The following is a 56,582-nucleotide window of genomic DNA, read 5'->3' as shown; positions in this document are numbered from 1 at the left end:
GTAGTCGTAGGAGGTGTAGACGTCGTTGGGCTGGGCGAGGAAGCCCCAGTTGGTGCCGCCGAAACCCATGTAGTAGTTGAACAGCGTCGCGCCGCTCACCATCAGGTTGGACTTGTAGAAGTACTTCATGTAGGCGGGGCCGGTCAGGTCCCGGCACCGGTCGTAGCCCGCGTTGTCCAGGTCGATGGCCCCCGCCTGGTACTCGGCGGCGAACACCGGGGCGTCGTCGCGGAGCCGCTCGGTGATCCCCTCACCCCACGGACCCCACACCGTCTCGGCGTTGCCGCAGTCGAAGGACTGCGGATAGTCGTCCACGCCGGGGATCTGGACGGCGCCCGGGCCCGTGGCCCAGGTAGAGGTCCAGTCGGCGGCGTCGCAGCAGTCGTTCGTGGTGATCGGCACGTCGATGCCGTCCGCCCGCGCCTGGTCCTGGATGTCCTGCATGTACGCCGCGTCGGTGTTGGCGGCGTACTCGTTCTCCGCGTTGTAGAGGATCACCGACCCGCCCCGGCCCACCTGGTGCCCGGCGATGATCGGGTTGATGTGGTGGAGCCAGTCGCGGTAGGCCCGGGTGAACCCGGCGTCGCTGCTGCGGCCCCGGCCGGGCACGTTCTTCAGCCACCCGGGGAACCCGCCGCCGGTGGTCTCCGCGTTGATGTACGGCCCGGGGCGGGCGACGACGTACAGGCCCGCTCGCTCGGCCGTACGCAGGAAGCGGTCGACGTCGCGCACCCCGGTGAAGTCGTACACGCCCGGCTTGGGGGAGTGGTAGGCCCAGTCGAAGTAGACGGAGACGGCGTTGAACCCGCCGGCCCTGATCTTCTCCAGCACGTCCCGCCACAGGCCCGGGCTCGGCAGCCGGAAGTAGTGGAGCTCGGCGGCCTGCACGACGACCCTACGGCCGTCGATCATGAGCGAGTGGTGGTCGTAGGTGACCCGGGGCGCCGCCGGGGCGGCCGCGGCCGGGCCCTGGAGCGGCACGGGCAGGAGGACGAGCAGTGCCGCGAGCACGGCCAGGACCTTGCGCACCATTACCGGCCTTCCGATCGTCGGGGGGTGTCTCCTCGTGCGATCTTTCCGGATTAGTTTGACTAGCGCCCCAACAAACGTCAACGGCCGGGGCGGGGCCGTCGCCGTGATCGCGCCCTCTCTGTCGCATGTCCCGCCTTGTCATGGATCGTGCCGCGCATCGGGACGAAGCGCGCGGGACGAATTCGGGTGATTTTCGGCGGCGTATTCCGCCCGGTGCGACCTGCGTCGTCGCCGCACAAGGCGGTCGCCGTGCGTGCGGGGGCGGACACATGCCGCGCATGGGAGGCCGATCACCGGGTAGCTGCCGCTCTCGTAGGTCCCCGCCCCGGCGGTGGAAGGCTCTGAACAGGAGGACTCATGGCCACTCCGGTCGACTGGGGAAGAGGAGTGGCCGACGCCTGGTCGTCGGTCGCCACCTTCGTCCCCAAGTTCCTCGCATTCGTCGTCGTCCTGGTGGTGGGCTGGCTGGTCGCCAAGGCCCTGCGCAAGGTCGTCGACGCCGTGCTCGAACGCGTCGGGTTCGACCGCTGGGTCGAACGCGGCGGCGTCGGACGGGTGCTCGCGCGCAGCAAGTACGACGCGTCCGACCTGCTGGCGAAACTGGTCTACTACGCGATCCTGCTGGTGACGCTGCAGATCGCCTTCTCCGTCTTCGGCCCCAACCCGGTCAGCGCGTTGCTCGCCGGAGTCGTGGCCTGGCTGCCCAAGGCCGCCGTGGCGATCGTGATCATTGTGGTCGCCACCGCCGTCGCCAGGGCGGTCAAGGACATCGTCAGCGCGGCGCTGGGCTCCCTGTCGTACGGCAGGACGCTCGCCACGATCGCGTCGGTCTTCATCATCGGCCTCGGCGTCATCGCGGCGCTCAACCAGATCGAGGTCGCGACCACCGTCACCACGCCGGTGCTGATCGCCTTCCTGGCGGCCGTCGCCGGAGTCGTCGTCGTGGGCGTCGGCGGCGGGCTGGTGCGGCCCATGCAGCAGCGCTGGGAGCACTGGCTGAACCGCGCGGAGGCCGAGACCGAGACCATCCGCGCCCAGGCGGCCGCCTACAGCCAGGGCCGCTCCGACGCGATGGATACCGTCCACGTGCCGCAGGAGGCTATGCCGCGGGAGGCCTACCCGCGGCAGACGGCCGGTGCCTTCGCCCAGCCGGCGCACACCGCGTACCCGCAGGAGGGCGCGCCGGCCGCTCCGGGCGCGGCGACCACTCCGATCAGCCCGGCGACTCCGGGCGCGCGGCGCACGGACGGCCCGGCCGGACAGCCGGCGCCAGGTCAGGTGGGTCGTGGTGAGCCGGGTCCCGATTCCTCGTGGCCCACGCCGCCGGAGGAGCCTCCGCCGCCGGTCCGCTGACCGTCGTCTCCTCCGCCGTGTTCGCGGGGCGTCCCGTCCGGGGGCGCCCCGCACCCGTACGTACCGGGTGCGTTCGCCGTCAGGCGGGTTCGGCGGCGGTGTCGAGCAACAGGCAGACCGCGGTCATGCGCAACACGGCGAAGTCGAGCGGCTGGTCCGGCCCCGGCGTCCGCCAGCCCTTCTCCTGGGCCCCGTCCCAGAAACCGATCAGATAGGCGAGCAGCGAGGACGGCCCGACCCGCTCGCCGAGGCCCGAGATGGCCTGCCGGACGGCGGCCATGTGCTGGTCCAGCGAGGCGAGGAGGCCCGGGTGCTGGTGCCGCAGGTCCAGCACCCGCTGCGCGAACTCGGCGCGGATGCGGACAGGCCAGGAGTGCTCGGACACGTGTGCTCCGGGGGTGAGGCAGATGGATGCCCCATCACGATAAGCGGCTTCGGCGGCGAATCCACCCGAAACCGCTCTTTTCGAACCGACCGCGGCCGTCAGATCGGAGGTGTGCTGGAGCCCCGCACGACGAGTGTGGTGGGCAGGATCCGGGCCCGCGGAGCGTCGGCGCCGTTGATCATGGAGACCAGGGCCTCCGCGGCGGCCGCGCCGAAACCATCCTTGTCCTGGGCGATCGTCGTCAGGCCGGGCGGTACGAGCGCGGCGACCTCTATGTCGTCGAAACCGACGACCGCGATGTCCTCGGGCACCTTGAGGCCGGCCTCCGCGATCGCGCGCAGCGCGCCGACGGCCATCTCGTCGCCCGCGACGAACACCGCGTCGGGCCGCTCGTCCGTCTCCAGCAGCCGCCGCATCGCCGCCTCCCCGCCGGTGACGTAGAAGTCGCCCTCGGCCACGTGCTCCGGCCGGTAGGGCAGGCGCAGCAGGGCCAGCTCCTCCTGGTAGCCCTGCAGGCGCTCCGCGCCCGGCCGGGTGTGCGCGGGCCCGGTGATCGTGGCGATGGCCTGCCGCCCCTGCTCGTGCAGGTGCCGTACGGCCTGGCGGGCGCCGCCCAGGTTGTCGGAGGTCACGTACGTGGCCCGGGGGCCACGCACGGGACGGTCGAGGCTGACACAGGGCACCCCCGACTCGGCGAGGTGCCGCAGCGACGGGTCCGAGGTGCCGCTGTCGATCATCACCACGCCGTCCAGGTTGTGCCTGCGGACGGCCCGCACGTACGCGTCGTCGGTGTGCTCACCGCTGGTGGCGAGCATGAGCAGGTGGTATCCACGCCCGCTGAGCGCCGTCTTCAGGCCGATCAGGATCTCCTGGAAGAACGGATGGCGCCAGCCGGGCCGGCGGTGGTCGGTGTCCCACAGCAGGCCGACCATGAAGGACTTCTTGGTGGCCAGCGTGCGCGCCGACTCGTTGGGCAGGTAGCCGATCTGGCGGGCCGTCCGCAGGACCTGCTCCCTGGTTTTCGCGTTGACTACCTCGGGATTGTTGAACACTCGGGAGACGGTCGCCGGAGACACGCCGCACAGGCGCGCCAGCTCTCTGATCGTTGCCACGGACCAAACGCTATCGCATCTCGCTGTAACCGGTTTCATGGACCGTTCTCACAAAGTACGTACTTCCGGGGGAACTCGCAACCCGTAATCGAAACTTCCCAGAGTTATGTTTCTGTGACTTGACATGTCCCCTTCTTCTTATGTGTGATGTCGGGCATCGGCCGACGCTGCTTCGTTGCCACGGGCTCGGCCGCTGTCGCCATCTCGCAGCCGCATCCCTTCTCCTGTGAAGGAGTCCCGGTGTCCGCTGCGAAACTCTGCCTGCCCGCGCGTCCGGTCGCCGTCCCGTACGGCGATACCCGCGGCTTCCGGAGGAACAGATCCATCGCCCGCACGGCCGGTTCCGGCGCGCGGGCCGATCACTCGTGCGCGGGCGCCGAGTCTGGAGCGATCACAGGATGACGGCGATCGAACACCGCCCCTCCGGGCCGCGGGCCTTCCCCGACGGCTTCGTCTGGGGCACTGCCACCGCGGCGTACCAGATCGAGGGGGCCGTCGACGTCGACGGCCGGGGGCGCTCGATTTGGGACACCTTCTGCGGGAAGCCCGGCGCCGTCGCGCGGGGCGAGTCAGGTGAGATCGCCTGCGACCACTATCACCGCTGGCAAGAGGATGTCGATCTCATGAAGGAGCTGGGGGCGGCCGCCTACCGATTCTCCGTGGCCTGGCCGCGCGTCCTGCCGGACGGGCGCGGGCCGGTGAACCGGCGCGGCCTCGACTTCTACCGACGCCTCGTCGACGCCCTGCGCGAGGGCGGCATCGAGCCGTACGTCACGCTGTACCACTGGGATCTGCCCCAGGCGATCGAGGACCGCGGGGGCTGGCGGGTCCGCGAGACGGCGGAGCGCTTCGCCGACTACGCGGAGGTGATGTACGACGCGCTCGGCGACTCGGTGTCGAACTGGATCACGCTGAACGAGCCGTACTGCTCGTCGATCGTGGGGTACGGCGAGGGCCGGCACGCACCGGGTGCCACGGAGGGGCACGGCGCGCTGGCCGCCGCGCACCACCTGCTGCTCGGTCACGGCCTCGCCGTCACGCGCCTGCGCGCACTGGCCCGGCCCGGCCAGCGCGTCGGGGTGACGCTCAACATGTCGCCCACGGCGCCGGCGACCGCCTCGCCGGAGGACGCCGCCGCCGCGCGGCGGATGGACCTGCTGGTCAACCGGCAGTTCACCGACCCGCTCTTCGGTCACTCGTACGCCGCCGGCATGGCCGAGACGTTCGGCCGGATCACCGACTTCTCGTTCCGGCGGGACGGCGATCTGGAGACCATCGGGACGCCGGTGGACTTCCTCGGGGTGAACTACTACTACCGGCTGCACGTGGCGGCCGCGCCGTACGAGGAGGCCGACCCCGGCCGCCGTACGGCGTTCGACCTCGGCGTGCGCACCGTCACGCCGGAGGACGCGCGCACCAGCGGGCTGGGCTGGGTGGTCGAGCCCGAGGGGCTGTACGAGACGCTGGTCGGCCTGGCCACCCGCTATCCGGACCTGCCGCCGGTCTACATCACCGAGAACGGCTACGGCGACGACGGCGTGCTGGAGGACACCGGCCGCGTCGACTACCTGCGCGACCACCTGGCCGCGACCCACGACGCGATGACGGCGGGCGCCGACGTGCGGGGCTACTTCGCCTGGTCGCTGATGGACAACTTCGAGTGGGCCCGGGGATACTCCGCGAGGTTCGGGCTCGTGCACGTGGACTACGAGACCCAGGAGCGTACGCCGAAGTCCAGCTTCCGCTGGATGCGCGAGTTCATCGCCGACCCGGTGCTCGCCGATCCGCCGGTCGGCGAGCCGCTCTTCATCGACCCCGTGATGACCGACCCGGTGATCGCCGGGCCCGTCATCGGCGACCCCGGCGTGGTCGCGTACGGCACGGGCGGCTACGGGAGGGCCCGCTACGGCACGGGTGAATACACGGGTGGTTACGGCCTGGACGACTTCGACGTCGCCGGTCCCGTCGTCACCGGTCCGCCCGTCGACGTCCTGGTCGCGGGCACCCCCCGGGGTGACCGCTCGGCGGGCGAACCGGGCTGAGGTCGCAGGCGGGATCGAGGGCGTGGCGTCGCCCGACATCGGTCGAGCATACCGGTCAATTCCCATTTTAGCGCGCCGAATCCTGTTTTGTCGGCTACCTTGGTGATCAACGTACGGCACGGCCATCAGGGGCAGCACGATGAACTTGGAGCAGGGGCCGCCGGGAATCGACGTCACGGTCCCCAGCGTCGCCCGGATCTACGACTATCTCCTCGGCGGCAAGGACAACTTCGCCGTCGACCGGGCGGCGGCCGAGAAGCTGATCGAGCTGACTCCGAACGCCCGTGAGGGGGTCCAGAGCAACAGGCGCTTCATCCACCGTGCCGTGACCCTCATGGCCGATCACGGCATCCGCCAGTTCCTCGACATCGGCGCCGGGCTGCCGACGCAGGAGAACGTCCACCAGGTCGCGCAGCGTGCCGCCCCCGGCGCGCGGGTGGTGTACGTCGACAACGACCCGATCGTGCTGACGCACGGCCGTGCCCTGCTCGCCGACAACACCACGACGATCGTGGTGGACGGTGACCTGCGCGACCCCGAGAGCATCCTCGGCGATCCCCGGATCAACGAGCATCTCGACCTCAGCCGGCCCGTCGGGCTGCTCATGGTCGCGGTGCTGCACTTCATCCCCGGCGCCGACGCCGGGCGCGTCGTGGCCACGCTGCGCGACCGGCTCGCCCCCGGCAGCGCGATGGCCATCAGCCACCTGTCGTACGGCGACCTCGACGAGGCGAAGATCCGCGAGGGGCGCGAGCTGTACAAGAGCACCTCCGCCGCCGGCGTCACCCCCCGCACCCACGCCGAGCTCCTGCGGTTCTTCGACGGGTTCGACCTGGTGGAGCCGGGCCTGGTGGTGACCGAGGACTGGCGTCCGGAGCCCGACGAGCCCCGGCTGCCGAGGATCCCCGGCGTGGACGGCTACGCGGGCGTCGGCCTCCTCCGCTGAACCCCGATCCTCCGCTGAACCCCGATCAGTCCCCGGCGATCCACAGGTCGGGGCCGAACACCTCGTAGCGGATGTCGGAGGCGGCCACGCCGCGCGCCGTCAACTGCGCGCGTACGGCCCGCATGAACGGCAGCGGCCCGCACAGGCAGGCGGTGACGCCCCCGGGCAGGTCGACCGCGGACAGGTCGGCCCGGCCGGCGGCCGGAGCCGGGCCGCTCAGCTCCTGTGCCGGCAGGTCCTCGTACCACCGGTGCAGGGTGGCGCCGGGCAGGGCCGCGACCAGGTCCGTCAGCTCCTCGCGGTGGACGTGGTCGCCGGGGGAGCGGTCGGCGTGCACGACCACCACCCGCCGGCCCGACCCGGTGACGGCCAGATGGCCGAGCATCGACAGCACGGGGGTCACCCCGATCCCCGCCGAGGCGAGCAGCAGCGGGCCGTCGCTCTCCGGCAGGGTCAGATCGCCGAACGGCGCGGAGACGTCGAGCACGTCGCCGGCCCGGACGTGCTCGTGCAGCCGGGTGGAGACCTCGCCCTCGGGGGCGCTCCCACCGCGCACCCGCTTCACCGTGATCCGCCAGTCGCCGTGCCCCGGGGCGTTCGACAGACTGTACTGCCGGATCTGCCGCGCGCCGTCGGGCAGCGTGACGCGGACGCTGACGTACTGGCCCGGCAGGAACGACAGCGGGACGTCCGGGCGCAGGAGGAAGGAGGCGGCGTCGGCCGTCTCGTCGCGCCGCTCGACCACCGTGGCCCGCGTCCAGCCCCGGCCCGCCTCGCGGTAGAGGTCGCGCTCCAGGCCGATCAGCGTCTCGGCCATGAGCCAGTAAACCTCGTCCCACGCCTGGGCGACCCCGGGCGTGACGGCGTCGCCCAGCACCTCGCCGATGGCGCCGAACAGATACTTGTGCACCACGGCGTACTGCTCCTCGGTGACGCCGAGGGAGGCGTGCTTGCCGGCGATTCTGGACAGCATCGTGCCGGGAAGCCCGCCCGGGCGGCCCACCAGCGCGGTCGCGAACGCGGCGATCGAGCCCGCCAGTGCGACGCGCTGCTCGCCGTTGGCCTGGTTGCCCCGGTTGAACAGGTCGCGCAGCAGCTCGGGGTTGTCGGCGAACAACGTGTCGTAGAAACGGGCGGTGATGTCCTGGATCGCCCCCGCGATCACGGGCAGGGTGGCGCGGACGGTCGCGGCCGACTCCGGAGAGAGCATGGCATCCTCCAAATTGGTATCTGATATGCGAATTAAACGCCGTGAATCTGCCGGATTTTTGTGTACGTGCGGGTCAGGAGAGGCCGAGCAGTACCGGTCCCGAGGGCGCGGAGACCAGTTGGTCGACGGTGATCGGATCGAGGGAGGCGTAGAAGGCCTGCTGTGCCGCGCGCAGTGCGCCACGCAGGCGGCAGGCGGCCCGTAGCGGACAGGGGATCTGCCCCTCGCAGGTCACGACCTCCTCCTCTCCCTCCAGCTCACGGACCAGCCAGCCGATCGACGCCGTACGGCCGAACCCGGTCAGCTCCAGGCCGCCCCCACGTCCCCGGCGTGCCTCCACGACGCCGAGGTGCCGCAGGCGGGCGATGGCCTTGGCGGTGTGGTTGTAGGGGATCGCCATCGCCTCGGCCACCTGGCGGGTGGTGAGCGACATCCCCGGATCCAGGACCGCCAGGCGCATGGTCACCCGCAGGGCCAGGTCCGTGAACTTCGTCAACCGCACGTCTCGACACTAGCAAATCGGTATTTCACGCTCCAATTTGGGTAGATCGGACGTTCCGGTCCGGCGGAACTGTCGGTGGCCGGACCTAGGGTGAGGCGGCGACAGGATCCGCGACGAAAGACGGGAACATCCATGACGACCCTGGCCGACCGCCCGAACACCGCGCTGCTCGTCATCGACGTCCAGAAGGGGGTGGTGGCGGGCGCGCACGACCGCGACGCCGTGATCGCGAACATCGACACCCTGATCGGCAAGGCCCGCGCGCAGGACGTGCCGGTGATCTGGGTGCAGCACTCCGACGGGCACGAGTTGCGGCGGGACAGCGAGGCCTGGCAGTACGTGCCGGAGCTGGTGCGGCCTGACGACGAGCCGCTCGTCCACAAGCTCTACGGCGACTCGTTCGAGGACACCGATCTGGAGGCGTTGCTCGCCGAGCGGGGGGTGGGCCGGCTCGTCGTCACGGGCGCCCAGACCGACGCGTGCATCCGCTCGACCCTCCACGGGGCCTTCGTCCGGGGATACGACGTGACGCTGGTGGGCGACGCGCACACCACCGAGGACCTCACCGCCTACGGCGCGCCGGCCCCGGAGCAGGTGATCGCGCACACGAACCTCTACTGGCAATATCAGACCGCCCCCGGCCGCGGTGCGGCGACCGTCCCCACGGCGGAGGTGGACTTCGGCACATCCTGAGCCGGCACATCCTGAGCCGGCGCGGCCGGGCCCGGGGTTCCGGGGCCGCTCAGGGGGCATCACCGGGGGAGAGCGGGCCGCCGGAGGGGAAGGCGCGCTCGGCGTCGAACGTGAGCGTGGTGGACGTGACCGCAGCCGCCTGTCCCGAAGACCTCGTCCGGGCCGTCCGGGCGGCGGGAGTCCGTGACGAGCGCCTGCTCCGGGCGGTGCGCGCGACGCCGCGGGCGGCTTTCGTCCCGCGCGCGCACGTCGCGCACGCGTACGAGGACGTGCCGATCCCTATCGCGCACGGACAGGTGACGACGCAGCCGTCCCTGTCGGCGACGATGATCGAGGGGCTGGGGCTGACGGGCGTGGAGCACGTGCTGGAGGTCGGCTCCGGCCTCGGATATCAGACCGCGCTGCTCGCCCGCACGGCCGGCGACGTGGTCGGCGTCGACCTGTGGCCCGACCTCGTGCGGGCGGCGCGGCACAACCTCGCGCGGCAGGGCGTCCGCAACGCGGAGGTGCGGGTCGGCGACGGCGGACAGGGCGTGCGTGAGCACGCTCCCTATGACGCCGTCATCGTCTCGGCGGCGTTTCCCACGGTTCCCGCGCCGCTGGTCGAGCAGTTGCGGCCCGGCGGGCGGCTGGTGCAGCCCATCGGCACCGGCGGCCGGGAGGAGGTCGTGCTCTTCGAGCGCACCGTCATCGGCCTGGAACCCCGGCAGGTCCTCACGCTGGCCAGATTCGTCCGCCTCCACGGCCGTTTCGGCTACCCCTCCTGAGGGGCGCGGAGGCGGGCCGTCAGGCCTCCGGTTCGCCCTCGTGCACGTGGTAGGCCCTGGTCCAGGAGGCGCCGCAGTGGCAGCGGGTCAGCTCCAGCAACCGGCCGTCGTCGGTCACAGCGAGGCCGTCATCGAGACGGACGTGAACATGCACGCTCATGGTTCTGCCCTTGCTGTCGGCGAGCCCCGGCAACGAACCCGAGACCTCTTGTGAGCTTTATCCAAATATAGGGTGATTTGTTGGTCAATCATCCCACTAGGGAAGATAAGAGGGCGGCGAGCTGGGGTCGCGGTTTGCCCCGTTCGCGGGGTCTCGCTCGCCGGTCCTATTCGCCGGTCCTATTCGCCGGGCCAGTCGTCGGCCCACTGACGGTGCCGGGCCGCCGCCGCGAGCGCGGCGGCCCGCGCCGCCTCCGTCGGCGTGAACGGCAGATCCCGTCTCGTCACCACGAGAGTGGCGCCGGGATGCACCGGAACCGTCATCACGGTGCCCGGTGTCCTGTCCGCGGCCGGCTCACCGGGCTCCCGCCACCGGACGTCCGCCGTGCGCAGCAGTTCCGTCATGGCCGCGAGCAGCTCGCCCGGATCGTCCCGTACGCGCTGACCCAGCAGCAGCGCCTGGATGCCGGGATCGATGAGGTCCTTGACCTGGGCGGGGACGACGACGGCGTCCACGCCGCCGGCCCGGTCGACGGCGCGCCACAGGTCCTGCGGGGTGAGCGAGGCCGGGGCCTCGACGACGAACTCGTCCAGGGCGTCGCAGCCGCCCCGCGCCATCGCCGCGCTGCCGGCCGGGGCGATCTGCAGGGAGAGGATGTTGCAGCCCAGCCGGGCGAAGGCCCCGGCGAGCGCGGCGAGCCGGCCGGGGCGCTCGGCGACCCTGGCCCGCACCCGCCACAGGCTGGTCGCCTGATCGGTCCCCGGGCGGACGCGCCCGCGTACGGCCCCCGGGGCCGACAGTCTCTTGTGCACGGCCGAGCCGACGATCAGGGCCAGTCCGATGGAGACGAGCACCACCGGGCCGGGGTCGCGGTGGCCGAGCAGAGTGGCGAGCACGTGGGCGAGCCCGACGGCGAGGAAGAGCGCGGCCAGTTCCGCGATCTCCCGCCGCCAGGACCGGGCGCCGTGATGCCGGTGAAGCGGGCCGGGAGCCGGATGGCCGCCCTCGCCGGCGGCGTTTCTCGGTTCGCTCATGCCCGGAAGTCTGACCCGGCGCCGTTACGCGGTCACCGTCCGTGGGGTGTCGCCCGCATTAATCCGCTCTCACCGGGCCGCCGCCCGAATCAACGGATCATCACGGTTCCGGTATGGAGCCGTCCGTCCTGATCCAAAGGCAGAGCGGATGGCCCGCCGGGTCGAGGAGGACCCTTACGTCGTCCTGGGGCTGGTGGCCGGCGAGCGTCGCCCCGGCGCCGGTCGCGTGCGCCACGGCCGTCTCCAGGTCGTCCACCTCGATGTCCAGGTGCAGCATCATCCGCTGGTCCCCCGGCCCGGCGGGCCAGACCGGCGGCACGTACTCCTTCTCGGTCTGGAACGACAACCCGGCGCCGCCTCCGGGCGGGTGCATCGTCACCCAGCCGGGCTCGTCGGAGTCGATCGTCCAGCCCAGCAGCCGCTGGTAGAAGGCCGCGAGTTCCCGGGCGTCCGGTGCGTCGAGCACCGCCGCCGACAGGGTGAGTCGTGGCGTCACGCGTCCTCCGGAGGTCGTCCCGGGCTCGTCGTCGAGCCGCTGCCCCCCGCACCGTTCTCCAATCGCGGAATGATGACCCCAGGGTGATGATCTTCGACCGGCTCCTCGCCTACAATGCGTGAAAGCGGTTCCATAGGCGAGGGGCAGACGCTTGGACGACTCGAGGAGGGCGCCCGAGGGCGTCGATCCCACCATCCCGAACATCGCCCGGATGTACGACTACTACCTGGGCGGAAAGGACAACTTCGCCGCCGACCGGGAGGCCGCGGAGAAGATGCTCGCCATCGGGCGGCAGATGGGCAACGACGGCCGGGAGGTCGCCAGGGAGAACCGCGGCTTCCTGCGGCGCGCGGTGCGGCTCCTGGCCGAGTCGGGGATCACGCAGTTCGTCGACATCGGCGCGGGCCTGCCGACGCAGGAGAACGTCCACCAGGTCGCGCGGCGGCACGCCCCCGGAGCGCGGGTGGTGTACGTGGACAACGACCCGGTGGTCCTCACGCACGCGCGGGCGCTGCTGGCCGACAACCCCGAGACGATCGTGGTGGCCGGAGACCTGCGGGACCCGGACACCGCCTTCGACGACCCCGAGGTGCGCGCCCACATCGACTTCACCCGGCCGTTCGCGGTGCTGCTGGTCTCGGTGCTGCACTTCGTGACCGGCGACGAGGACGCCGACCGGATCACGGCCCGGATCCGCGAGCGGCTGACCCCGGGGTGCCACCTGGTGCTGTCGCACATCCGGACGAACGACGACGTGGCCGAGGAGGTCGTCCTGGAGAGCAAGAAGGTGTACGCGGCCACCTCCTCCGGCGGGCTCGTGGGCAGGCCCTTCAAGCGGATCGCGTCGTTCTTCGACGGCCTGGAGATCCTGGAGCCCGGCCTCGTGCCCGTGCAGGCGTGGCGGCCCGACGTCCCGTGGGACGTGCCGGTCGACATGGGCGGGACCGGCATCTTCGGGGCGGTCGGCCGGATGCCCTGAGCCGTATGCCCTGACTGGGGCCGTCCCCGGCTCCGGCCCCTTCGACCGTCCCCTCCCGTCTCGGGGGGAGGTCCGGAGTCGGCGGCCAGGGGGTCAGCGGCCACAAGGCCGGTGGCCACGGGTCAGCACAGCGCCCGGGTGAGCATGTCGAGGGTGAGTTCGACGATCCTTTCCGGAGGCTCCGCGCCGGGATCTTCGGCGGGATCTTCGGCGGGGTCTTCGGCGGGCGCCGTCTCGCGCCCGGCGATGTCCGGCGCCAGATGGCGGGCTCCCGCGCGGACCACGCCCCAGGCCAGGTCGGCCCGCAGCGCGGGGTGGTCCATCCCGGCCTCGCGCAGCGCGTCCGCGAGCGGCGCGGTCAGCTCGCCGTGCAGTTCCTCCACCCTGACCCGGCACTCGGGCGGCAGCCCGATCGTCTGCAGCGCCGGGATCAGCGCGTAGTCGGGGCTGCCGACGAAGTCGAGCGCCGCCCTGCCGTACGCGCGGATCCGGTCCGGCAGCGTGCCGCCCGCGGGCGCGACGGCGGCGCGCAGGCGCGCGGACCAGCGGGGAAAGGCGTCCTCCACGAGCTGGGCGAGGATGTCGGCGGTGGAGGCGAAGTAGCGGTAGACGCTGGAGCGGGCCAGGCCGATCCGGGCGCCGACAGCCGCCGGAGTGAGCGCCTGCACGCCCTCGTCGGCCAGGATCTCCCGCGCCGCGTCGAGCAGGGCGGCGTGCTGGTTGGCCCGGTGGGCCGCGACGGTCGCCGCGCTGATCCTCGGCATCTCCCCTCCAGGGCTGTCACATGTCCGGCTCGCGACCTCCAGTATCCGGCCCGCCCGCCGCGACCTGTTCCGGAGACTCGTCCCGCCCGACCGGCGTACGGGGGAGCAGGAGGGTGATGCCGACCCCGGCGAGCAGCGCCAGCGCCGTGATGAAGGTGACCCTGCGGGTCGCCTCGGCGGCGGCCTCGACCGCCGCCGCGTGGATCGCCGGGTCGCGGAGCGCGGGGATGGCGGCGCCGGCGCTCTCCTCGACCGCGCGCGCCACGCTCGTGCGCACCTGCTGGGGCCGGTCGGAGAGCCCACGCTCGACGGCCGAGCCGAGTCCGGACACCAGCACCCCGCCGAGAATGGCGACTCCCAGCGCCGCGCCGAGCTGGCGGACCGTGCTCTGGAGCGCCGACGCGCCGCCGGACAGACGCGACGGCACGTCGGCCATGAGGACGCCGGTGAGCTGCGCCGTGGCGAAGCCGATGCCCGCGCCGTAGAGGAGCAGCCACGGCACCGGCCGCCAGGCGCCCATGTCCGGCGCGAGGGACAGGCCGATGCCGGCCGCGCCGACCGCCTCCAGGGCCAGGCCGATCCGCACGATGGCCCGCGGGGACAACGTCTTCGACAGCGGGGGGACCAGCCCGCCCGCGAGGAAGGTGCCGAGGGCAAGCGCGGCGATGACGAGACCGGCCCGGAAGGCGGTGTAGCCGAGCGCGGACTGCAGGAAGAGCGGCAGCACGAGGATCATGCCGAACTCGCCGAGCGCCACGATCACCGCCGTCATCGAGCCGTAGCGGAAACTCGGCAGCTCGAACAGCGTCAGGTCGACGAGCACGGGCAGGCCGGCGCGCTCGCGCCGCCGTTCGCGCACGATCAGGGCGACCAGCGCGAGGATGCCGACGCCGAAGGCGAACGGCACGGGGGAGACGCTCTCGAACCGCAGGCCGAAGAGGTCTGCGGTCCGCCGCGGCTCGAACCAGCCGTACTTCTGGCCCTCGATCAGCGCGAAGACCACGCCGGTCGTGCCGAGCACGGCGAGGACGAGCCCGGCGAGATCGGTGCCCGCAGCGTGCCCGGCCCGCGAGTCGGGCACGCGCAGCGAGCCGAGCAGGAGCAGCGCGGCGATCGGCAGATTGATCCAGAACGCCGCACGCCAGCCGTGTTCGGTGACGAGCCAGCCCCCCGCCAGCGGGCCGGCGGCGGCCATGCCGCCGATGATGGAGCCCCAGACGGCGAAGGCGATGACCCGCTGCCGTCCCGTGTAGATCTGGTTGATGATCGCGAGGGTCATCGGGACGGCCATCGCGGCTCCCACGCCCTGGACCGCCCGTACGGCGATCAGCATGGGCCCGTTCACCGACACCGCCGCCAGCACGCTGGCCAGCAGGAAGACCGCGACGCCGAGGGCGAACAGGCGGCGCCTGCCATAGAGATCGCCCATCCGCCCGAACGGGATGAGCAGCGCCGCGAACATCAGGGAGTAGACCGAGTTGATCCATTCCACGTCGGTCGCGCCGAGGCGCAGGTCGGCGAGGATCGCGGGCACCGCCACGTTCACGATCGTGGCGTCGATGACGACCATCGACACGCCCGTGGCGAGCACGACGAGAGGGACCCAGCTTTGGCGTGTCGGGCCCAAGGTTGGCGACGTCATGTCGCGAACTATAGCAACGCCATGTCGCCAACTTGCCCGCCGAATCAGCCGAATCGGCTGAACCAGCTGGAACCAGTGGGACCAGGCGAACCCGTCGGGAACCCGGCGCGGATAGGCGACGGCCGGTCGCGAACCGTCCTGGACGGCTATCCGCGTCGGGCGCGGGCGCGGCGTCTGCCCTCGTGCATGGCCTGCACGCGGGCGACCGGGATCGTGTGGCCCTCCTCGACGAGGTCGCGGGGGAGACGCTGGGGCTCCGGCATGAGATCGGCCCAGGGATCGTCGTCGCGCAGCAGGCGCGCCGCCGTGCGCACGGTGAAGTCGCCGGGTGTGATCCGGTCCAGGTCGTCCCACGCGACCGGGAAGGAGACCGGGACGCCGGGCCGTACGCGCGGGCTGTAGGCCGCGACGACGGTCGCCCCGCCGGACCGGGTCGAGTCGACGAACACCCGGTCTCCCCGGTCCTCCCGGATGAACGCCGTCGTGGCGAGGGCGGGGTCGAGACGTTCGGCCCGGACGCCGAGCGCGCGGGTGGCGGCGGCAACGTCCTCCGTCGTCTCGCCCTCCAGCGGCACGAACACGTGCAGGCCCTTGGCGCCGCTGGTTTTCACCGCACCCGACAGCCCGGCGCCGGCGAGTGCCCGGGCGACCAGGCGGGCGGCGCCGACGGCCCGGGAGAACGCCTCGGCCGACGGCGGGTCGATGTCGAGCACGAGGTGGGTGGGCCGGTCCCGGCGGCCCGCGTGGACGAGGGCGGGGTGATACTCCACCGCCCGCTGGTTCGCGAGCCACAGCAGGGTCCGCCGGTCGTCGCACAGCGCGTACGACACCCGCCGCTGGGAGGACTCGGCCCACACCGTGACCGTCCGCACCCAGTCCGGGGCGTACGAGGGCACGTTCTTCTGCATGAACGGCGCCTGGCCCTGCCGGACCCGCACGACGGACAGCGGCCGGTCGCGCAGCACCGGGACGATCCGGTCGCGTACGGCGTCCAGGTAGTCGACCAGGTCGCGCTTGGCCGCCCCCGCGCCGTCGAACAACGGCTGATCGAGATTGGTCAGCGTGACTCCGTCGCGAACCTCATCGCTGGTCATCCGGTCACCATGCCCGCGACCGGCGCCGGAAATCAACGCGACCCCGGCGTCCCTCGATGCCATCTCTGAATATGAGACACAATTGCTCAAATAGCGAGACGTATGGAATCTTGGCGGCATGGCACACGAATCGGCCGTCTACACACACGGTCATCACGAGTCCGTCCTGCGCTCCCATCGCTGGCGCACCGCCGCCAACTCCGCGGCGTACCTGCTGAGCGCGCTGAAGCCCCACATGCGCGTCCTGGACGTCGGCTGCGGCCCCGGCACGATCACCGCCGACCTGGCCGCGTACGTGCCGGAGGGCGCGGTGGTCGGCCTCGACAACGCCCCCGCCGTGCTGGAGCAGGCCCGGGAGGAGGTGGCACGGCGTGGCGTCGGCAACGTGAGCTTCACGACCGGCGACGTGCACGCGCTCGGCGCTCCCGGCGCCTCCTTCTGCGTCGTGCACGCCCACCAGGTGCTCCAGCACGTCGGCGACCCGGTGGGCGCGCTGCGCGAGATGCGGCGCGTGACGAAGCCGGGCGGCGTCGTCGCGGCGCGCGACTCCGACTACGCCGGCATGATCTGGTATCCGCTGGTCCCCGCGCTGGACGATTGGCTGGACCTCTACCACCGGGTCGCCCGGGCCAACGGCGGCGAGCCCGACGCCGGGCGGCGGCTGCGCTCCTGGGCCGGGGAGGCCGGCTTCGCCGAGATCACCTCGTCGTCGTCCACCTGGTGTTTCGCCACCCCGGAGGACCGGGCGTGGTGGAGCGGCCTGTGGGCCGACCGCACCCTCCAGTCCTCCTACGCGAGCCGGGTGATCGAGGGCGGTCACGCCACCCTGGACGACCTGCGGCGGATCTCCGACGGCTGGCGGGAGTGGGGCGCGAGCGCCGACGGCTGGTTCAGCGTCGTGCACGGCGAGATCCTCTGCCGGGTGGGCTGACCACCCTCCCCGCTGTGGTGACGCGGCCGTTCACGGGGGAGGATCGGGGTGTGACCCGCGGAAGACGGGCCCTGCCCGGTCGTCAGGGGGGTCATGAGGGGGCCATCGGGGGGCCATCGGGGGGCCATCGGGGGGTTGGCATGCGGTCGGCGGCGGGGGATCCGGTCACCCTGTTCCTGTGCGGAGACGTCATGCTCGGGCGCGGCGTCGACCAGATCCTCCCGCACCCGGGTGATCCCGCCCTGCGGGAGCCGCACGTCCGGGACGCCGGGGCGTACGTCGAGCTGGCCGAGGCGGCGAACGGCCCGATCCCGCGCCCGGCCGCCTACTCCTGGCCCTGGGGCGATGCGCTGGAGGTGCTGGACGAGGCCGCTCCCGACGTCCGTGTGCTCAACCTGGAGACGAGCGTCACCCGGGCCGGCGACTTCGCGCCGGACAAGGCCGTGCACTACCGGATGAACCCGGCCAACCTTCCCGCGCTGACCATGGCCCGGCCGGACGTGTGCGTGCTGGCCAACAACCACGTGCTCGACTTCGGCGTACGCGGGCTCGCCGAGACGCTCGACGTCCTGGCGGAGGCGGGGCTCGGCCGGGCCGGGGCCGGCCGCGACGAGGACGAGGCGTGGCGGCCCGCGGTCGTGCCGCTCCCCGGCGGCGGCCGCGTGCTGGTGTTCGCGGCCGCGATGCCGTCCAGCGGCGTCCCGGGCGGGTGGGCGGCCCGGCGGGACCGGCCCGGGGTGGCCTTCCTCCCGGCGCCGTCCCCCGACTGCGCGGCCGAGACCGTCCACCGCGTACGGCCGTTCAGGCGGCCGGGGGACGTCGTGGTCATCTCCGTCCACTGGGGGTCGAACTGGGGCTACGAGGTCGGCGACGACCAGGCCGGGTTCGCGCACGCGCTCGTCGACGGCGGCGTCGACCTCGTCCACGGCCACTCCTCGCACCACCCCCGCCCTGCGGAGGTGTACCGGGACCGGCTGATCCTCTACGGCTGCGGCGACTTCATCGACGACTACGAGGGCATCACCGGCTGTGAGGAGTACCGCGACGACCTGCGGCTGCTGTATTTCGCGACGGTGGAGGCCGCGTCGGGGCGGCTGCGCGAACTGCGGATGGCGCCGATGCGGGCCGTACGCATGCGACTGCGGCACGCCGGTGACGAGGACCGCGAGTGGCTGCGCGGGACCCTCGACCGGATCGGCCGGAGGTTCGGCGCGCGGACCGGGCCGGCGCCCGGCGGGACGCTCGTCCTCGCGCCGGCCGGATAGGAGGTGATCACGATGCTGGTCCACGAGATCATGACGGCGCCGGTGGTGACGGTGCGGCGCACGGCGACGATCAGGCAGGCCGTCCGCCTGCTGTACGAGCAGGACATCACGGCCGCGCCGGTGGTCGAACGGCCCGGACGGATGGTCGGCATCGTCAGCGAGATGGATCTGCTGCGCGGCGAGTTCGAGACCGATCCCCGGGCCTTCCTGCGTCCCGAGGCCCTGCCCACCGGCAGGCCGCCCGCGCTCGTCGAGGAGGTCATGACGCCGCGCGTCGCCACTGTGGGCGACGCGGCCGACGTCATGGACCTCCTGGATTTGATGATCACGACCGGGGTGAAGAGCGTCCCGGTGGTGCGTGACGACGACCTCGTCGGCATCGTCAGCCGGCGCGACCTGATGGGGCTGCTCGTCCAGGGGGACGGGCGGATCCGCGACGACGTGCTCGCGGCGCTGCGCGACTGCGCCGAAACGGCGTCCTTCGGCGCGGCCGTGCGGAGCGGCGTCGTCGAGCTGTACGGTCCGGGCGACGAGCGGTCGGCCCGCATCGCCGAGATGGTCGTCCGGACCGTCCCCGGCGTCGCCGGCGTCGTCTTCCCCGAAGGACTGATCAGCTGAGATCGTGGTCGCGGTCGTCGCCGGGGCTGTCGTGGTCGAGGCGGGTGAGCACCGCGGCGGCCAGCCGTTCGAGCGCGGCGACCTGCTCGCGGGTGAGCCCGTCGAAGAACAGGCGGCGTACGGTCTCCACGTGCCCCGGGGCGGCGGCGGCGATGGCGCGGCGGCCCTCCTCGCTGATCACGACGAACGCGCCCCGGCCGTCCTCGGCGCACTCCTCGCGGCGGACGAGGCCACGCCGCTGCATGCGGGTCAGGTGGTGGGACAGGCGGCTCTGCTCCCACTGGAGGCCGCGCTCCAGCTCGAACGGCCGCAGCCGCCCGTCGGCGCTGTCGGTGAGGTGCACGAGGACCTCGTAGTCGGCCAGGGAAAGGCCGGAGCCGGCCTGCAGCTCCCGGTTGAGCCGAGCCGCGAGACGCCCCTGCATGCGCAGGTAGGCCCGCCAGGCGCGTTGTTCGTCCGCGTCGAGCCAGCGTGGGCTGTCCATGCCGTCCAGACTATCCGGAATCAATGACTCGTCATCTATGTTGTGGGGCATCAGTAGATGATGCATCATCTACAAGGCGACGAGGAAAGGGTTCCGATGACCACGACCAGGCCGACCCCCCGTGTGGACGTCCGCAGGGCGGCCGAGCGCTTCTCCACCCGCATCTCCTGGCTGGATTCCAAGCACTCGTTCTCGTTCGGCGGCCACCACGACCCCGGCAACACCCACCACGGCCTGCTGCTGGTGAACAACGACGACACCGTCCACCCGGGCACCGGGTTCGAGACGCACCCGCACCGGGACATGGAGATCGTCACCTGGGTGCTCCGGGGCTCCCTGGTCCACCAGGACTCCGAGGGCCACTCCGGGGTCATCTACCCGGGGCTCGCCCAGCGCATGAGTGCGGGCACCGGCATCCTGCACTCGGAGAAGAACGACTCCTGGCGGCTGACCGGCGGCGGCGCCCATGACGAGCCTGTCCACTTCGTCCAGATGTGGGTGGTCCCCGACGAGCCCGGCATCACCCCCGGGTACGAGCAGCTGGAGATCGAGGGCGACCTGCTGGCCGGCGGCCTGGTGCCGGTGGCCTCCGGCATGGACAGGCACGACGGCGCCGCGGCCATCCGGATCAAGAACCGGTACGCCGCGCTGTACGCCGCCCGTCTGGAGCCCGGCCAGTCCGTGGAACTGCCCGAGGCGCCGTTCCTGCACCTGTTCGTGCCCCGGGGCGCCGTCGCCCTGGAGGGTGCGGGCATGCTGGAGACCGGCGACGCCGTACGGTTCACCGCCACCGGCGGGCAGAAGGTCACCGCGACCGAGCCCGCCGAGATCCTCGTGTGGGAGATGCACGCGACCATCGCCGCGTGACTATCCGGGAAGGACAGACACCGATGGAGCAGACAGACCCGAAGGTCGCCGACAATCCGGAGGCGCGCCGCTTCGAGATCACCGCTGACGGCGTCCTCGCCGGCTTCGCCGCCTACGGGCTCGACGGGCAGGCGATCTCCTTCACCCACACCGAGATCGACTCCGCGTTCGAGGGCCGCGGCCTCGGCTCGACGCTGGTCCGCGCCGCGCTCGACGCCGCGCGCGACGCCGGGCTGTCGGTCCTGCCCTACTGCCCGTTCGTACGGCGGTACATCGCGCGGCACCGGGAGTACGTCGATCTGGTGCCGGCCGACCGGCGGGCCCGGTTCTCGCTGGACGGCGACGAGGCGGCCGGATGACCGCCGGTCCGCCGAGCCGGGGGGAGCCCGCGCCGTACGGCGGCACGGTTCTGTATGGCTGCACGGTCGCCGCCGAGGCGATGCCGGAGAGCGTGCTCCTGCCCGGCCACGACGTGCCGCTCGGCCGGTACACGACGGTGCGCCGGCTGCTTCCGCAGCGCCCGCGCCGGATGGTCGGCGCGTGGTGCTTCGTGGACCACTTCGGGCCGGACGACGTGCGCGGCCGGCCGGGCATGCGGGTGCCGCCGCATCCGCACACCGGACTGCAGACGGTGACCTGGCTCGCCGAGGGGGAGATCCTGCACCGTGACAGCCTCGGCAACGTCCAGGCGATCGTGCCGGGGCAGCTCAACCTGATGACCGCGGCCCACGGGATCGCCCACTCCGAGCAGTCGCCGCCGGACCACCCGGCGGAGATGCACGGGCTGCAACTGTGGGTCGCGCTGCCGGAGGACGCCCGGCACGGCGAGGCGCGGTTCGAGCACCACGCCGCGCTGCCCGTGCTGCGCGACGGGAACGTCACGGTGACCGTCGTGGTGGGGGAGGTGGGGGCGGCCCGGTCGCCCGCGCGGGCGCACACCCCGCTGCTCGGGGCCGAGGTGCTGTTCGGCGGCCCCGGACGCCACCGGCTGCCGGTCGACCCGGCCTTCGAGACGGCGGTGCTGGCCATGTCCGGCACGGCGGAGGTGGCCGGGGCGGCGCTGTCGCCCGGGTCGCTGCTCTACCTCGGGCAGGGCCGTGCGGACGTGCCGCTGGAGACCACCGGCCCCGCGCGGCTGTTCGTGCTGGGCGGGACGCCGTTCGAGGAACCCCTGGTGATGTGGTGGAACTTCGTCGGCCGTACGCACGAGGAGATCGCGGCGGCCCGCGACGACTGGGCGCGCGGCGCCCGCTTCGGCGTCGTCCCCGGCGGCCAGGAGCCGCTGCCCGCGCCCGAGATGCCCACCGTACGGCTGAAGGCCCGCGACCGCCACGGCCACCGCCTGCCCTGACCTCCACCCCACTGTCCCGGGTGGTCGCGACGGGCCGTGGTCAGAGGCTCGGAGACGAGCCGGCGGCGTGAGCCGAGCCGACGCTCTCACGCCGCCGGCACTCGCGACTCACGCCGGTGCCGGATCGCCGCGCAGGCCTCGAAGACGGCGAGCGAGATCGGGGATGTCGTCCAGCTCGCCCTTCGCGAGCGACACGACGAGGCTCTCGGCCTCGTCCACGTCTCGGTACTCCAGCGTCTCCCCGTTGTCCTCAAGGAAGGCGACGGCCGCGGACCACCCCAGCCGCTTGTTGCCGTCCACCAGGGGATGGCCGAGAACGATGCTGTGCATCAGCGCGGCGGCCTTCTCCCACAGGTCTGGATAGGCGTCCTCGCCGAACACCGACGTTTGCGGACGCAGCACCGCCGCGTGCAACTGGCCGCCGTCGCGGACGTCCACCGTGGGGAGAACGGCCGCGGCCAGGGCGAGAATGTCCTCTGTCGTGGGAAAGGAGGTCATCGCGCCAGGCGATCCAGCAGTTCGCGATCGCGTTGCGCGATCTTCCTGCCCATCGCTCCGTAGCGCTCGCGCCGACGCCGGGCGATGTACTCCTCGATGGCGACGACCATGGCGGAGTTGACGCTCTGCGCGTCACCACCGGCTATCTGCTTGATCTGCTCATAGGTCTCATCCGGAAGGCGCAGCCTGGTCTCAGCCATGCTTCTGATGGTACCGCTTTCCGGTGACATCCCTCGGGCACACCGACGGCTGTCACCTGAAGGGTTCCGCCCGTGGGCACCGAGCCGGTGAGAAGTTCCGACTATCGGAACGCATGGTTCTACTTGGCGTGTTCATTAAGTAACTTTCCGCAGGGGAGACCGGCGCGCCGACGAGGAGGCCGACCATGACGGCGGAGATCGTGGACACGTCCATCACCGGCATCACCGGCCGGGTCCGGAGACGTGTCGACGAGCTGCTGTCCGACTTCCTCGACGCGCGGCGCCCTCCGGTCGGCGACCACGACGTGGCCGAGGGATACCGCCTGCTGCGTGAGTTCGTGGTCAAGGGTGGCAAGCGGGTCCGTCCTCTGCTGTGTTACTGGGGCTGGCGGGGGGCCGGCGGTGAAGAGCTTCGCGAGGCGGCGGTTGTTGCCACCGGCGCGGCGCTGGAGCTCTACCACGCCGGTCTCCTCATCCACGACGACCTCATGGACGGCAGCGAGCTGCGCCGGGGACGTCCCACCATCCACCGGGGGCTCGCGCGGCCGGAGCGGTTCGGCGCGGCCGAGCAGTTCGGCCAGTCCGCGGCGATCCTCCTGGGCGTGCTCGCCCAGGCCTGGGCCGAGGAACTGCTCGCGGACGCCGGTCCCGACGACGTGCGGGCCCGCGCGGCCCGCGACCTCTTCAACCGCATGCGCACCGAGGTCGTCACCGGTCAGTACCTCGACCTCCTGGCGCACGCGCGAGGGGACGACGGGGTCGAGCAGGCGCTCACGGTGATCCGGTACAAGACGGCGCGCTACACGGTGGAGCGCCCGCTGCAGATCGGCGCGGCGCTCGCCGGTGCCCCGCCGAGCCTGCTGGAGGCCTACTCCCGGTTCGGCCTGCCGCTGGGGGAGGCGTTCCAGCTGCGCGACGACGTCCTCGGGGTCTTCGGCGACCCCTCGGTCACCGGCAAACCCGTCCTCGACGACCTGCGCGAGGGAAAACGGACCGTGCTCATGGCGTACGCCTCCGCGCGGGCCCGCGGGCCGGAACGGGACCTGCTGCGCACCTGGCACGGCGATCCCGCCCTGGACGAGGCGCGCGCGGCGGAGCTGCGGCGGATCATCGTGGACACCGGCGCGCTCGACCGGGTCGAGGAGCTGATCACCCAGCGGACCGGCCAGGCGCTCGCGGCGCTGGGCGACTGCCCGATCAGGCCGGAGGCGGCCGAGGCGCTCACGGTGCTCACCGAGCGGCTCACGCGTCGCGTCCGGTGAGGCGCGCGAACGGCACACCCGCGTCGTCCGCGGCTTCCCGCACCGGGACCGGTCCGGCGGCTCGCGGGCCCCCCGGGTGACCTCCCGACGCCTTCCCCTCCACCGCTCGGCGACGAGCACGACCTGTTAGCGGACAACCGGCCGCCGGCCGATCAACAGATGGGTGATGTGCTGTGACCGAAACGACCCCGCAGACCAGCGCGCCGAACGACAGCAGGCTCAGCCTGAGCACCAGGGCCGCGCGCAACCTGGCCACGACGACCAAGACCCCGCCGCAGATGCAGGAGATCACCTCCCGGCACCTGCTGCGCGTGCTGCCCTGGATCGAGGCCATCGGCGGCGCCTACCGGGTCAACCGCCGGCTGACCTACCAGGTGGCCGACGGGCGCGTGACGTTCGTCTCGACCGGGGCGGAGGTGCGGGTCATCTCCGCCGAGCTGTGCGAGCTGCCGGCGCTGCGGGGGTTCGGCGACGCCGACGTGCTCGCGTCGCTGGCCGACCTGTTCACGCAGCGGGAGTACCAGGCGGGGCAGGTCATCGCGGCGGCGGGAGCTCCGATGGAGGAGGTCGTGCTGCTGGCGCACGGCAAGGTGGACAAGATCGGTGAGGGGGCGTACGGCAACGAGACGCTGCTGGGGGTGCTGGCCGACGGGGAGTACGTCGGCGAGCAGATGCTGGTGCAGTCCGAGGCGCGGTGGGAGTGGACGGTGCGGACGGTGACGCCGTGCACGGTGCTCACCCTCACCAGGGACGCCTTCGAGCGGCTGCTGGCGTTGTCGGAGAGTCTGCGCGAGCACGTGTCGGCGTACCGGGACGACCCCGACGGCCCCGTGAACCGGCACGGGGAGGCGGAGATCGCGCTGGCGGCGGGGCATGTGGGTGAGGCGACGCTGCCGGGGACGTTCGTGGACTACGAGCTGGGGCCGCGTGAGTATGAGCTGAGTGTGGCGCAGACGATTCTGCGGGTGCATTCGCGGGTGGCGGATCTGTACAACGAGCCGATGAACCAGACCGAGCAGCAGTTGCGGCTGACGATCGAGGCGTTGCGGGAGCGGCAGGAGCACGAGCTGGTCAACAACCGCGACTTCGGGTTGTTGCACAACGCCGATCTCAAGCAGCGCATCCACACCCGGTCGGGCCCGCCCACCCCCGACGACCTCGACGAACTGCTGACCACGGTCTGGAAGAACCCGACCGTCATGTTCGCCCATCCCAAGGCGATCGCGGCCTTCGCCCGGCAGTGCAACAGCCGGGGCATCTATCCGCAGACCGTGGAGTTCAACGGCCAGAAGGCGCCCGCCTGGCGCGGGGTCCCGCTGCTGCCGTGCAACAAGATCCCCGTCAACGACCAGGGCGTCAGCTCGATCATGGTCATGCGCCTGGGCGAGAAGGACCAGGGTGTCGTCGGGCTGCGCCGCACCGGCCTGGTGGACGAGTACGAGCCCGGGCTGTCGGTGCGCTTCATGGGCATCGACGAGAAGGCGATCATCTCCTACCTCGTGACCACCTACTACTCGGCGGCCGTGCTGGTCCCCGACGCCCTCGGCATCCTGGAGAGCGTCGAGGTCCTGTGATGTCCTCCTACCGGCTGCCGGAGTTCTACCTCCCCTATCCGCCGAGGCTGAACCCGCACGTCGAGACCGCCCGTACGCACACCCGCGGATGGGCGGGGCAGATGGGGATGCTGGACGACCCGGACATCTGGACCGAGGAGTCGCTCGACGCGATGGACTACGGCCTGATGTGCGCCTACACCCACCCCGACTGCTCCGCCCCCGAGCTGGACCTGGTCACGGACTGGTACGTCTGGGTCTTCTACTTCGACGACCACTTCCTGGAGACCTTCAAGCGCAGCAGGGATCTCGACGGCGCCCAGGAGTACCTCGACCGGCTCGACGCGTTCATGTCCGACGACCCGCCAGAGCCGGCCAACCCCGTGGAGCGGGGGCTGGCCGACCTGTGGCCCCGGACCGTGCCCGCCATGTCGGCGGCGTGGCGGCGGCGGTTCGTCCGGGTCACCCGCGATCTGCTCCAGGAGTCGATGTGGGAGTTGTTCCACATCGAAAGGGACGCCGTCTCCAACCCCATCGAGTACATCGAGGAACGCCGGAAGGTCGGCGGCGCCCCGTGGTCGGCGGCGCTGGTCGAGCACGCGGCGGGCGCGGAGCTTCCGGCCCGGCTGGCGGAGTCCCGGCCGATCCGGGTGCTGACGCAGTCGTTCGCCGACTCCGTGCACCTGCGCAACGACCTGTTCTCCTACGAGCGGGAGGTGCGGGAGGAAGGCGAGCTGTCCAACTGCGTGCTGGTCTGCGAGCGCTTCTTCGGCTGCGACACCGAGCGGGCCGTGGAGATCACCAACGACCTGCTCACGTCGCGGCTGCACCAGTTCGAGCACACCGCGCTGACCGAGCTGCCGGCGCTCTTCGCCGACGAGGCGGTCTCGCCGCCCGAGCAGGGGCTCGTCCTCAGGTACGCCAAGGGGCTGCAGGACTGGCAGGCGGGCGGCCACGCGTGGCACTCGGCCTCCAGCCGCTACACCAAGAACGGCGGGCAGGCGGGGATCTTCGGGATGAACGTCTCCCGCGCCCACATCACGGGCGCGGGCGGCCTGCGCAACCACACCCACCGGCCCTTCGAGGAGGCCGACGTACGGCTGCCCGAGCCGTACATGCCGTTCGAGGTGCGCGACAACCCGCACCTCGACGCGGCGCGCGCGGCGGACCTGGAGTGGTGCGCGGCCATGGGGTTCTTCGACGCGGTTCCGGGCATTCCGGCGACCGCCGTGTGGGACGAACGGCGGCTCGCCGGATTCGACCTGGCCCTGTGCGCGTCCGGCATCACCCCGGATTCCACCGCCGACGAGCTGGTCCTGGCCACCAACTGGCTGGCCTGGGGGACGTACGGCGACGACTACTATCCCCGGGTCTTCGGCGCGGCGCGTGACCTGGTCGGCGCGAAGCTCCTGAACCGGCGGTTCAAGGAGCTCATGCCGCTGGACCTCGTCCCGCGGCTGACCCCGCTGACCGGGCTGGAACGCGGGCTCGCCGACCTGTGGCCGCGCACCGCCGGGCCGCTGCCGCCCGGCTCCCGCGAGATCTTCCGCAGGTCGGTGGAGGAGATGATCGACAGCTGGGTGTGGGAGCTGGCCAACGAGGCCCAGCACCGGGTGCCCGACCCGGTCGACTACCTGGAGATGCGGCGCGCGACCTTCGGCTCGCGGATGACGATGAGCCTCGCCAGGCTCGCGCCGGGCCGGGTCATCCCCGAGGAGATCTACCTGACCCGCGAGTTCCTCGGCATGACCGACGCCGCGCAGGACTACGCGTGCCTGCTCAACGACCTGTTCTCCTACCGCAAGGAGATTCGGTACGAGGGCGAGCTGCACAACTCGGTCCTGGTGATGTCCACGTTCCTCGACTGCCCGCCGCAGGAGGGCGTGACGGTGGTGGACGGGCTGATGACGAGCCGGATGAGGCAGTTCGAGCACATCACCACCGTCGACCTGCCCGCCCTGCTCGACCGGATCGACGCGGGCGAGGCCGTGCGGGAGTCGGTCGCGGCGTACGTGACCGACCTGCGCAACTGGATGGCCGCCATCCTGCGCTGGCACCAACGCTGCCGGCGCTATCTCGACGAGGAACTCCGCGCGGGTCCGGTGGCCCGGTGGACCCAGGGCCCGACCGGCCTCGGCACCGCCACCGCCAGGATCGGCTCCCTCGCGTCCCCGTACGGCGTGCCCGCCGGGGACGGCGCCGCGCACGCGCCGGTGCTCCACCTCACGGCGGGTGCGTCATGAGCGCGCCGCCCGGGCCCGACGGCGCGTCGCGGCTGGCCCTGAGCACCAGGGCCGCGCGCACCCTGGCGACCACCACCAAGACCCCGCCGCAGATGGCGGAGATCACCCCTCGTCACCTGCTGCGGGTGCTCCCGTGGATCGACGTCCAGGGCGGGGTCTACCGGGTCAACCGGCGGCTGACCTACACCCCGGGGGACGGGCGGGTGACGTTCGTCTCGACCGGGGCCGAGGTGCGGGTGATCCCGGCCGAGTTGTGCGAACTGCCGTCATTGCACGGGTACGCCGACGCGGACGTGCTGGCCGCCCTGGCGGACCGGTTCGTGCAGCACGAACTGGACCCGGACGAACCGGTGCCCGCCGGTCAGGTGGTCCTGGTCGCCCACGGCAAGATCGCCTGTGTCGGCGTCGGCGAGTACGGCGGCGAGACGCTGCTCCGGGTCGTCGCCGGCGGGGACCACCTCGGGGATCTCACCGGACCGGCGGCGGCCCCCGCCAGGGCGCTCACCCGTTGCATCGTGCTCGTGCTCGGACGGCCGGTGGTCGACGAGCTGACCGAGCGCTCCGGCAGCCTGCGGGAGCAGCTGGACCGCCCCGCGGCCGGCCGTCCGGCGAACCGGTACGGGGAGGCGGAGATCGCGCTGGCGGCGGGGCATGTGGGTGAGGCGACGCTGCCGGGGACGTTCGTGGACTACGAGCTGGGGCCGCGTGAGTATGAGCTGAGTGTGGCGCAGACGATTCTGCGGGTGCATTCGCGGGTGGCGGATCTGTACAACGAGCCGATGAACCAGACCGAGCAGCAGTTGCGGCTGACGATCGAGGCGTTGCGGGAGCGGCAGGAGCACGAGCTGGTCAACAACCGCGACTTCGGGTTGTTGCACAACGCCGATCTCAAGCAGCGCATCCACACCCGGTCGGGCCCGCCCACCCCCGACGACCTCGACGAACTGCTGGCCCGCCGGCGCAGCTCGCACTACTTCCTGGCCCATCCCCGCGCCATCGCCGCCTTCGGCCGCCAGTGCACCGCCCGGAGTCTGTATCCGGACGTCACCGAGGCCGGCGGCGCGAAGGTCATGGCGTGGCGGGGAGTCCCGATCCTGCCCTGCGACAAGATCCCCGTCAGTGACCGCGGGCTCACCTCGATCCTGGTGATGCGCACCGGAACCGAGAAACAGGGGGTCGTCGGGCTGCGCCGCACCGGGCTGGCGGACGAGTACGAGCCCGGGCTGTCGGTGCGCTTCACCGGCATCGACGACAAGGCGATCATCTCCTACCTCGTGACCACCTATCACTCCGCGGCGGTGCTGGTCCCCGACGCCCTCGGCGTCCTGGAAAGCGTGGAGGTCGGCTGAACACGGCCGCCCCCCGCAGCCGCCGTCCGCCCTCGCCGGAAACCGCCGCACCTGCGCGGCGCTCCGGCTAGGGTGGCCGCTGGCCGATCAAGAACTGCTCTTCTGAATGCGACGGCGGAGGTCTGTGATCGTGCTGATGGAACGGTCCGGCAGGGCGGAGACGGCTTCGGCCCTGGGCAGCCTGGAGCGCGGGATCGCGATCCTGTTCTGCCTGGCCGTCGGCATGAGGCCGATGAACCTCACCCAGGTGCACCGTTCGACCGGGTTCTCGAAGACGACCACGCACCGCCTGCTCGGAGTCCTGCAGGGACGCGGCCTGGTCACCCGCAGGGGTGGCGACTACACGGTCGACGGACGCTTCGCCGAACTGCTGTCGCCGCGTGGCTGGCCCGTGCAGGGCCGCCGGGTGCCGGACTGCCGCCGGGCGGTCCTGCCGTACCTGCTCCAGCTGTACGAGGCCACCCGTCAGACGGTCAACCTCGCCGTGCCCGACCGCGGCGAGGTCGCGTACGTCGAGCGGCTGTACGGGCACAACCGGGTCACGTCACCCTCGGACGGCGTCGACCGCGCCCCGCTCCACTGCACGGCCGCGGGCAAGGCGCTGCTCGCGCACGACGCCGCACTGCGGAAGGCCTTCTACGCCGGTCCCGCCCCCCGGCGGATGACGGGCCGTACGGTGACCGGCCCGGCCGCGCTGGAACGCGAACTCGCGGCCGTCCGGGTCGAGGGCGTGAGCTACGCGCGGGAGGAGTTCGCCGAGGGCATCTGCTGCGCCGCCGCGCCTGTCTTCGGGCCGGACGGCCGGGTGTGCATGGCCGTCTCCGTCGCGGCCCCGGCGGGCGCCGCGGCGCTGCCGCGGCTGGGCCCGGCCGTGCGCAGGACCGCCCACCAGATCACCGGAGTCCTGGGCACCATCCTGGCGCCCGGCCCCGAGCGCACCGGACCCGTGTTCGGCCGCCTTCCGGCCCCCGCCGGTACCGGGAACGCCCGCAGGGCGGCCGTACGGCCATAGGCGCGAACCGCGCGGGACAGGCCGGTTGGGCTGACCGGCGCCGGGGGAGAGTCTTCGATGTCGGCGTGACCTGCGGAGACAGTCGTGAGGCGCGGCCGTCGGCGCATTCGGGGGCGCGACAGGGAGCGGGTGTCATGCGGGTTGCATCGGGGGCGTTCGTCCTCGCCGGGCGGATCGGCCTCGTCGCCGTGCCGGCGATCGTCCTGCTGGCGGCGTGCGGAGCGCCGGAGCCGCGGCCACGGCCTGAGGCCACACCCGCCGCCGTGTCCACCACTATGTCCACCACGGTCCCGGCGCCGTCGGCCACACCCGCCCCGGCGGCCCTCCCGGCCGCCGCCGCCGATCCGGAGGCGTGCCGGAACGCCGACTGCGAGGTGGAGGTGCGCCAGGGAGACCGGCTGCGGCTCGACGCCGCCACCGGCCTGGACGCGCTCACGGTGGCCGCCCTCGACCAGGGTGTGGTGCGCCTGCGCTTCGAGGGCTCCTCCGGCGGCTACCGGGTCGAGGGCATGAACGTCGGAGTAAGCCAGGACTGCGTCAACGGCCGCTGCCGGACAAGGGGATCGTTGACGCTGACCATGGATCGGCCCGCCCGCATCGGCGACATCCATCTCCGGCTGACGAGCGTACGGCCCGACGAGGCGGTCCTGGCGATCTCGCCGTCGTAGCCGTCATGGCGGGCCCTCCGCCGGGCCGGTCACGGAGGGCGGTCGCGCAACGGCCCCCGCTGGCCCTGCCCGTGCCCGGGAGCCGTGCGCGCGAGAAGCACTGCTTTGGAAACACCCAGCCTCCGTTAACCGCGAGGCCACCCCGCCTCCTTACGGTCGTGGCCATGCCGTGGAAGACCAAGGTCAACGCCGCCGTCGAAGGGATGACCGGGTACGTCATCACCCGGGCCCGCCCGCGTCCCGCACCGCTCCCCCCCGCCGCGGGACGAGCCCAGACGACCCGCCGACCCGGAGATCGACCGTCTCCTCCGCGGGCCGGTGTTCGTGCTCTCCCCGGTCAGGTCCGGCTCCACGCTCTTCCGGGTACTGCTGAACAGTCATTCCAGGATCCACGCGCCACACGACCCGGTTCGTCTACCTGCTGCGCCATCCCGCCTCGATCGTCCGGTCCTGGCATGAAGCCGATCCGCAGGCGCGGCCCGTCGAGGAGGCCGTACGGCACACGCTGCACTACATGCGTCACCTGGAGGAGTCCAGGCGCGGGCACGAGGGGCTCGTCGTCCGGTACGAGAGGCTCGTCGACGACACGGAAGGCGAGTTGCGCCGGGTCTGCGCCTGGCTCGGCGTCGAGTACGAGCCAGAGATGATCCGCTACGGCGACAAGGACCACGGCGAGTTCGTGAAGGGCATCGGTGACTGGCGCGACAAGATCCGCAGCGGGCGGGTGCAGCGCGGCCGTCCGCTGCCCGCTCCCGAAGAGGTGGCCGAGCCGCTGCGGGAGATCGCGGAAGCCTGGGGCTACCTCTGACCTGGACCGGGGCGCAGGCGGCGGATCACCCTCCGCACGTGGAGAACACATGACCACCGAGGTCGCTCGCCACAGCGGGAAGTTCTACGTCTGGGTGTCGACGGCGAGCCGCACAAGGCGCTCCCGTGACGGGAACGGCGGCGTACAGCGTGCGGGACTGTCGGTCCGCGTCCGTACGATGTCCCGCATGACCGGGCATGAATTCACGCTCACCGCCACGGGCCCGTTCGACTTCGGCGCGACACTCCGCTTCGTCGAGGACTGGCCGGCCACCAGCGGCCTGCCCTCCGACGGCCGGACGCTGCGCTTCGCCTACTGCGCCGAGGCCGACTGGCTGCCGATCGGCGTGACGGTCACCGCCGCGCCGGGCGGGGTCGCCGTACGGACGACCAGGGCCGCGGGGCCGGAGATCCGAGGCGAGGTGGCCCGCATCCTGTCCCTCGACGTGGACGGCTCGGGCTTCGCCGAGATCGGCGAGTCCGACCCGGTGCTCGGTGAGTTGCAGCGCCGCAGCCCGGGACTGCGGCCGCTCTGCTTCTGGAGCCCGTGGGAGGCCGCCTGCTGGGCGGTGATCGTGCAGCGCTCGTCGATGTTCATCGCCTCCCGGATCAAACAGCGCATCGCGGAGCGGTACGGCGCCATGGTCGATCTGGACGGCCGGGCGTACGCCGCCTTCCCGCCGCCCGTGTCGCTGGTGAACGCCGACGGGCTCGGCCTGCCCGAGCAGAAGGAGGAGTGGCTGCGCGGCCTGGCCCGCGCGGCGCTCGACGGTGTGCTGACCACCGAGCACCTGCGTGCGCTCGACCCGCAGGAGGCGCTGGCCAAGCTTCGAGCCCTGCCCGGCGTGGGGCCGTTCTCCGCGGGCCTGATCCTGATCAGGGGCGCGGGCGCGCCGGACGCGTTCCCGGGCGACGAGCCGCGCCTGTTCGCGATCCTCCGCGAGGCGTACGGCCTGCCGCAGGACGCCCCGGCGAGCGCGTACCGGAAGGTCGCCGACGCCTGGCGGCCCTACCGCTCGTGGGCCTCGTTCCTCTTCCGGTCGTCCGTGTACGGAGCCAGGGAGGCTGAGAGGGCGGGTGCCGCCGCCGGCCAGACGGGGAAGGACGTCAGAGCCAGCCCTTCTCCTGGGCGGCGCGGATCGCGGTGATCCGGTTGGTCGCGCCGAGCTTGGCGACGGCGCTGGACAGGTAGTTGCGCACGGTGCCCTCGGTCAGGTGCAGCGCCGTGGCGATCTGCCGCACCGACGCGCCCTCGGCCGCCAGCGCCATCTGATCGTCCACTACCGTCGCAGCCGTGCGAATCCTCATCGTGGGCGGCAGTGGCCTTCTCGGCGGCGAAGTCGTACGGCAGGCCACGACGGACGGGCATGTCGTAGCCGCCACCTACCTGACGCGGCCGGAGACGGCGACGGGAGTCGAATGGCTGCCGCTCGACGTTCGTGACCGTGCGGCCGTGATCGGTTTGATCGGCGCTTTTGGTCCCGGCGTCGTCGTCAACGCGGCCTATCGCCAGCCGGACTGGGAGACGACCGCCGTGGGCGCCGCTCACGTGGCCGTGGCGGCTTCCGGGAACGGCGGACGTTTGGTCCACGTGTCCAGCGACGCCGTCTTCTCAGGAGAGGCGATCACCTACGCGGAAGACAGTGTCCCCGATCCGGTCACCCCCTACGGAGCAGCGAAGGCCGCCGCGGAGGTGGCCGTGCAGGCGATCGATCCCACGGCGGTGATCGTACGGACCTCTCTGATAATCGGTGACGGCGGCTCCGCACACGAAGGCATGGTGCATGCGCTTTGCGTGCCCGGGCCGATCGACGTCCGGTTGGACTGTCGCCACACTCAGCGGTATCTCACAACCAGGCTGCGCGGCGCGCGGGAGTTCCTGAAGTAGCCTCAGCGATCAAGCCGGTACGCGGCCTACGTGGAGGGCGGGGACCGCGCGTCGGAAGATCCCGCCCCCGCAGTGTCGCGCTCGGTAGGCGCAATGGTATCGATAGCGATAGTATCTCTAGCGATACCATCGTTTGAGGGTGTGCCATGCGCCGTTTCATCGGGCGGGACCGGGAGCTGAACGTGCTCCGTAACGCCTTCCACGCAGTTCGCGATGCCGCCGGGTCGGCCAGACCAGGTCAATGCATCCTCATCCGGGGGAGGCGGCGGGTCGGCAAGTCGAGCCTCGTCGAGGAGTTCCTCCGGCGCACAGAGACGCCGAATCTCTTCTTCACCGCGGCGGGTGCCACGGCGGAGAACGAACTGGCGGAGTTGTTCGACGCCGTCGCCAGATCCACGCTGCCGGAGCGAGAAGTGTTCTCGGAGGAGGCCCCGGAGCAGTGGAATGCGGCATTCAGGCTGCTTGCAGAGATCCTGCCCAATGACAGGCCGAGCGTGATCGTCATCGATGAGGTCCCGTATCTCATGGACCGAGTCGACGCCTTCGAGGGCATGCTCCAGCGCGCATGGGACCGCTCGTTGAGCCGCAAGCCGGTACTTCTCCTCCTGGTCGGATCCGACCTGTCGATGATGGAGGCGCTGAACAGCTACGACCGCCCCTTCCACCAACGGGGCCGGGAAATGATCGTGGGGCCGCTGAACCCCGCTGACATCGGCGAGATGCTCAGCCTTCCGCCGGCCGCCGCCTTCGACGCCGCCCTGATCACGGGAGGTCTCCCGCTGATCTGCGCGGAGTGGCAGGCTGGAGCGGATGTCTGGGAATTCCTCCGCGACTCGCTGGACAACCCCATCTCGGCGCTGCTGGTCTCCGCCGAGCGCTCACTGGCCGCGGAGTTTCCACCACAGGCGATGAGCAGGGAAGTCCTCCGGGCCATTGGAGCCGGGGAACGCACCTTTACCAACATCGCGCGCGCCGCCGGCGGCATCGCCCACACCACTCTCACTCGAGCTACGGATGTCCTGACCGAGAAACGGGTGGTGGCGGCCGAGTTGCCGTTCTCGCTGCGGCCGTCGAAGGAACGCCGCTACCGAGTGGCCGATCCTTACCTGCGGTTCTGGCTCGCGTTTCTGGATCCGCACATGGCGGAGATCGAGCGGATGCGGGGAGATCTCACGCTGAGCCGGATCAAGGAGCAGTGGACGAGCTGGCGCGGCCGCGCGATCGAGCCCCTCATCCGGGAATCCCTCGCCCGTCTCCTGCCGGACGGGCTCCTGCCCGCCACCCCGGCGATCGGCGGGTACTGGACCCGCAGCAATGACGTCGAAATCGACTTGGTGGGTGTCGACAGGCAACCGGTGGCCAAGCAGTTGCTCTTCCTCGGCTCGATCAAGTGGCTGGAGAACTCCGCGTTCGACAGCCACGACCTGGCCGCGCTGCAGAAGCACCGGGCGGCGATCACCGACGAGCCGGTGCCGCTCGTAGCGGTCTCCCGGAACGGGACCAGCTGTTCCGGGCTCCAGGCGGCATACGGCCCCGGGGAACTGCTCAGCGCATGGCGTAGGGCGTGAGCTGTCGACTATGCCGAACTCGTCGAAAACGCACTCGCGTCAATGACAACCTTCAGGCGTCAGGCGAGAGGTCGGTGCGGAGTATTGGGATGAGACGTTCCTCCATGACGGCCCGGCCCTCGGCGGCCATCGCCTCGGCGAGGGCTGGATCCCAGGGGCTGCCGGACCTGCTGCCGGTGAGCGGGGTGGACTCGCCTTCGACCAAGCCGGCCGCGTAGTCAGTCGCCCCCATCCGCCAGGGCGACGCGCCATGCCGTACGGCTGCCGCCTCTACGATGCGCAGCCCCGTCCAGTCGAAGTCGGCCCGCCAGCGGAGTCGTGACCCGGCTGCCGTCGCCGTGGCGAGCAGCTTGTGGCAGGCAGCCGACGGGATCCCCTCTGTGCAGACCAGGGCGGCTGACCGGGCCCCGAGTTCGGCCGCCGCCGCGCGGAGCACGGCGGGGTTCTCGCAGACGAAGATGTCCTCGGCGACCGGCACGACCGGGTGCTCCCTCTGCTGCTGGAGGGTAAGCCGGAACGGGATCCCGAACGCGGCGGCATCGTCCAGCCACCTGGAGACCACACTGTCGCCGCGGGTTGTGACGTTGAGCACCAGGACCTGGCTGGCCAGGTCGTCGACGATCACACCGACGGACTCCCACAGCACCCGCTGCCCCGCCCTGCCCGAAGGCGGAGCAGGAGAACCGGACCGGAGCGCCAGGGCGCGCAGCACGAGCGTCGCCAGCGGGCTGCCGGCAACGAGCGCCTTGGTGTCGCCGGTGGCCGACTCGGCCAGGACGGGAAGCGGGACGAAGGTTGCGGGCAACAGGTCGAGTACGGCTGCCGCCTGCCTGATCAGGTGGGTGTCACCACGCCGGACCATGCGGGTGAGCGTGCCGTCCGCAGTGATCGCCGACAGCCACTCGGCGAACCAGGGTTCCGAAGCACACCTCGCGGACTGAGCCGCGGCCAGCAACGCCTGCCTGCCGGAAACCTCCGCGGCTCGCTCCGCGGGCCGGTCCCGGACCGGACCTCCCACCGAAGCCAGCGCCTGGAGCAGGCCCATGCGGTGCATTTTCACAAGGGCGTCGTCGAGGTCTGCCAGTGACACGGTCAGCCGTTTGACGGTCTCAGGGCGGTAGGTCCCGGTGATGCCGATGATCAACCGACGTTCGGCCTCGGACGGGTTGGCGAGCCCGACGGCACCGTCGATCACACCCCCGGTCTGCTCCAGCCTGCGCCGGGCCGCGGCCAGGAGACGCTGCCATTCCACACCCCGCAGCTCATCCAACGATGCTCGCCTCGACACGCCTGGTGCCGGGCGAGCCCAGCGCGACGGTCAGCTCTCCCGCGTCGTCGGCGAGTAGTTCGGCGCCGTCCCAGACGAGCAGCAGCGCGCTGACAGTATGCTCCACCGGGGAATGGGCCAGATCGTAGTGGGCCGCAGCGGGCACCGCGGCATGCGTGGCCCACAGGTCGTACCCGGTCATGAACAGGTCCAGGTCGAACTGGGCGGCCAGGCCCATCAGCTCGCTGCGCCCGGTGTCGTCCACCCCGGCGAACGCCTCATCCAGGGCGAGCAGCCGTGGCGCGTCGGGCAGCGCCGAGTTGAGCATGGCGTGCGCGGCGGCGAACAGCGGCAGGTGCAGCGACACCGATTGCTCGCCGCCGGACAGGCGGCTGTGCTTGGCGCGGGTGAGGCGTTCCTCGGCACCGCCGGGCCGGACGAGCTGGAAGGTGAACTGCCGCCACCGGCGATAGTCGAGCACCTTCGTGAGCAGCTCTCGGTAGGGCAGCTCACGTTCGCGGGCCCGGGCGTTCTTGATCTGGGTGGCGAAGTGGCCGCGCATCCGGCTCAGCTCGTCCGGGCCGAGCCGGGCCGCGTCGGCGTCGAGCAGACCGCAGACAGCCCGCTGCTCGTCCTCCAGACTGTCGGCGAGCTGCCAGCTCACACCGACCGTGGTCCCCGATGACATCCGGCGCGAGCGCATCTCGGTGTTCATCCGCCGGATCAGGTCGCGGGCGTCCACCGTGCGGTCGTGGATTTGCTGAGCCAGCCGGGTGAGCAGCGCGTCCTCCAGGATCCGCTGCTCGGACTCACTGAGCAGCTGCTGCTGATCCTTGCGGCTGGAGGTCATCTTCGCGGCGAACGCGCCCACAGGCAGCGGCCCGTCCTCGTCCGCCACGCGGACCACGATCACCCCGTCGGCGCCGTCCCACTCGGGCCGGTAGTCCTGACCGGCGGCGGTGAGCTGCGCCTGGAGGTCGTCCAGCGCCTTGGTCAGCCGGGTGGTGGACTGCTTGAGCGAGATCTCGGTCGGGGTCAGGTCGCGCGTCACGGTGAGGATCGCCTCGTGGACGGCGGCCACCTCCGGCGGCAGCTCCCACTCGCCGGAACCGGAGCCCAGCCAGTCGGCCTCCTGAGCGGGCCAGCCCAGACCGGGCGGGCACTTCAGGACGTCGAGCAGTTCCCGCTGGGCGAAGGGGGCCAGGGCCTTGGCGGTCTCGCGTTCCTCGCCCGCCGCGACGCGAAGCGACTCCTGCGCGGCGGTCAGCTTGGCCTGCGCGGTGGCGACCTCGGTGAGCGCCGTCCGCTCGGCGGTCCGCGCGGACTCCGCCGCCCGCGACGCGGCGATGATCCCCGTCTCGGCCAGCTGGACCTCGGCCAGCACCTGGCCGGCTTCGGCACCCATGGTCTGCTGGAGGGCGTCCAGCTTGGCCGCTTCCTCGGTGTGCCTGCGCCGCGCACCCTGCTCTGTCTGCGCTGCGGCCGCCTCGTCGTCGGCCGCCGACTCCAGCCGCTCCGTGCTGCCCTCGACCGCGTCACGCTGCCGCGCCTCCTCGCGCCGACGGCCGGTCAGCGCGCCGGCCATGGTCTCGAAGCGCTGTACGGCCTGCGCCACCTCGTCCACGACGGCGGGATCGAGGCTGTGTTCGGCCCCTGCCCGGCGCAGCGCCCGCTCGGCCGCGCCGCAGGCGGCGACGGCCTCGTCATAACCGCTCTGCGCGCTGTCGGCGGTCTCGCGGGTGGCACGCAGGCGTCCGGCGGCCCCCTCGTGCTCGCGAAGGGCCGACACGATCGGGCCCGTCTTGGGCAGTGCGGCGCGGGCGGTGCTGATCGCTTCCAGCGCGGACTCGGTCAGGGCACTACGCCGGTCCAGCCCGGCGATGGTCTCGGTCAGCGCGGCGATCCGGGCGTCGCATTCGGCGAGCCGTACGGCCCGGCGACGGGCCCGGGCGGTCGCCCCGATGTACTCGGCGTGGTCCTTGTGGTGCGCACCGACCTGGATGCCCTGGGCGAACCGTCCGTCGGGAGAGATCATCGGCCGGTCGTCGTCGGCCTCCCCGCCGAGCGCGACAGAACGCAGGATCGCGGTGATCCGCTCGGCCGGAACCGGGGTCTCCTCCTCGGGGACCAGCAGGTCCGCCAGGCTCGGCGTCACCGGGGCACCCGGCACCAGGTAGCCCTCCGAATCCCCGGCGGCGACGCGCTCCGGAGCGGGAGTGACCCAGGCGTCCAGCAGATTGGCCGCCTCCAGCGCCGCTTCGACGGCGGCGGCGTGGTCATCGCCCACGTGGTCGGCGAATCGGACCAGGCGCCAGAACGGGGCCCCGGCCTTCCCGTCGCGTTCCGCCGTACGGGCCGCGAACGCGGGTGGCGCGTCGTCGTGCTCGGCGGCGATCTCCGCGCGCTCGCCCTTGACCCGGGCCCGCTCCCGCTCGGTGGCGGCCCGTTCGGACTTGAGCTGGGCCTGGGCATCCCGCAGGTCCTGTACGGCTCGCGCGGTCGCGGCCCCGAAAACCGCGTCAAGACTCGGCGCGTCCGGTTCGCCGGCCTCCTCCAGCGCCTCGGCGAGCGGCTGGATGTCGGCCAGCACGTCGCGGTGCCGTTCCCCCCAGGCGGCGAGCCGGGTTCTGGCGTCCTCGCGGGCGGCCTCCACGCCCTTGGCGGCCTCCGCCTCGGCCAGCTCGGCCCGGGCAGCGGTGGCGAGGGCCTGGTCGAGGGCGATCCTGGCCAGGTCGCGGGTCTGCTCGGCCTTCTGCTGGGTGGCGATCGCGGCGCGGACCGCGCGCAGGTCGCCGGTCCGGGAGGCCACCCGGCCGCCGACCCGGTCGGTGAAGCCTGCCGGGCCGGCGTCGGCGGGGCTCCAGGTGATCCCCGCGGCGGCGGCCTCGTCGGCCAGGTCGGTCGCCGCGCGGGAAACCGCACCCTCCAGCTCGGCCAGCAGCCGCTGCGCGGTTGCGAGTTCGACGCGGGTCTTCTGGGTGGTGGCGGCGCGCCGATCCAGCTCGGTCCTGGCTGCCGCGGCGGTCTCCGCACACGTCCGCACCAGGCGCTCCAGGTCGGCGAGCTGTTCGAGGGCCTGGTAGGCGGCGCTGCTCTTGAGCTGCTCCAGCCGGGCCCGCAGCCCGGCCAGGGCGTCCTCGCTCACCGACAGCGTCTCCTCGGCCTCCGCTTGGGTCTGCTTCGTGGTGGTCAAGGTGGCGGCGGCCGTACTCAACGCTGTGCGATGAGCGGCGACGTCCTCGCGGCGGCGGGTCAGCGCGTCGGCCGCCCAGCGCGCATGCGTCCGCAGGTAGGTGGTGTAGCTGGACAGGAACGACTGCGTCGCCTCGTCGGCGGCGACCAGCCCCTCCAAGGTCCGCTGCACCGTTTCCATGTCATCGAAGGAGCGCGACGCCTCGGCGATCAGGTCGTCGTCAACCGGGCGAAGACCGTCGGTGAGGGTGTCCGACAGCTTGCCGGGGTCCAGGTTCTTGGCGAGTTGCGGGCGGCGCAGCGTCAGGATGAGGGTGATCAACTGCTCGTAACGCTCCCGGCCGAGCCCGAACAGCCGCTGGTCGATCGCGTGCCGATAGTCCGCGGGAGTGGCGGTGAGCGCGTGCTCACCCAGCTCCTCGGTGAGCTGCTTCTTGCTCATCGGCCGGTCGTCGGCGGTGAGCAGCGAGAAATCGGCACCCACCCGGCCCTCGGCGACGAAGTGCCAGCGGACCGGCGTGTCGCGGTGCCGCTGGGCGTGCAGGCCGATCCCCACCGTCACGGCTTCGCCGGTGTCGCGGTGCCGGAACTCCAGCCAGACGTAGCCGAGTGCGCTGTCCTGCCCGCGGAAGAGCAGGTTGGACTTCATCGTCCGGTCCTCGGAGGCGAACGGGTTGAGCCGCTTGGGGTCGATCCGGCCGTCCAGCACGAAGGGAAACAGCACCTCCAGGGCCTTGGTCTTGCCCGAGCCGTTCGGCCCGCGCAGGATCAGCCAGCCGTTCGCGAAGGTGAACTCCTCGTCCCGGTAATCCCACAGGTTGATGATCCCGGCCCGGGTGGGGACGTAACGCGTCACTGCGCTTCCTTGACGTCGAAGAGGGTGTCGGTCTGTGACTGGGCCCTGCGTGCCCGGGGTCTCACCTCGGCGGTGGTGCCCCGGTAGCGGGCGAGGAGCGGGAGCGCCAGCACACCGCCCTCGACCCTGGCAACCAGGCGGAGCGAGGCCAGCAAATTCAGCGCCTCGCTCAGCAGCCGGTCCGGATCGCCCCGCCAGGCCACGGCGAAGGCCATGCCGTAGGTGTTCATGAGCTGCGTCATCGCGCTCCGTAGCCAGGCGTCGGTGACGAACGGATGGACAGCCGCCTCGACCGCGGCCTCCCGCTCAACGGGTCCGGCCTCGCTCAGTTCGTCCATGACGCCCTTGACGGGCAGGCCCGCGTCGATCCTGGCCGCCAGGGCCGTGTCACGCTCCGCCGCCGTTGGAGCGGGCAGCGCCGGCGGCTTCGATTTCGTCACGTACGCCGCGATCCGCGCCGACAGCAGCAGCGCCGCCTGGGAGGGGGTGCCGCCGCTTGGGAAGCGCAGGTCGGACAGGCGGCCGGAGGCGTCGATGAGTGCCACCCCTTCAGCGCGACGCTCCACGGCCTGCCCGGTCAGCCGCTCCAGGTCCTCGATGAGACCGGGGTGGCGGAGCTGGCCGCGCAGCGCTTCACTTACGTCCGCGTAGTAGACGACGGGGCGTTCCAGCACCAGCCGCCGCGCTCGCCGGGACGCGGCCTCGCGCACCCGGTGCCGGCCTTGGGCGAACCCGTGACCGGAGTCGAGCAGCCCGGTCACCGACCGCATGTGCTGAAGCACCCGGCTCGGCCGGTAGATGGCGAAGACGACCTCGCGGTCGATGTCGTAGAGCGCCTCGGCCCGGTCGGGGTTGTTCACCCAGTCGGCGGCCGAACCGTCGGCCAGGGCCAGCGCGCCGCGCTCAGCGAGCCAGGCCACCGCGTCGACGAACGCGTCTCGATCCGGCTTGCGCTCGGTGTCCAGGCCGAGTCCGTCGATCCGGGCCGCGTCCGCGCTGACCGCCTCGGCCAGCTCGCTGAGCGCGATCTGGGTCCCGGACCGGCCGAGAGCGGCCAGAGTGAGCACCAGGTAGGCGTACCGGCGCCGGTCGAACGGCCGGTCCGTCTTGGTCCGTGCCGGACGGGTCACGTCGAGCTCGTCCTGCGCGCGCAGCAGTCGCGCGGTGTTCGCCGTGGTCACCAGGCGGTAGCCGAGCACCTCGTGCAGGTCGGCCCGGAGCTGATCGGCCCACCGGCGGATCAGTGGCAGCGCGGCCCGGTTCGGGTGGACATCGGTGATCAGCGGATTGCTCAGCAGCATCCGCACCGCCCGCTGGTAGTCGGCCAGTTCCAGCGAACTCACGTTCTCCGCGACCTTGCTCATCCGGACACCTCCAGCGTGACGCCGGAGAGGTGAAGCCGGCCGTACACGGTTCTGACGGTCGTGGAGCCTTCGGAGGGGCGCAGCGTCAGCCGTACGCCATGGGCCGAACCGCTCGCGGTGACCTTCCTGCTGGTCGGCACCCGGGCGCCCAGCGCCAGGTCGAGCAGGCCCAGCAGGGCCTGGGTCTCCGGCTCGTCCAGCACGCGGCCGTAGAGGCCGTCGGCGGCGAGGGATGCCGCCGCGTCGCGCCGCTCCCGGGTCAGCTTGAGCTGCTCGGCTCGCAGTCGCTGCCGCTGCGCGTCGTTGCGCTCGATCCTGGCGGTGGCCCCGGTCATCCGGGGCTCCCGGCCCGACTCCACCAGGCCCCGGGCCAGCTGCACCGGCTCGGCATCCCACCACGACAACCTCGGGGGGATCAGCTCCGGGTCCTCGTGGGTGACTGAGATGTGCCGAGGGCCGCCCAGGTCGAAGACCGCCTGGAAGAGCCCGTGGGCCGCGTCCTCGTCGGGGCAGGAGACGAACCACTGGGCCAGGTGCCGAAGCTGGCTCTCCCGGCTCACGCCCCCGCGCCGTGCCTCGGTCACCCTCCTGAGCAGAGCCAGCACGTTCGCGATCGCGGTGACGGTCGCGGTCTGCAGCCGCTCGGCCTCACTCTGGGAGTCGCGGCCCGCGCCGGCACCGAACCAATGGGTCAGGCCGGACCAGCGCTGCCGCCAGTCCTCCTCCCGATCCCCGGGCGCGCGGAAGAGCCGGTCGTCGGCCGCCGCGGCGTGCGCGATCAGAGCGTCCGCTCCGGTGTCCGCCACGGCCTGTACGGCTCCCGCCAGCCGGGGCGTGAACCGGGCGAGCTCCGCGGTGAACTCCCGCATGTGAGTGAGGAGCGCGTCCTTGTGGGTGAGGAACACCTCGGGCCGGACGTCGTTGGTGCGAGCCAGGTCGCCCAGCATCAGATAGAAACGGGCGGCCCGCTGTGCCATGTCGCTCAGCACCTGGTCCAGGCGACTGAGCTTCCGGTAGACCTCATCGCCGTCGCCCGTCCGGTTGGCCTCGGCCAGCGCCTGGAGGTCAGCCAGGATGTCGGGAAATATCAGCCTTGAGAGCTGAGCGTCCTCCAAGGTCGACCCGAGGACGTCCTCGACCGCCCGGTACGCGCGGTAACCGGCCTGGGTGAACTGATAGACGTAGTGCCGGTTGCGGTATTCGGCCAGGTTGGCCGCGCGGGTCCCGTCGTAGCTACGATCCAGCAGCCGCCACTCGTTCAGCGAGTCCAGCAGTGGCTGCACCTCGCCGACCGCCGGGCAGTCCGGGTGCTCTTCGCGGAGCTGGTCCAGCAGGTCACGGGCGCTGGAGGCGTGCAGCAGCACTTGGTAGTTGGCCCGGCCCCGGTCGAACGCCCGCAGCAGCCACAGATACTCGTTGCGCTTCTCGGCCGCCGCGAAGTGAAACAGCCGCATCCGGTCGTCCAGCGTGAACGCGTCGATTCCGAAAGAGCTCGTCTCGACCGGACTGTCAACCGCTGGAGTCTCGTCGGTGAGGGGCTTGGGAAGGTCCACTGTTCCCGTCCGGCTCAAAAGGTCTGTCAGGACCCATCAAGCATGCCGCACCAGAGCGACCACGCCGGCCACCTCTGCATTATGTTTGTCGGCCGCACTCCGGAACCAGGGTTGCCTCAGGTGAGAACGAGCGGGCCGCTGGTGGTGAGGGCGCGCAGGACCTGGAGGGCCGCGCCACGGCTGAGCTGGTCGTGGTGGCGTTCGTTGTGACGGGTGCGCAGGCAGCCGTAGCACGAGGTCTCGGCGCCGCAGTCACAGGAGGCGACTCGCTTGAGCGCGGCGCCGGCGACCACGTCGAGTGACTCGGCGATGCGCAGCGCGCTGCCCGCCCCGCCCGGGACTGTGTCGAAGATCACTAGTCCGGTCCGGCCGTCGGAGCCGGGATTGATCGCGCCGTCGATGTCGTTCCTGCTGATCTCCAGCCCGTCCGCGGCCCCTTCGAGCAGCGCGTACAGGGCCGAACGCCAGTGAGCTGTCTCGGTGAGACCGGGTGTGTCGAACCGCAACTCCAGAATGTCGGTCTCGAAGCTGTGCGCCAGGGAGCGCCAGCGCAGCGGCCCGGTGCAGTCATTCTGTCGGAGTGGGTTGACGTGCGACTTGGCGGTCTTGCCCTGGTTCGGCGTGCCCCAGCCGCACCAGTCGCAGATCAGGAAACCACTGCCGGTAGGTCCCTCGGACAGGACGACCAGCCGGCCCCGTGAGCCGGAACGGCACCAGACCGAAGCCCCGCCGGGAGACGCCCAGCGGCGTTCGGCCAGCTCCTCGCCCAGGGAGACGATGTGGGTCGCGCCGTTCCAGGAGCCCTTCGGGGGCGCCGTGGCCGGTTTGGCCGTCCGATGATCGGCGACGAAGCCGAACTCCGGCACGTAGTACTGGCGCAGGGCTCCCTCGCTTGCGCTCCCACACGCGGGACAGGCCACTTCCAGCGTCTCGTCGCCCTCACGGTAATGCTGGCAGGTCCGGCAGACCGTGTAGCTCCTGCTGATCAGCTCCCGGCCGGGGAGCCGGTAGACGCCCGCCGACCGCCAGAGCACGCCGCCGGCCACCACCTCGGAACCGGGTGCGTACTCATAGATCGCCGAAGAGAGATCGCGGCTGAGCTCCAGCCGGGCTCCCACCTGGCTGTCGCAGTGCGCGGTGCGCAACTCCACGCTGTCCACCGGGAAGCCGTACTTGGGCAGCACGTTCCGGTTCGCCAGGTAGCCGATCAGGGATCTCCGGGTGACGGTGTTGATGGTCCGCTCGTAGCGGGCGGCCAGGTCGCTGCGGCGCTTGGCGAACGCCTCACGGCGGTGCTTCTCGAACGCCTCGATGTCCTGGGAGAGTTCGAGACGCACCTGTTCCAGCAGCTCACACAGGTCGGTCACCCACGCGCCCGTCTGCACGCCGAGTTCCGCCTGAACGGTGGCGGGTAGCACCTGGCGCAGAGAGCCCAGCACACCGGAGGGGACGGGGGTGAGGAACGCCTTCACCTGGGAGCTCGCTCCAGACAGGAAGAAGTCGCCTGCGGTCTTCCAGACCGTCCCCGAGGTCTCTTTGGCGTACCGGAAGAAGGCGGCCAATGCCACAGAATGGGCATGGCGCCGGTCGATCCGGTCGTTGCCGAGCGGCACGTACGGCGCTCGCACCTGACCGGCGATCATCTTCTCTGGTTCCTGGTACCGGGACAGATCGTGCGAGCGCCTCTGAGCGTAGGTCAGCACAAGGGCCGCCGAGTCTGCCCGCCGTCCGGCCCGCCCAGCCCGCTGAATGTAGTTGGCCGTGGTCGGCGGCATGTTGCGGAGCATCACCGCCTGGAGTTCGCCCACGTCCACGCCCAGCTCAAAAGTGGTCGAGCAGGACAGTACGTTCACCTCGCCGCGCAGGAATCGCTGCTGGATGTCGGCCGCCTCCAGCCCCGTCCACTGGGCGGTGTGCTCCTTGGCCAGCAGCGGCACCGGCGTCATCGCCTGATACAGCACCCGGTGGTGGTCATCGGCGTCCGGCTTGGCCGGGGTCAGCACGCCCTGACAGCCGAGCGTCGGGCAGACCCCACGCAGCGAGGCGGCGCTGATTCGCCGGCACAGCCCGCACTGGTAGATCTCAACTGCCGGGGAGAGCTTCAGCCAGGTGTGATCCAGCTGATGCACCTGACCCAACCTGGGCAGTGCGGCCGAACTCAGCCAGCCGTCCCGCAGCGACGTGAGGAGTTTCCAGCAGCCGTCGAGGATCTGCCGGGCGTCCGTGCCGGACCCGAGGGCGGCCAGCACCCGGCGCAGGTAGTCGAGTCGCCGGTTGACGCCGCGCGTGGGCAGCCAGCTCAGCACCTTCAGCTTTGCCTCGGCGCCGTCGCCGCGCACGTAGATCGGCCCGCGCCGAGGGTCGAACAGCTCATCGCGCGGATCGACTTCCTCCGGCATGGTCAGCGCGCCCTGCTGCCGGAGCGAGCGGGCCAGCTCGCCCAGGAGCAGCCAGCATTCGTCCGGGGTCAGGCCCAGCCCCAGCAGCGGCGCGGGCAGCCGCCAGCCGGGCTCGCGGTCCAGCTCCACCCGGAGGAGGCCGAGGCCTTCCAGGGACTGGCGTTCGTCCATCGCCACCAGCTCCCGCATCACCCACAGGGCCACCTCGCGGCGGCGCTGCTGGCGGGAGGCCCGGCGTTCGAACACCCCGGCCTGTCCTGCCGCCGCCACCACCTCGTCCACCAGGTCGTCCACAGTGGCGGTTTCGTCCCTGGCAACCGCACGCCGGAGCCCGTCGAGGATCAGCCGCCGCTGCTGGATCTGGGCGTAGCTGGACTCCAGGTAAGGGGCGAAGTAGGCGGCCGCCTGGCGGCTGTCGCTGAAGGTCAGCAGCTTGCGTCCGCCGCCGGGCCGGTCCTCCTGCTCGGGCATCGGCGGCAGCGCCTGATAGAGAGCGGTGGCCAGGACGGCTGCCGCCGCCTCGTTGCCGCTCTCGAACTGGCGGATCATGCCTGAGCCGCGCGCGCCGCAGGCCAGGCAGCCGCTGGGCGAGCTGGCTCGCGTCTTCAGCCGCCGCACCGGACGCAGCTGGGTCTCGTGGCAACCGTCCCGGCCGCACTCGCTTTGCCGTACCGCATGAAGCGCCCCGCACCTGCCGCACAGGAACGCGTCCTGAGCCTCGGTCTCCGGCACGGCTTCGAGGGTCTCGTCGTCTTCGTCGGTCATCTCGGGGGCGTCACCAAGCAGCAGCCAGACCCGGGAATCGTCCCGGCTCACCCGCGGGCTGAACACCTGCCCCCCGCCGGACAGCTCCACCGCGCCGGTCAGGTGGACCGCCCCGCATCTCTTGCATGCACCGAACTCGAAGACCGCCCCCGAACAGGTGGTGCACGTCTCGTGACGGCCCAGGGACACATGTGGTCCGATGAGGCAGGTGAACGCACCCTCGGTGGCGCGGGCGAACAAGTGGTAGCGGGCCGACAGCACCGCGCTTCCCGAGAGGTCCCGGACCTTCCCGCCGACGGCCACCAGCGCGGCAAGGCCTTCAGCCGGCTCTTCCTGACCACCGAAGAGCAGCTGGGCCAGGTCCGCGAAGGGCCGGGGGCCGCCGGACAGGGTGCCGCGCAGCGTGGCCATGGCGTGCTCGCAGGCGAGAGCCGTACCGCCATCGGGCAGGCCGGACCGGCGGACCAGTTCGGCAGCCGGGTCCTCACTCATCGCCAGCTTTCGGTAGTCCGCCGCGGTCAACGGCCCCCAGAACGGCCCCGGCGGCATGTCAACCCGGGCGGCGGTCACCAGATCCTGGCGGGCGGGGTCGTCTGAGACCCACTCAAACGGAGCGTCGAACAGCTTGGCGGCGAAGTCCATGACCGCGCCCGGTTCGTCGCCGACCGTGGCGCTGGTGGCGATGGCCTGCAACGTCCGGTCCCGGGCCACTCGGTCACGGAGGCGGCGCAGCAGCATGCCGAGCTCCTCAGCCCTGGCACCGTCATACACATGCGCTTCGTCCAGGACCACGAACCGCCACCTGTCGGCGTGTTCGAAGAGCTCCAGGTCGGCCGGGCGAAGCAGCAGGTATTCGAGCATCGCATAGTTGGTGAGCAGCAGATGCGGAGGACGGGCCCGCATCTCCTCCCGGCTGAGCAGCTCGTTCGGCAGCCTCGGCTGCCCCGGATTGAGCTCGTCGAAGAGGGCCGCCCCCTGCTGTGCCTTCTCCGGCGTGTCACCCGTGTAGCGGCCGAAGGTGATCTGCGGTACGGCCGACAGCAGCTCGCGGAGCCGTTTGAGCTGGTCGTTGGCCAAGGCGTTCATCGGATAGAGCAGCAGCGCCCGCACACCGGGGGACGGACGTCCCTCGGAAATGAGCGCGGACAGGATCGGCAGCAGGAAGCTCTCCGTCTTGCCCGAGCCCGTGCCGGTGGCCACCACCAGGTTCCGTCCGGTGGCCGCTTTGCGCAGCGCGTGCTCCTGATGCAGGTAGAGCGGCCGGTCCAGGGGAAGTGCGGGGCTGCCCAGCGCCGCGAACGCAGGATCGAGGACGCCGTCGCCGATCAGCTCGCGGAGGGTCGCACCGGTCCGGTAGGGCGGGGTGGCCTCCAGCAGGGGGCCCCTGGTCAGCAGTGGGCTGGCCGCGATCTCCGCCGCGAGCGATTCGGCGATCGCCGGATCCCGCACCGGCAGCAACGAGCGGAGATAACGCCGGTACGTGCCGGTGATGAGCGCGCTGGTGGCGAGGGGATCCATAGGGTCAATCGTTGCAGAGCCAAGGGTCTGGGGTGGCTGGGGATGCGGGAGAGATCGTCGCCAGCGGGATGGCATGCCCGTCGGGCCGGACCACCAGGGTGGCGTGCCCGTGCGCGGCCACCGTGTCCAGCACCCGACGCAACGGGTAGTCGCCGCGGGCGTGCGGGGTCAGCACCTGCACGCTCTTACCTCGGCTGACGACCTCGAGGGGAAGACCCTCCCGGACTCCTGGAATCTCGAACCGCAGTTCCCCGAGTTCCTCCAACGCGGCCACGGTCAAGCGGAGTGGAACCGTGCTCCATTCCTGGCCGGCCAGCACCCGCATGTGGGGCGGGGCGACGACCAGAGCCAGCGTCTGCTCCGAGGCGACACACGTGATCCGGCGCACGGTCTCGCGCGGGCCGAAGGTCAGCGCCTGCGGTGTCACCGTCAGGCCCGGCCCCGTGCTGAACAGGGTGTCCGCCGGCACCAGGCCCTCCTCGTCGAAGACCCGGACCGGAGGGTCGTGACGCAGGGCGAGCCCCTCGGCCAGGGTGACGGTCTCCCGCATCGCCCGGCCGCCCGCGGTCCTGGCGGTGACGGTGAAAGTGCCGAGCAGTGGGCGCGGCAGCCGCGCCCAGAGGTCGGCGGGATCGGCGGGCGCCGCCCGCGCGGCGCCGGTCCGCTCCACTGTGACCAGCCATTCTCCATCCGGTAGCCGCAGGGCGGGAGGCGCGGCCAATACGGCGGAGCCGTCTGACGCGGTCACGCCGGGCAGGGGCCGGTCGACCAGCAGCCGGGGTCTGGCCTCCCCCCTGACCGGGCGGTGTGGACCGTCCGCCAGGGCGAGCCAGGTCGCGTTCTCCAGATCGACCTGTGTCAGCCGCCAGCCGTTCCAGCCGAGAGGCAGGAGACTTTCGGCGATGATCCGGAGCGGGACGTCGGCGGTCGGTTCGCGGTCCCGGGGATGGGCGACCCAGACAGGGCAGGGCGGTAACTCCGCAGGCAGGTGGCGCCCGTCTTCGGTGAAGACGAGCAGGCAGTCCTCCGTGGGGTACGGCAGCGCCACACCGTCACGCTGAATCCCGTGCCCGAAGGGGTCGAGGCGGAGCCGGGAAGCCTCGGCCGTGGCACCGAGGCCGGCGTGTGTCATGATCGAGTGCTTCGCGTCTGGCTCGGCTCGCAGGCCCAAGGCCCGCAAGGCGTCCAAGAACGCCGCACCCCACTTGCTCGCGCTGCCCCGGTGGTGGGAGGCCACCCACCAGTGCGGCCAGAACGCGCTGTCTCCGCCATGACGGGCCGCCACGCCGACGATGCTCACCGCGACGCACGCCGGCCAGCGGTTGGCGAGCTCCTGATGGCCGAGCCGCCGGTGGGCCCGTCCCAGAGCGTCGGCTGCCGCCTCGATCATCTCCTCGGGCGCGTCGGCCTCGATGACCAGCGACACGTGGCGCAACTGCACGGTCCACGACCGTTCGAGCAGATCGAGGAGGGCGGATGCGTCGAAAGTCTGGCGGTCGGGCACGGATACGGAGCACCTGCAGGAGAAGGGGAGTCGCTGATCAGCATAGCTGGATCGGTGGCATTTCGGACGGCTCGCGCAGGCTTGGCCGTGGGAATGCCAACGTCTGACAGGCGGAGGGGTGTGCGGCGGCTGTCGCTCGCCGATCACCCTCGCGCCGAACGCCTTGGCGATCTGCACGGCGACCGAAGAATCAGGCGAAAGACCAGGTCAGAGGCCGGATAGGAGGAGCGCGCCCTGAGGGATTCGAACCCCCGACCGTCGGATTAGAAGTCCGATGCTCTATCCAGCTGAGCTAAGGGCGCTCGTGCCTAATTCTGCATGATCCGGGGACCGGGTACACACCCGGTTTCCCGGACATGGGCCGGACCTCGTCCAAGATACGGGTCCGGCCGAGGGTCACGGCACCGCGACCAGTGTGTCAAGGCGGGACGCGTCACCTCGCTTCGGGCCGTGGACCTGTGCTTAGGCCCTGCCCCCGGCTGGGCGGGATCGACGGCCCCGGTCTCGTGCCACGACGGCAGTTCGTCTGCCCCGACACGCCGCACTCCGTTCCCCGGATGGCACCGTTTGCGCCCTCTTGCGTATCCCATCAGGGAAGCGATTGGAAATTCTTCGGCCGTCAACGCCTCATACCGGAAATCTGGTCGTTAAGCTGCGTCGGCATGGCCGTACGTGAGATCCCGCTCGTCGGAGACGTATCCGAGGGAGTCGTACGGGTAGGGGCGACAGTACGGCGGCCGATGCGGCCCACGTCGCCGTCGGTCCACGCGCTGTTGCGGCACCTGGAGGCCGCCGGGTTCGATCGGGCGCCCCGGTTCCTCGGGGTCGACGAGCGGGGCAGGGCGATCCTCACCTACATCGAGGGCATGGTGCCCGCGCGCCCGCTTCCGGCGTACGCGGTGAGCGAGGAGACACTGACCGCGCTGGCCCTGCTGCTGCGGCGCCTGCACGACGCGGCGGCGACGTTCGGCCCGCCTCACGGCGCGACGTGGGAGGACGGCTCGGCGCCGGAGGGCTCGCCCGAACTCGTGGGCCACTGCGACGTGACCCCGGCCAACGTCGTCTTCCGCGACCGGCCCGGCGCGGGGCCGGTGCCGTACGCGCTGATCGACTTCGACATGGCCAGACCGACGACGCGGTTGTTCGACGTGGTGACGACGCTGCGGCACTGGGCTCCGCTCGCCGACCCGGTCGACCGGGACCCCGCGCAGCGGTCCCTGGACGCGGCGGCCCGGGTGCGGCTGTTCTGCGACGCGTACGGCCTGCCGGCGCAGGATCGGCTGAGGCTGGTGGAGACGGCACGGACGCGGTTCGGCCGGTCGTACGCGCTGATGCGGGACCGGGCCCGCACGCGGGGCGGCGGCTGGGCGCGGATGTGGGCCGAGGGCGTGGGCGGCCGGATCAGGCGTGCGGCCGCGTGGCTCGACGCCAACGAGGAGGCGCTCCAGGACCACCTCCTCGGCGACGTGCGGGTCCCGGCTCCGACCGCCGAACGCGCGCTCTGAACACGCCCCGCAGGCCGGCGTCCTGAACGCTCGCACAGCGGGCCCGCGTGCCGCCCGACTCCGCGACCAACCACCTCGCCGTTCCCACCGAGGATCACCTCATGAACCCCCCTGCGCCCCGGCGGGCGCTGGGCGGGAGCGCTGCGGAAGAATGCGTGCGTGATCGGGACCATGGACGGTGCCACGGCGGCGGGGCTGCTGGCCGGGGCGGCGATCGACGCCCTCCTCGGCGACCCCCGGCGGGGTCATCCGGTGGCGGTGTTCGGCAGCCGGGCCGCCGCCCTCGAAAAGCTCATATATCGGGATTCGCGGTTAGCGGGGGTCGCCTACACGACCATCTGCGTCGGCGCCGCGACGGCTGTCGGGGTGGTCGCCGAGCGGGTGACCCGGCCGAGCCCGGTCGCGCGGGCCGCCGTCACCGCCGCCGCCACCTGGGCCGTCCTCGGCGGCACGACCCTCGCGAAGGAGGGCGCGCTGATGGCCCGCTCACTGCGGGACGGCGACCTGGCCGCCGCCCGTGCCCGCCTTCCGCACCTGTGCGGGCGTGACCCGTCCGGTCTGGACGCCGCCGAGCTGGCGCGGGGCACGGTCGAGTCGATCGCGGAGAACACCTCGGACGCCGTCGTCGCGCCGCTCGTGTGGGGCGCCGTCTTCGGCGTGCCCGGCCTGCTCGGCTACCGCGCGGTCAACACGCTCGACGCGATGGTGGGCCACCGGTCGCCGCGATACGCGCGGTTCGGCTGGGCCTCGGCCCGGCTGGACGACGTGGCCAACTATGTGCCCGCCCGGCTGACCGCGCTGCTCACCACCGGTCTCGCCGGGCTGGCCGGGGGCTCTCCGCGTCGCGCGGCCACCGTGCTCCGCCGCGACGGGCACCGCCACCCCAGCCCCAACTCCGGACGCTGCGAGGCGGCCTTCGCCGGCGCCCTCGGCGTACGGCTCGGCGGGGCGAACGACTACGGTGGCAGGATGGAGCACCGCCCGGAACTGGGCGACGGTCCCGGTCCGGCCGTCGCCGACATCCCCCGGTTCGTACGGCTGGCGCGCGCGGTGTCGTACGCCTCGGTGGGGCTGGCCGTCGCCGCCCGCCTGGCAGGCGCACGGGCCCCTCGAAGGAGGCATCGATGAGCCTGCTCGTCCTGCTGCTGGTCTTGGCGGTCGTCTTCAGTGTCGCGGTCGCGGTGATCGTGGTCGCCGTGCTGGTCGTGCGCGCGTCTCGGCGGCCCGCGCCGCCGCCACCACGCGACCGAAATGATCCGTCCCAGGATTGGTAGGTTCGATCGCATGGGCGGAGAAAGCGGAGACAACCGCATCCTGCTGGTCTTCGACGGCGACTGCGCCTTCTGCCAGACGTGCGTGAACGCCGGGCACCGGGTCCTGCGCTACATGCCCGCCGTACGGGCGTGGCAGGGTCTCGACCTCCGCGCGGCGGGGCTGACCCGCGAGGAGGTCATGACGTCCGTGCAGCTCCTGGGCCCGGGAGGGCTGCGTGCCCACGGCGCGCGGGCCATCGGGGTGATGCTCGTGGTGCAGCCGCACGCCGCCTGGCGCGCGCTCGGCCGCCTGATGCTCGCGCCGCCGGTGAGCTGGGCGGCCGAGGCGGGCTACCGCCTGGTGTCGCGCCACCGTCATCTGCTGCCCGGTTCCACGACCTGCGGCGTGCCGCCCGCTTGATCGGCCCCTTGATCGGTGTCGTTGCCGAAGCCGGGAAGAGACGAGGCCGGTAGGTGTCCGGAAGAAGGCATACCCCGGCACCGGGCCGGAGGTCCACCATTGCGGCATGACAGCAGTGGTGGAGACCGAAGGACTGACGAAGTTCTACGGTACGAGACGGGGCTTGGAGGATCTCACCCTCGACATCCGTCCGGGTGAGGTGTTCGGCTATCTGGGCCCGAACGGCGCCGGCAAGACGACGACGATCCGGCTGCTCCTGGACGTGATCCGGCCGACGTCGGGCCGGGCCACGGTTCTCGGCGCGAGCACGCGGGACTCGCGGGTCCGGGCCCGGATCGGTTACCTGCCCGGCGAGCTGGCGCTGGAGGGCGGCGAACGGGCCCGCGACTACCTCCGGTTCCTCGCCGGCGTGCGCGGAGGGGTGAGCCGGGGCAGGATCGACGACCTGGCCGAGCGGCTGGACGCCGACCTGTCGGTCAGGATGGGCCGGCTCTCCAAGGGCAACAAGCAGAAGGTCGGGCTCATCCAGGCGTTCATGCACGAGCCCGAGCTGCTCATCCTCGACGAGCCGACGAGCGGCCTCGACCCGCTGGTGCAGCAGGAGTTCCTGGCGATGGTCCGGGAGGCGCGCACGGCGGGCCGCACGATCCTCATGTCGTCGCACGTGCTCGCCGAGGTGGAGCACGTCGCCGACCGGGTGGGCATCGTCCGCGCCGGGCGTCTCGTCGCGGTCGAGGACATCGCGGCCCTGCGCGAGCGGGCCGTACGGCACGTGGAGCTCCACTTCGACGCGCCGGTCCCCAGGGAGGACTTCGAGGGGCTCCCCGGCGTACGGGACGTGACCGTGCTGGGCGCGAGCCTGCGCTGCACGATCGACGGCAGGCCCGACGCGCTGGTCAAGGCGGCGGCCCGTCACACGGTGGTCCACCTGGTCAGCGCGGAGCCGGACCTGGAGGAGATCTTCCTGACCTACTACAGCGAGGAGGAGGCCCGGCATGCCCACGCTGGTGCGTAAGACCCTGGGGGAATATCGCCGCGCCCTCGTCGGGTGGACGGTCGGGCTGTGCGCGTTCCTCGGGATGTACATCTCGATCTACGCGAGCATGATGAAGGACCCCGACACGTTCAGCAGGCAGGCGATCGCCAAGTATCCCGGTGCGCTCAGGGACCTGATGGGCGGCATGTCCGACATCGCGACCGGAACCGGCTACCTGCAGGCGGTCGCCTACCAGTTGCTGGGCCCGCTGCTGTTCACCATGTGCGCCGTGATCCTCGGCAACCGGGCCCTCGCCGGACCCGAGGAGGCCAAGACGCTGGAGCTCACGCTGACGCTGCCGATCGACCGCCGGCGGCTGCTCCTGGAGCGCTGGGCCGCGCTGGCGCTCGGCCTGCTCGGCGTGGCGCTGGTGACGCTGGTGGTCGCCGCCGGGGCCTCGTCCGCCGCCGGGATGGGCGTGCCGTTCGGCCGCATATTCGCCGCCCACACGGGGTTGTTCCTGCTCGTGCTGTTCTTCGGGACGCTGACCCTGTGCGTCGGCGCGGCGTTCGGCCGCAGGCAGGTCGCGCTCGCCGTGGCCGGCGTCTGGGGCGTCGCCGGATACGTCGTGGAGACCATGGGCCGCGGCGTCGACGCCCTCGCCTGGCTGCGCTGGCTCACGCCCGTCCACTACTACCTCGACGGACGCCCCCTCTACCAGGGCTGGCCGTACGGTGACTACCTTGTCCTGCTGGGTGCGACGGCCGTCCTGCTCATGACGGCGCTGCTCGCCTTCGAACGGCGCGACGTAGGGGTCTGATGGACAGCGTTCTCGCTCGCGTGAGCGAGGCGACCGGGGTGCCCGCCGACCTGCTCGGCGGGTTCCTTTCGGTCCTGGCGGCGTCGGCCGCCACCGGCCGGCTGCCCGGCCGCGCCGACATGGACGGCCTGCGCGAGAGCGGCGCCCTCGCCGCCGAGCGCGGCATCCCCCTGCGCGTGCTCGCCGACGCCTGCCTGCACGCCGCCGAGATGACCGCCGGTGGGTCCTTCGGGGCCGTACGGCGGGGCATCGCCGCCTACATCGACGGATACGAGGAGGCGCAGCGCGCCGCCGTACGGAGGGAGGAGGAGGCGCGCCGCCTGTTCATCGACGACCTGCTGCAGGGCAGGGCCGACGCGGAACGCGCTGAGCACTTCGGCCTGCGCCTGGCCGGCGCGTACGCCGTCAGCGTGGCCAAGCCGGGCACGCCGCTGGAGGCGGGCGACCCGCTGGCCGGGAAGATCGAGCAGGCGCTCGTCGCCAGGTTCGGCTCGCACAACATCCTCGTCGCTGTCCGCGACGGCCTCCTCGTGTGCGCCTTCCCGGCCGGGCTGACCGCGGCGAGCGGGGAGTTCACCCACCACGTGCGGGCGGCGCTCACCACGTGGCGGGTGGGGATCGGCCGCCCGCACCAGGGGCCGGGCGGGATCGTCACCTCCTACCGGGAGGCGGCGGGCGCGATCGACCTCGGCGAGCGGCTCGGCCTGCGGGCCCAGGTGCTGAAGGCGGCCGACCTGCTGGTCTTCCCGGTGCTGCTGCGGGACAGGGACGCGATCGTGGACCTCGTCTCCACCGTGCTCGGCCCGCTGACCTCCGCCCGGGGCGGGCCGGAGCCGCTGCTGGAGACGCTGGAGGCGATCTTCGCCGCGCAGGGCAACCACACCGCCGCGGCGCGCGGGCTCGGCGTCAGCACGCGGGCGATCACCTACCGCCTGGAGCGCATCCGGAGGCTGACCGGCTTCTCGCCCAGCGACCCGACGCAGCGGTTCACTCTGGAGACGGCCGTGCTCGGCGCCCGCCTCCTGGAGTGGCCCGCCCACCCGCTGAACTGACCCGCCCGCCGCCGCGGGAAGCGGGGTCAGGGGATCAGCAGCAGCTTGCCGGTCGTACGGCGGCCTTCGAGGTCGTCGTGCGCCCGGCGGGCCTCGGCCAGCGGGTAGCGCTCGGAGACGCGCACCTTCAGCGCGCCGGAGGCGACCCAGCCGAGCAGGTCGTCCGCCCGGGAGAGCAGCTCCTCCCGGGTGGCCGTGTAGTGCCCGAGCGAGGGCCGGGTGAGGAACAGCGAACCGCCCGCGTTGAGCTTCTGGGGGTCGAAGGGCGGGACCGGCCCGCTGGCCGCGCCGTACAGCGCCATCATGCCGCGCGGGCGCAGCGACGCGAGCGATCCCTCGAAGGTGGCGGCCCCGACCCCGTCGTAGACGACGTGCACGCCCGAGCCGGTGATCTCCTTGACGGCCTCCGGGAAACCCTCGTAGCCGATCACGTCGTCGGCGCCGGCCTGCCGGGCGAGCTTCTCCTTCTCGGCGCTGGAGACCGTGCCGATCACGCGGGCGCCGCGCAGCTTGGCCATCTGCGTCAGCAGCAGGCCCATGCCGCCCGCCGCGGCGTGGACGAGCACGTCGTCACCCGTGCGGACCGCGTACGTGGAGTGGGTCAGGTAGTGGGCGGTGAGCCCCTGGAGCAGCACCGCGGCCGCGAGATCGGGGGCGAGGCCGTCGGGCAGCCGGACCACCTTGTCCGCCGGGATCAGGGCCTTGGTCGCGTACGCGCCGATCGCGGCGGCGGAGGCGACGCGGTCGCCGGGCACGACGTCGGTGACGTCCGGGCCCACGGCCGTGACCGTCCCGGCCGCCTCCGAGCCGGGGACCAGCGGGAGCGGCAGCGGATAGAGCCCCTCACGGTGGTAGACGTCGATGAAGTTCACCCCGGTCGCCGCCACCTCGATCAGCACCTGGCCCGGGCCGGGCACCGGGTCGGGCCGCTCGGCGTACTCCAGCGCCGAGGAATCACCGTACGCGGAGACGACGATGGCACGCATGCGCAACTCCTGTCTGAGGTCTCTTCTGATCTTCCCCAACCCGCCGGGCACCGCCCGTTGTTCCCGGATGCGCTCGCGGGAATCCTTCCGGCCGCGGCGTGCTCCGGACAGGCGTCAGCGCTCGCGTGCGGTCAGGCGGCGCAGCAGCGGCAGGTCGACGCTCTCCAGGGTCGGCACCGTCGTCACCCCGCTCACGCCGTCGAGGGGGCCGACCGCGATGACGGCGCAGCCGGCGGCCCGGGCGGAGGCGATGCCCGTCGGGCTGTCCTCGACCGCCACGCACGCCGCCGGGTCGGCGCCGAGACGCGAGGCCGCGGCGAGGTACGGGTCGGGGGCCGGCTTGTTCCGCGCGCTGTCCCCGGCCGCCACCGACAGC

The 56,582-nt window shown here is 71.9% G+C and carries 51 protein-coding genes, 1 tRNA gene and 1 pseudogene (2 of these 53 only partly in view); 29 read left to right on the top strand and 24 right to left on the bottom strand.

All coding sequences use genetic code 11. The features are described 5' to 3' along the window. On the bottom strand, positions 1-1,032 hold the 5' portion of the coding sequence (locus OG344_RS00890) for a beta-galactosidase (RefSeq protein WP_405086530.1). The gene continues 1,905 nt to the left of window position 1, outside the view; only the first 1,032 of its 2,937 coding nucleotides appear in the window; the start codon lies at positions 1,030-1,032; its stop codon lies off the left edge, out of view. A gap of 357 nt (positions 1,033-1,389) precedes the next feature. On the opposite strand from OG344_RS00890, the gene OG344_RS00885 reads away from it, so the two are divergent. Further along, the gene (locus OG344_RS00885; protein WP_405086529.1) at positions 1,390-2,385 is read left to right on the top strand and encodes a mechanosensitive ion channel family protein; all 996 of its coding nucleotides are present in this window, start codon (positions 1,390-1,392) and stop codon (positions 2,383-2,385) included. Positions 2,386-2,464: 79 nt separating this feature from the next. On the opposite strand, the gene OG344_RS00880 is transcribed toward OG344_RS00885, so the two are convergent. After that, positions 2,465-2,770 (bottom strand): DUF6401 family natural product biosynthesis protein, encoded by a 306-nt coding sequence (locus OG344_RS00880; protein WP_327047254.1) that lies wholly within the window; start codon positions 2,768-2,770, stop codon positions 2,465-2,467. Positions 2,771-2,868: 98 nt separating this feature from the next. Further along, positions 2,869-3,882 (bottom strand): LacI family DNA-binding transcriptional regulator, encoded by a 1,014-nt coding sequence (locus OG344_RS00875; protein ID WP_327047253.1) that lies wholly within the window; start codon positions 3,880-3,882, stop codon positions 2,869-2,871. A gap of 398 nt (positions 3,883-4,280) precedes the next feature. Between OG344_RS00875 and OG344_RS00870 the strand changes: the two genes are divergently transcribed. Together OG344_RS00870 and OG344_RS00865 are read left to right on the top strand one after the other, a co-directional pair. Continuing rightward, positions 4,281-5,924, top strand: coding sequence for a GH1 family beta-glucosidase (locus tag OG344_RS00870; protein WP_405086528.1), 1,644 nt, complete (start codon positions 4,281-4,283; stop codon positions 5,922-5,924). 139 nt (positions 5,925-6,063) lie between these two features. Next, a complete protein-coding gene (locus OG344_RS00865; RefSeq protein WP_405086527.1) occupies positions 6,064-6,870 on the top strand; it encodes an SAM-dependent methyltransferase in 807 nt (268 codons plus the stop codon). A 25-nt stretch (positions 6,871-6,895) separates the two neighbouring features. On the opposite strand, the gene OG344_RS00860 is transcribed toward OG344_RS00865, so the two are convergent. Continuing rightward, the gene (locus tag OG344_RS00860; protein WP_405086526.1) at positions 6,896-8,080 is read right to left on the bottom strand and encodes an FAD-binding oxidoreductase; all 1,185 of its coding nucleotides are present in this window, start codon (positions 8,078-8,080) and stop codon (positions 6,896-6,898) included. Between the two features lie 73 nt (positions 8,081-8,153). Further along, positions 8,154-8,582, bottom strand: coding sequence for an RrF2 family transcriptional regulator (locus OG344_RS00855; RefSeq protein ID WP_405086525.1), 429 nt, complete (start codon positions 8,580-8,582; stop codon positions 8,154-8,156). 132 nt (positions 8,583-8,714) lie between these two features. On the opposite strand from OG344_RS00855, the gene OG344_RS00850 reads away from it, so the two are divergent. Continuing rightward, complete coding sequence (locus OG344_RS00850) at positions 8,715-9,275, top strand: cysteine hydrolase family protein (RefSeq protein WP_405086524.1); 561 nt, start codon at positions 8,715-8,717, stop codon at positions 9,273-9,275. Between the two features lie 119 nt (positions 9,276-9,394). Then, the gene (locus tag OG344_RS00845) at positions 9,395-10,042 is read left to right on the top strand and encodes a protein-L-isoaspartate O-methyltransferase family protein (protein ID WP_405086523.1); all 648 of its coding nucleotides are present in this window, start codon (positions 9,395-9,397) and stop codon (positions 10,040-10,042) included. A 19-nt stretch (positions 10,043-10,061) separates the two neighbouring features. On the opposite strand, the gene OG344_RS00840 is transcribed toward OG344_RS00845, so the two are convergent. From OG344_RS00840 to OG344_RS00830, 3 genes are all read right to left on the bottom strand, one after another. Further along, the gene (locus tag OG344_RS00840; RefSeq protein WP_327047246.1) at positions 10,062-10,202 is read right to left on the bottom strand and encodes a hypothetical protein; all 141 of its coding nucleotides are present in this window, start codon (positions 10,200-10,202) and stop codon (positions 10,062-10,064) included. Between the two features lie 179 nt (positions 10,203-10,381). Then, entirely contained in the window at positions 10,382-11,236 is an 855-nt protein-coding gene (locus OG344_RS00835; protein ID WP_405086522.1) for an ACT domain-containing protein, read from the bottom strand. A 100-nt stretch (positions 11,237-11,336) separates the two neighbouring features. Continuing rightward, positions 11,337-11,732 (bottom strand): VOC family protein, encoded by a 396-nt coding sequence (locus OG344_RS00830; RefSeq protein WP_327047244.1) that lies wholly within the window; start codon positions 11,730-11,732, stop codon positions 11,337-11,339. Positions 11,733-11,883: 151 nt separating this feature from the next. Here OG344_RS00830 and OG344_RS00825 point away from each other — a divergent pair, with 151 nt between their 5' ends. Further along, positions 11,884-12,711, top strand: coding sequence for an SAM-dependent methyltransferase (locus OG344_RS00825; RefSeq protein WP_405086521.1), 828 nt, complete (start codon positions 11,884-11,886; stop codon positions 12,709-12,711). A gap of 122 nt (positions 12,712-12,833) precedes the next feature. Here OG344_RS00825 and OG344_RS00820 read toward each other — a convergent pair whose 3' ends face one another. From OG344_RS00820 to OG344_RS00810, 3 genes are all read right to left on the bottom strand, one after another. Beyond that, on the bottom strand, positions 12,834-13,475 hold the full coding sequence (locus OG344_RS00820) for a TetR/AcrR family transcriptional regulator (RefSeq protein ID WP_405086520.1): 642 nt from the start codon (positions 13,473-13,475) through the stop codon (positions 12,834-12,836). A 16-nt stretch (positions 13,476-13,491) separates the two neighbouring features. Further along, a complete protein-coding gene (locus OG344_RS00815; RefSeq protein WP_405086519.1) occupies positions 13,492-15,117 on the bottom strand; it encodes an MFS transporter in 1,626 nt (541 codons plus the stop codon). A 146-nt stretch (positions 15,118-15,263) separates the two neighbouring features. Then, the gene (locus OG344_RS00810; RefSeq protein WP_405086518.1) at positions 15,264-16,211 is read right to left on the bottom strand and encodes a DNA polymerase domain-containing protein; all 948 of its coding nucleotides are present in this window, start codon (positions 16,209-16,211) and stop codon (positions 15,264-15,266) included. A 118-nt stretch (positions 16,212-16,329) separates the two neighbouring features. On the opposite strand from OG344_RS00810, the gene OG344_RS00805 reads away from it, so the two are divergent. The 3 genes from OG344_RS00805 to OG344_RS00795 all read left to right on the top strand — a co-directional run bounded on the left by OG344_RS00805 (position 16,330) and on the right by OG344_RS00795 (position 19,025). Beyond that, on the top strand, positions 16,330-17,142 hold the full coding sequence (locus OG344_RS00805; protein ID WP_405086517.1) for a class I SAM-dependent methyltransferase: 813 nt from the start codon (positions 16,330-16,332) through the stop codon (positions 17,140-17,142). 140 nt (positions 17,143-17,282) lie between these two features. Next, entirely contained in the window at positions 17,283-18,407 is a 1,125-nt protein-coding gene (locus OG344_RS00800; RefSeq protein ID WP_405086516.1) for a CapA family protein, read from the top strand. A 12-nt stretch (positions 18,408-18,419) separates the two neighbouring features. Beyond that, the gene (locus OG344_RS00795) at positions 18,420-19,025 is read left to right on the top strand and encodes a CBS domain-containing protein (RefSeq protein WP_327047237.1); all 606 of its coding nucleotides are present in this window, start codon (positions 18,420-18,422) and stop codon (positions 19,023-19,025) included. Here OG344_RS00795 and OG344_RS00790 read toward each other — a convergent pair. Further along, entirely contained in the window at positions 19,018-19,509 is a 492-nt protein-coding gene (locus OG344_RS00790; RefSeq protein WP_327047236.1) for a MarR family transcriptional regulator, read from the bottom strand. The genes OG344_RS00795 and OG344_RS00790 overlap by 8 nt on opposite strands. 96 nt (positions 19,510-19,605) lie before the next feature. Between OG344_RS00790 and OG344_RS00785 the strand changes: the two genes are divergently transcribed. From OG344_RS00785 to OG344_RS00775, 3 genes are read left to right on the top strand one after another with little or no spacing between them, the layout of a single operon-like run. After that, entirely contained in the window at positions 19,606-20,376 is a 771-nt protein-coding gene (locus tag OG344_RS00785) for a pirin family protein (RefSeq protein WP_327047235.1), read from the top strand. A 23-nt stretch (positions 20,377-20,399) separates the two neighbouring features. Beyond that, positions 20,400-20,735: a GNAT family N-acetyltransferase gene (locus OG344_RS00780; RefSeq protein ID WP_327047234.1), complete on the top strand. Its 336-nt coding sequence runs from the start codon at positions 20,400-20,402 to the stop codon at positions 20,733-20,735. Then, complete coding sequence (locus tag OG344_RS00775; protein ID WP_405086515.1) at positions 20,732-21,727, top strand: pirin family protein; 996 nt, start codon at positions 20,732-20,734, stop codon at positions 21,725-21,727. The genes OG344_RS00780 and OG344_RS00775 overlap by 4 nt, the downstream gene beginning before the upstream one ends. A gap of 108 nt (positions 21,728-21,835) precedes the next feature. Here the strand turns inward: OG344_RS00775 and OG344_RS00770 are convergent, their stop codons facing one another. Both OG344_RS00770 and OG344_RS00765 read right to left on the bottom strand, forming a co-directional pair. Next, complete coding sequence (locus OG344_RS00770; RefSeq protein ID WP_327047232.1) at positions 21,836-22,225, bottom strand: type II toxin-antitoxin system death-on-curing family toxin; 390 nt, start codon at positions 22,223-22,225, stop codon at positions 21,836-21,838. Continuing rightward, positions 22,222-22,425: a CopG family transcriptional regulator gene (locus tag OG344_RS00765; RefSeq protein WP_327047230.1), complete on the bottom strand. Its 204-nt coding sequence runs from the start codon at positions 22,423-22,425 to the stop codon at positions 22,222-22,224. Before OG344_RS00765 ends, OG344_RS00770 begins: the two co-directional genes overlap by 4 nt. 185 nt (positions 22,426-22,610) lie before the next feature. Here OG344_RS00765 and OG344_RS00760 point away from each other — a divergent pair, with 185 nt between their 5' ends. The 8 genes from OG344_RS00760 (at position 22,611) to OG344_RS00725 (ending at position 32,467) form a co-directional block, all read left to right on the top strand. After that, positions 22,611-23,687, top strand: coding sequence for a polyprenyl synthetase family protein (locus OG344_RS00760; protein ID WP_405086514.1), 1,077 nt, complete (start codon positions 22,611-22,613; stop codon positions 23,685-23,687). A 173-nt stretch (positions 23,688-23,860) separates the two neighbouring features. Further along, complete coding sequence (locus tag OG344_RS00755) at positions 23,861-25,261, top strand: family 2B encapsulin nanocompartment shell protein (protein WP_405086513.1); 1,401 nt, start codon at positions 23,861-23,863, stop codon at positions 25,259-25,261. Next, the gene (locus OG344_RS00750; protein ID WP_405086512.1) at positions 25,261-27,483 is read left to right on the top strand and encodes a germacradienol/geosmin synthase; all 2,223 of its coding nucleotides are present in this window, start codon (positions 25,261-25,263) and stop codon (positions 27,481-27,483) included. Before OG344_RS00755 ends, OG344_RS00750 begins: the two co-directional genes overlap by 1 nt. Beyond that, positions 27,480-28,832, top strand: a complete 1,353-nt coding sequence (locus tag OG344_RS00745; protein WP_405086511.1) for a family 2B encapsulin nanocompartment shell protein — start codon at positions 27,480-27,482, stop codon at positions 28,830-28,832. The genes OG344_RS00750 and OG344_RS00745 overlap by 4 nt, the downstream gene beginning before the upstream one ends. Before the next feature lie 124 nt (positions 28,833-28,956). Further along, complete coding sequence (locus tag OG344_RS00740; RefSeq protein ID WP_405086510.1) at positions 28,957-29,844, top strand: IclR family transcriptional regulator; 888 nt, start codon at positions 28,957-28,959, stop codon at positions 29,842-29,844. 134 nt (positions 29,845-29,978) lie between these two features. After that, positions 29,979-30,512, top strand: coding sequence for a hypothetical protein (locus tag OG344_RS00735; protein WP_405086509.1), 534 nt, complete (start codon positions 29,979-29,981; stop codon positions 30,510-30,512). 379 nt (positions 30,513-30,891) lie between these two features. After that, positions 30,892-31,320 (top strand): sulfotransferase, encoded by a 429-nt coding sequence (locus OG344_RS00730; protein WP_405089027.1) that lies wholly within the window; start codon positions 30,892-30,894, stop codon positions 31,318-31,320. Positions 31,321-31,369: 49 nt separating this feature from the next. Beyond that, positions 31,370-32,467, top strand: coding sequence for a DNA-3-methyladenine glycosylase family protein (locus OG344_RS00725; protein WP_405086508.1), 1,098 nt, complete (start codon positions 31,370-31,372; stop codon positions 32,465-32,467). On the opposite strand, the pseudogene OG344_RS00720 reads toward OG344_RS00725, so the two are convergent. Beyond that, a pseudogene (locus OG344_RS00720) lies at positions 32,427-32,579 on the bottom strand (response regulator transcription factor); the annotation flags it as partial. The gene OG344_RS00725 and the pseudogene OG344_RS00720 overlap by 41 nt on opposite strands. Before the next feature lie 49 nt (positions 32,580-32,628). Here OG344_RS00720 and OG344_RS00715 point away from each other — a divergent pair. After that, positions 32,629-33,207: a sugar nucleotide-binding protein gene (locus OG344_RS00715; RefSeq protein ID WP_405086507.1), complete on the top strand. Its 579-nt coding sequence runs from the start codon at positions 32,629-32,631 to the stop codon at positions 33,205-33,207. Positions 33,208-33,353: 146 nt separating this feature from the next. Further along, positions 33,354-34,775, top strand: a complete 1,422-nt coding sequence (locus OG344_RS00710) for an ATP-binding protein (RefSeq protein WP_405086506.1) — start codon at positions 33,354-33,356, stop codon at positions 34,773-34,775. Positions 34,776-34,827: 52 nt separating this feature from the next. Here the strand turns inward: OG344_RS00710 and OG344_RS00705 are convergent, their stop codons facing one another. The 7 genes from OG344_RS00705 to OG344_RS00675 form a co-directional block, all read right to left on the bottom strand. Continuing rightward, complete coding sequence (locus tag OG344_RS00705) at positions 34,828-36,045, bottom strand: TIGR02679 family protein (protein WP_405086505.1); 1,218 nt, start codon at positions 36,043-36,045, stop codon at positions 34,828-34,830. After that, positions 36,038-40,090: a TIGR02680 family protein gene (locus tag OG344_RS00700; RefSeq protein ID WP_405086504.1), complete on the bottom strand. Its 4,053-nt coding sequence runs from the start codon at positions 40,088-40,090 to the stop codon at positions 36,038-36,040. Before OG344_RS00700 ends, OG344_RS00705 begins: the two co-directional genes overlap by 8 nt. Next, positions 40,087-41,454 carry a TIGR02678 family protein gene (locus tag OG344_RS00695; RefSeq protein ID WP_405086503.1) on the bottom strand — a complete coding sequence of 456 codons (1,368 nt, stop codon included), beginning with the start codon at positions 41,452-41,454 and terminating at the stop codon, positions 40,087-40,089. The genes OG344_RS00700 and OG344_RS00695 overlap by 4 nt, the downstream gene beginning before the upstream one ends. Then, complete coding sequence (locus tag OG344_RS00690) at positions 41,451-42,908, bottom strand: TIGR02677 family protein (protein ID WP_405086502.1); 1,458 nt, start codon at positions 42,906-42,908, stop codon at positions 41,451-41,453. Before OG344_RS00690 ends, OG344_RS00695 begins: the two co-directional genes overlap by 4 nt. Positions 42,909-43,123: 215 nt before the next feature. Next, on the bottom strand, positions 43,124-47,689 hold the full coding sequence (locus OG344_RS00685; RefSeq protein WP_405086501.1) for a DEAD/DEAH box helicase: 4,566 nt from the start codon (positions 47,687-47,689) through the stop codon (positions 43,124-43,126). 4 nt (positions 47,690-47,693) lie between these two features. Continuing rightward, positions 47,694-49,193: a hypothetical protein gene (locus OG344_RS00680; protein WP_405086500.1), complete on the bottom strand. Its 1,500-nt coding sequence runs from the start codon at positions 49,191-49,193 to the stop codon at positions 47,694-47,696. Positions 49,194-49,421: 228 nt separating this feature from the next. Further along, a tRNA-Arg gene (locus OG344_RS00675) sits at positions 49,422-49,495 on the bottom strand. 360 nt (positions 49,496-49,855) lie between these two features. Here OG344_RS00675 and OG344_RS00670 point away from each other — a divergent pair. The 7 genes from OG344_RS00670 to OG344_RS00640 all read left to right on the top strand — a co-directional run bounded on the left by OG344_RS00670 (position 49,856) and on the right by OG344_RS00640 (position 55,220). Further along, positions 49,856-50,698, top strand: coding sequence for a phosphotransferase (locus tag OG344_RS00670; protein WP_405086499.1), 843 nt, complete (start codon positions 49,856-49,858; stop codon positions 50,696-50,698). Between the two features lie 171 nt (positions 50,699-50,869). Next, positions 50,870-51,826 carry a cobalamin biosynthesis protein gene (locus tag OG344_RS00665; RefSeq protein WP_405086498.1) on the top strand — a complete coding sequence of 319 codons (957 nt, stop codon included), beginning with the start codon at positions 50,870-50,872 and terminating at the stop codon, positions 51,824-51,826. Continuing rightward, on the top strand, positions 51,823-51,972 hold the full coding sequence (locus tag OG344_RS00660; RefSeq protein WP_405086497.1) for a hypothetical protein: 150 nt from the start codon (positions 51,823-51,825) through the stop codon (positions 51,970-51,972). The genes OG344_RS00665 and OG344_RS00660 overlap by 4 nt, the downstream gene beginning before the upstream one ends. Positions 51,973-51,982: 10 nt before the next feature. Next, the gene (locus tag OG344_RS00655; RefSeq protein WP_405086496.1) at positions 51,983-52,372 is read left to right on the top strand and encodes a thiol-disulfide oxidoreductase DCC family protein; all 390 of its coding nucleotides are present in this window, start codon (positions 51,983-51,985) and stop codon (positions 52,370-52,372) included. A gap of 106 nt (positions 52,373-52,478) precedes the next feature. Next, positions 52,479-53,387 (top strand): ATP-binding cassette domain-containing protein, encoded by a 909-nt coding sequence (locus OG344_RS00650; RefSeq protein ID WP_405086495.1) that lies wholly within the window; start codon positions 52,479-52,481, stop codon positions 53,385-53,387. Further along, positions 53,368-54,168, top strand: a complete 801-nt coding sequence (locus OG344_RS00645) for an ABC transporter permease subunit (protein WP_405086494.1) — start codon at positions 53,368-53,370, stop codon at positions 54,166-54,168. Before OG344_RS00650 ends, OG344_RS00645 begins: the two co-directional genes overlap by 20 nt. Positions 54,169-54,188: 20 nt before the next feature. After that, positions 54,189-55,220, top strand: coding sequence for a PucR family transcriptional regulator (locus OG344_RS00640; RefSeq protein ID WP_405086493.1), 1,032 nt, complete (start codon positions 54,189-54,191; stop codon positions 55,218-55,220). A gap of 26 nt (positions 55,221-55,246) precedes the next feature. Here OG344_RS00640 and OG344_RS00635 read toward each other — a convergent pair whose 3' ends face one another. Further along, positions 55,247-56,206, bottom strand: a complete 960-nt coding sequence (locus OG344_RS00635) for a quinone oxidoreductase family protein (protein WP_405086492.1) — start codon at positions 56,204-56,206, stop codon at positions 55,247-55,249. 114 nt (positions 56,207-56,320) lie between these two features. Then, positions 56,321-56,582, bottom strand: the final stretch of a protein-coding gene (locus OG344_RS00630) for an HAD family hydrolase (protein WP_405086491.1). The gene runs 398 nt beyond the window's last position; the window shows 262 of its 660 coding nt (coding positions 399-660); its start codon lies beyond the right edge, outside the window; the stop codon is at positions 56,321-56,323.

It is taken from the genome of Microbispora sp. NBC_01389, assembly GCF_045040095.1.
Classification (GTDB): Bacteria; Actinomycetota; Actinomycetes; order Streptosporangiales; family Streptosporangiaceae; genus Microbispora.
Note: the sequence above shows the minus strand (reverse complement) of the source record. Positions and strands in the feature narration are given on the sequence as shown.

Excerpts from the sequence above, each read along its gene's own strand:
- OG344_RS00885 (WP_405086529.1), top strand. The coding sequence starts at position 1,390 with ATGGCCACTCCGGTCGACTGGGGAAGAGGAGTGGCCGACGCCTGGTCG.
- OG344_RS00870 (WP_405086528.1), top strand. The coding sequence starts at position 4,281 with ATGACGGCGATCGAACACCGCCCCTCCGGGCCGCGGGCCTTCCCCGAC.
- OG344_RS00865 (WP_405086527.1), top strand. The coding sequence starts at position 6,064 with ATGAACTTGGAGCAGGGGCCGCCGGGAATCGACGTCACGGTCCCCAGC.
- OG344_RS00860 (WP_405086526.1), bottom strand. The coding sequence starts at position 8,080 with ATGCTCTCTCCGGAGTCGGCCGCGACCGTCCGCGCCACCCTGCCCGTG.
- OG344_RS00850 (WP_405086524.1), top strand. The coding sequence starts at position 8,715 with ATGACGACCCTGGCCGACCGCCCGAACACCGCGCTGCTCGTCATCGAC.
- OG344_RS00840 (WP_327047246.1), bottom strand. The coding sequence starts at position 10,202 with ATGAGCGTGCATGTTCACGTCCGTCTCGATGACGGCCTCGCTGTGACC.
- OG344_RS00835 (WP_405086522.1), bottom strand. The coding sequence starts at position 11,236 with ATGAGCGAACCGAGAAACGCCGCCGGCGAGGGCGGCCATCCGGCTCCC.
- OG344_RS00820 (WP_405086520.1), bottom strand. The coding sequence starts at position 13,475 with ATGCCGAGGATCAGCGCGGCGACCGTCGCGGCCCACCGGGCCAACCAG.
- OG344_RS00815 (WP_405086519.1), bottom strand. The coding sequence starts at position 15,117 with ATGACGTCGCCAACCTTGGGCCCGACACGCCAAAGCTGGGTCCCTCTC.
- OG344_RS00810 (WP_405086518.1), bottom strand. The coding sequence starts at position 16,211 with ATGACCAGCGATGAGGTTCGCGACGGAGTCACGCTGACCAATCTCGAT.
- OG344_RS00805 (WP_405086517.1), top strand. The coding sequence starts at position 16,330 with ATGGCACACGAATCGGCCGTCTACACACACGGTCATCACGAGTCCGTC.
- OG344_RS00800 (WP_405086516.1), top strand. The coding sequence starts at position 17,283 with ATGCGGTCGGCGGCGGGGGATCCGGTCACCCTGTTCCTGTGCGGAGAC.
- OG344_RS00795 (WP_327047237.1), top strand. The coding sequence starts at position 18,420 with ATGCTGGTCCACGAGATCATGACGGCGCCGGTGGTGACGGTGCGGCGC.
- OG344_RS00790 (WP_327047236.1), bottom strand. The coding sequence starts at position 19,509 with ATGGACAGCCCACGCTGGCTCGACGCGGACGAACAACGCGCCTGGCGG.
- OG344_RS00785 (WP_327047235.1), top strand. The coding sequence starts at position 19,606 with ATGACCACGACCAGGCCGACCCCCCGTGTGGACGTCCGCAGGGCGGCC.
- OG344_RS00780 (WP_327047234.1), top strand. The coding sequence starts at position 20,400 with ATGGAGCAGACAGACCCGAAGGTCGCCGACAATCCGGAGGCGCGCCGC.
- OG344_RS00775 (WP_405086515.1), top strand. The coding sequence starts at position 20,732 with ATGACCGCCGGTCCGCCGAGCCGGGGGGAGCCCGCGCCGTACGGCGGC.
- OG344_RS00770 (WP_327047232.1), bottom strand. The coding sequence starts at position 22,225 with ATGACCTCCTTTCCCACGACAGAGGACATTCTCGCCCTGGCCGCGGCC.
- OG344_RS00765 (WP_327047230.1), bottom strand. The coding sequence starts at position 22,425 with ATGGCTGAGACCAGGCTGCGCCTTCCGGATGAGACCTATGAGCAGATC.
- OG344_RS00760 (WP_405086514.1), top strand. The coding sequence starts at position 22,611 with ATGACGGCGGAGATCGTGGACACGTCCATCACCGGCATCACCGGCCGG.
- OG344_RS00750 (WP_405086512.1), top strand. The coding sequence starts at position 25,261 with ATGTCCTCCTACCGGCTGCCGGAGTTCTACCTCCCCTATCCGCCGAGG.
- OG344_RS00745 (WP_405086511.1), top strand. The coding sequence starts at position 27,480 with ATGAGCGCGCCGCCCGGGCCCGACGGCGCGTCGCGGCTGGCCCTGAGC.
- OG344_RS00735 (WP_405086509.1), top strand. The coding sequence starts at position 29,979 with ATGCGGGTTGCATCGGGGGCGTTCGTCCTCGCCGGGCGGATCGGCCTC.
- OG344_RS00725 (WP_405086508.1), top strand. The coding sequence starts at position 31,370 with ATGACCACCGAGGTCGCTCGCCACAGCGGGAAGTTCTACGTCTGGGTG.
- OG344_RS00710 (WP_405086506.1), top strand. The coding sequence starts at position 33,354 with ATGCGCCGTTTCATCGGGCGGGACCGGGAGCTGAACGTGCTCCGTAAC.
- OG344_RS00695 (WP_405086503.1), bottom strand. The coding sequence starts at position 41,454 with ATGAGCAAGGTCGCGGAGAACGTGAGTTCGCTGGAACTGGCCGACTAC.
- OG344_RS00690 (WP_405086502.1), bottom strand. The coding sequence starts at position 42,908 with ATGCGGCTGTTTCACTTCGCGGCGGCCGAGAAGCGCAACGAGTATCTG.
- OG344_RS00685 (WP_405086501.1), bottom strand. The coding sequence starts at position 47,689 with ATGGATCCCCTCGCCACCAGCGCGCTCATCACCGGCACGTACCGGCGT.
- OG344_RS00670 (WP_405086499.1), top strand. The coding sequence starts at position 49,856 with ATGGCCGTACGTGAGATCCCGCTCGTCGGAGACGTATCCGAGGGAGTC.
- OG344_RS00665 (WP_405086498.1), top strand. The coding sequence starts at position 50,870 with ATGGACGGTGCCACGGCGGCGGGGCTGCTGGCCGGGGCGGCGATCGAC.
- OG344_RS00660 (WP_405086497.1), top strand. The coding sequence starts at position 51,823 with ATGAGCCTGCTCGTCCTGCTGCTGGTCTTGGCGGTCGTCTTCAGTGTC.
- OG344_RS00655 (WP_405086496.1), top strand. The coding sequence starts at position 51,983 with ATGGGCGGAGAAAGCGGAGACAACCGCATCCTGCTGGTCTTCGACGGC.
- OG344_RS00650 (WP_405086495.1), top strand. The coding sequence starts at position 52,479 with ATGACAGCAGTGGTGGAGACCGAAGGACTGACGAAGTTCTACGGTACG.
- OG344_RS00645 (WP_405086494.1), top strand. The coding sequence starts at position 53,368 with ATGCCCACGCTGGTGCGTAAGACCCTGGGGGAATATCGCCGCGCCCTC.
- OG344_RS00635 (WP_405086492.1), bottom strand. The coding sequence starts at position 56,206 with ATGCGTGCCATCGTCGTCTCCGCGTACGGTGATTCCTCGGCGCTGGAG.